The sequence below is a fragment of the Bifidobacterium saimiriisciurei genome, assembly GCF_010667655.1.
Lineage (GTDB): Bacteria > Actinomycetota > Actinomycetes > Actinomycetales > Bifidobacteriaceae > Galliscardovia > Galliscardovia saimiriisciurei.
In genome coordinates, this window is the sequence record NZ_WHZU01000014.1 from 1 (window position 1) to 57671 (window position 57671).

42 protein-coding genes, 3 tRNA genes and 1 other RNA gene (1 of these 46 running past the window's edge) are annotated in these 57671 nt (G+C 65.0%); 10 read left to right on the top strand and 36 right to left on the bottom strand.

Translation table 11 applies throughout. From position 1 onward, the window contains the following. Window positions 1-45: 45 nt before the first annotated feature. The 3 genes from GFD18_RS08470 to GFD18_RS08480 all read right to left on the bottom strand — a co-directional run bounded on the left by GFD18_RS08470 (window position 46) and on the right by GFD18_RS08480 (window position 2620). Complete coding sequence (locus GFD18_RS08470) at window positions 46-1182, bottom strand: D-alanine--D-alanine ligase family protein (RefSeq protein WP_163200583.1); 1137 nt, start codon at window positions 1180-1182, stop codon at window positions 46-48. Between the two features lie 196 nt (window positions 1183-1378). Next, window positions 1379-2377 carry an NAD(P)H-dependent glycerol-3-phosphate dehydrogenase gene (locus tag GFD18_RS08475; protein ID WP_163200582.1) on the bottom strand — a complete coding sequence of 333 codons (999 nt, stop codon included), beginning with the start codon at window positions 2375-2377 and terminating at the stop codon, window positions 1379-1381. 169 nt (window positions 2378-2546) lie between these two features. Then, window positions 2547-2620: transfer RNA gene (locus GFD18_RS08480), tRNA-Lys, on the bottom strand. A gap of 777 nt (window positions 2621-3397) precedes the next feature. On the opposite strand from GFD18_RS08480, the gene GFD18_RS08485 reads away from it, so the two are divergent. Further along, window positions 3398-4903, top strand: coding sequence for a C1 family peptidase (locus GFD18_RS08485; RefSeq protein ID WP_404801624.1), 1506 nt, complete (start codon window positions 3398-3400; stop codon window positions 4901-4903). A 401-nt stretch (window positions 4904-5304) separates the two neighbouring features. On the opposite strand, the gene GFD18_RS08490 is transcribed toward GFD18_RS08485, so the two are convergent. From GFD18_RS08490 to ffs, 13 genes are all read right to left on the bottom strand, one after another. After that, window positions 5305-6828, bottom strand: coding sequence for a formate--tetrahydrofolate ligase (locus GFD18_RS08490; RefSeq protein WP_163200581.1), 1524 nt, complete (start codon window positions 6826-6828; stop codon window positions 5305-5307). A gap of 170 nt (window positions 6829-6998) precedes the next feature. Further along, entirely contained in the window at window positions 6999-8594 is a 1596-nt protein-coding gene (locus GFD18_RS08495; RefSeq protein WP_163200580.1) for a C69 family dipeptidase, read from the bottom strand. A 53-nt stretch (window positions 8595-8647) separates the two neighbouring features. Then, on the bottom strand, window positions 8648-9208 hold the full coding sequence (locus tag GFD18_RS08500; protein ID WP_163200579.1) for a YbhB/YbcL family Raf kinase inhibitor-like protein: 561 nt from the start codon (window positions 9206-9208) through the stop codon (window positions 8648-8650). A gap of 200 nt (window positions 9209-9408) precedes the next feature. Further along, window positions 9409-10584 carry a LacI family DNA-binding transcriptional regulator gene (locus GFD18_RS08505; protein ID WP_163200578.1) on the bottom strand — a complete coding sequence of 392 codons (1176 nt, stop codon included), beginning with the start codon at window positions 10582-10584 and terminating at the stop codon, window positions 9409-9411. A 54-nt stretch (window positions 10585-10638) separates the two neighbouring features. Then, window positions 10639-13449 (bottom strand): family 78 glycoside hydrolase catalytic domain, encoded by a 2811-nt coding sequence (locus GFD18_RS08510; protein WP_163200577.1) that lies wholly within the window; start codon window positions 13447-13449, stop codon window positions 10639-10641. Between the two features lie 121 nt (window positions 13450-13570). Further along, the gene (gene ptsP / locus GFD18_RS08515; RefSeq protein ID WP_163200607.1) at window positions 13571-15253 is read right to left on the bottom strand and encodes a phosphoenolpyruvate--protein phosphotransferase; all 1683 of its coding nucleotides are present in this window, start codon (window positions 15251-15253) and stop codon (window positions 13571-13573) included. A 14-nt stretch (window positions 15254-15267) separates the two neighbouring features. Continuing rightward, entirely contained in the window at window positions 15268-16437 is a 1170-nt protein-coding gene (locus GFD18_RS08520) for a DNA polymerase III subunit delta' (protein WP_163200576.1), read from the bottom strand. After that, window positions 16434-17120, bottom strand: coding sequence for a dTMP kinase (tmk, locus tag GFD18_RS08525; protein WP_163200575.1), 687 nt, complete (start codon window positions 17118-17120; stop codon window positions 16434-16436). Before tmk ends, GFD18_RS08520 begins: the two co-directional genes overlap by 4 nt. 297 nt (window positions 17121-17417) lie before the next feature. Further along, window positions 17418-20525: a type I DNA topoisomerase gene (gene topA, locus GFD18_RS08530; RefSeq protein ID WP_163200574.1), complete on the bottom strand. Its 3108-nt coding sequence runs from the start codon at window positions 20523-20525 to the stop codon at window positions 17418-17420. A 66-nt stretch (window positions 20526-20591) separates the two neighbouring features. Continuing rightward, window positions 20592-21821: a phosphatase PAP2 family protein gene (locus tag GFD18_RS08535; RefSeq protein ID WP_163200573.1), complete on the bottom strand. Its 1230-nt coding sequence runs from the start codon at window positions 21819-21821 to the stop codon at window positions 20592-20594. A gap of 267 nt (window positions 21822-22088) precedes the next feature. Beyond that, a tRNA-Arg gene (locus tag GFD18_RS08540) sits at window positions 22089-22162 on the bottom strand. Window positions 22163-22406: 244 nt separating this feature from the next. Beyond that, window positions 22407-23363, bottom strand: a complete 957-nt coding sequence (uriH, locus tag GFD18_RS08545; RefSeq protein ID WP_163200572.1) for a uridine-preferring nucleoside hydrolase UriH — start codon at window positions 23361-23363, stop codon at window positions 22407-22409. 304 nt (window positions 23364-23667) lie between these two features. Then, window positions 23668-23762: signal recognition particle sRNA small type (gene ffs / locus GFD18_RS08550), an RNA gene on the bottom strand. Between the two features lie 96 nt (window positions 23763-23858). Here ffs and glf point away from each other — a divergent pair. Beyond that, complete coding sequence (gene glf / locus GFD18_RS08555; protein WP_163200571.1) at window positions 23859-25037, top strand: UDP-galactopyranose mutase; 1179 nt, start codon at window positions 23859-23861, stop codon at window positions 25035-25037. 121 nt (window positions 25038-25158) lie between these two features. Here glf and GFD18_RS08560 read toward each other — a convergent pair whose 3' ends face one another. After that, a complete protein-coding gene (locus GFD18_RS08560; RefSeq protein WP_318644529.1) occupies window positions 25159-27495 on the bottom strand; it encodes an LTA synthase family protein in 2337 nt (778 codons plus the stop codon). A gap of 269 nt (window positions 27496-27764) precedes the next feature. Here GFD18_RS08560 and GFD18_RS08565 point away from each other — a divergent pair, with 269 nt between their 5' ends. After that, window positions 27765-30080, top strand: coding sequence for a transglycosylase domain-containing protein (locus GFD18_RS08565; RefSeq protein WP_163200570.1), 2316 nt, complete (start codon window positions 27765-27767; stop codon window positions 30078-30080). A gap of 375 nt (window positions 30081-30455) precedes the next feature. Here the strand turns inward: GFD18_RS08565 and leuA are convergent, their stop codons facing one another. The 3 genes from leuA to GFD18_RS11345 form a co-directional block, all read right to left on the bottom strand. After that, window positions 30456-32375 (bottom strand): 2-isopropylmalate synthase, encoded by a 1920-nt coding sequence (gene leuA / locus GFD18_RS08570; RefSeq protein WP_163200569.1) that lies wholly within the window; start codon window positions 32373-32375, stop codon window positions 30456-30458. Window positions 32376-32609: 234 nt separating this feature from the next. Beyond that, window positions 32610-33380, bottom strand: a complete 771-nt coding sequence (locus tag GFD18_RS08575) for a LuxR C-terminal-related transcriptional regulator (RefSeq protein WP_163200568.1) — start codon at window positions 33378-33380, stop codon at window positions 32610-32612. Between the two features lie 46 nt (window positions 33381-33426). After that, window positions 33427-34698, bottom strand: coding sequence for an ATP-binding protein (locus GFD18_RS11345; protein WP_163200567.1), 1272 nt, complete (start codon window positions 34696-34698; stop codon window positions 33427-33429). Between the two features lie 364 nt (window positions 34699-35062). Here GFD18_RS11345 and GFD18_RS08585 point away from each other — a divergent pair, with 364 nt between their 5' ends. Further along, window positions 35063-36526, top strand: a complete 1464-nt coding sequence (locus GFD18_RS08585; protein WP_163200566.1) for a PspC domain-containing protein — start codon at window positions 35063-35065, stop codon at window positions 36524-36526. A 173-nt stretch (window positions 36527-36699) separates the two neighbouring features. Beyond that, window positions 36700-37692, top strand: coding sequence for a hypothetical protein (locus GFD18_RS08590; RefSeq protein ID WP_163200565.1), 993 nt, complete (start codon window positions 36700-36702; stop codon window positions 37690-37692). Window positions 37693-38081: 389 nt separating this feature from the next. Here the strand turns inward: GFD18_RS08590 and GFD18_RS08595 are convergent, their stop codons facing one another. The 8 genes from GFD18_RS08595 to GFD18_RS08630 form a co-directional block, all read right to left on the bottom strand. Continuing rightward, window positions 38082-38708: a DUF5701 family protein gene (locus GFD18_RS08595; protein ID WP_163200564.1), complete on the bottom strand. Its 627-nt coding sequence runs from the start codon at window positions 38706-38708 to the stop codon at window positions 38082-38084. A gap of 221 nt (window positions 38709-38929) precedes the next feature. Then, window positions 38930-40000, bottom strand: coding sequence for an aspartate-semialdehyde dehydrogenase (locus tag GFD18_RS08600; protein ID WP_100511628.1), 1071 nt, complete (start codon window positions 39998-40000; stop codon window positions 38930-38932). 59 nt (window positions 40001-40059) lie between these two features. Continuing rightward, entirely contained in the window at window positions 40060-40623 is a 564-nt protein-coding gene (locus tag GFD18_RS08605; RefSeq protein WP_100511629.1) for an ACT domain-containing protein, read from the bottom strand. Between the two features lie 92 nt (window positions 40624-40715). Then, complete coding sequence (locus GFD18_RS08610; RefSeq protein ID WP_100511630.1) at window positions 40716-41480, bottom strand: aspartate kinase; 765 nt, start codon at window positions 41478-41480, stop codon at window positions 40716-40718. Window positions 41481-41710: 230 nt separating this feature from the next. After that, window positions 41711-42313 (bottom strand): recombination mediator RecR, encoded by a 603-nt coding sequence (gene recR / locus GFD18_RS08615; RefSeq protein ID WP_100511631.1) that lies wholly within the window; start codon window positions 42311-42313, stop codon window positions 41711-41713. Window positions 42314-42414: 101 nt separating this feature from the next. After that, complete coding sequence (locus GFD18_RS08620) at window positions 42415-45189, bottom strand: DNA polymerase III subunit gamma and tau (RefSeq protein ID WP_163200563.1); 2775 nt, start codon at window positions 45187-45189, stop codon at window positions 42415-42417. Between the two features lie 336 nt (window positions 45190-45525). After that, a complete protein-coding gene (locus GFD18_RS08625) occupies window positions 45526-45822 on the bottom strand; it encodes a ribbon-helix-helix protein, CopG family (protein ID WP_225433008.1) in 297 nt (98 codons plus the stop codon). After that, window positions 45819-46133: a toxin gene (locus tag GFD18_RS08630; RefSeq protein ID WP_163200562.1), complete on the bottom strand. Its 315-nt coding sequence runs from the start codon at window positions 46131-46133 to the stop codon at window positions 45819-45821. The genes GFD18_RS08625 and GFD18_RS08630 overlap by 4 nt, the downstream gene beginning before the upstream one ends. Window positions 46134-46249: 116 nt before the next feature. On the opposite strand from GFD18_RS08630, the gene GFD18_RS08635 reads away from it, so the two are divergent. After that, window positions 46250-47161 (top strand): formate/nitrite transporter family protein, encoded by a 912-nt coding sequence (locus GFD18_RS08635; RefSeq protein ID WP_163200561.1) that lies wholly within the window; start codon window positions 46250-46252, stop codon window positions 47159-47161. Between the two features lie 122 nt (window positions 47162-47283). Here the strand turns inward: GFD18_RS08635 and GFD18_RS08640 are convergent, their stop codons facing one another. The 7 genes from GFD18_RS08640 to GFD18_RS08670 form a co-directional block, all read right to left on the bottom strand. Continuing rightward, window positions 47284-47733 (bottom strand): Rv3654c family TadE-like protein, encoded by a 450-nt coding sequence (locus tag GFD18_RS08640; protein ID WP_318644530.1) that lies wholly within the window; start codon window positions 47731-47733, stop codon window positions 47284-47286. Further along, window positions 47726-48169, bottom strand: a complete 444-nt coding sequence (locus GFD18_RS08645; RefSeq protein WP_318644531.1) for a TadE family type IV pilus minor pilin — start codon at window positions 48167-48169, stop codon at window positions 47726-47728. The genes GFD18_RS08640 and GFD18_RS08645 overlap by 8 nt, the downstream gene beginning before the upstream one ends. Next, window positions 48166-48384, bottom strand: a complete 219-nt coding sequence (locus GFD18_RS08650; RefSeq protein WP_225433017.1) for a DUF4244 domain-containing protein — start codon at window positions 48382-48384, stop codon at window positions 48166-48168. The genes GFD18_RS08645 and GFD18_RS08650 overlap by 4 nt, the downstream gene beginning before the upstream one ends. 372 nt (window positions 48385-48756) lie before the next feature. Next, entirely contained in the window at window positions 48757-49389 is a 633-nt protein-coding gene (locus tag GFD18_RS08655; protein ID WP_225433010.1) for a type II secretion system protein, read from the bottom strand. Continuing rightward, the gene (locus GFD18_RS08660; protein WP_191997371.1) at window positions 49379-50059 is read right to left on the bottom strand and encodes a type II secretion system F family protein; all 681 of its coding nucleotides are present in this window, start codon (window positions 50057-50059) and stop codon (window positions 49379-49381) included. Before GFD18_RS08660 ends, GFD18_RS08655 begins: the two co-directional genes overlap by 11 nt. A gap of 12 nt (window positions 50060-50071) precedes the next feature. After that, complete coding sequence (locus GFD18_RS08665; RefSeq protein ID WP_163200558.1) at window positions 50072-51166, bottom strand: CpaF family protein; 1095 nt, start codon at window positions 51164-51166, stop codon at window positions 50072-50074. Continuing rightward, window positions 51144-52352: a hypothetical protein gene (locus tag GFD18_RS08670; protein ID WP_163200557.1), complete on the bottom strand. Its 1209-nt coding sequence runs from the start codon at window positions 52350-52352 to the stop codon at window positions 51144-51146. Before GFD18_RS08670 ends, GFD18_RS08665 begins: the two co-directional genes overlap by 23 nt. Before the next feature lie 714 nt (window positions 52353-53066). Here GFD18_RS08670 and GFD18_RS08675 point away from each other — a divergent pair. From GFD18_RS08675 to GFD18_RS08690, 4 genes are all read left to right on the top strand, one after another. Beyond that, the gene (locus GFD18_RS08675; RefSeq protein ID WP_163200601.1) at window positions 53067-54653 is read left to right on the top strand and encodes a dolichyl-phosphate-mannose--protein mannosyltransferase; all 1587 of its coding nucleotides are present in this window, start codon (window positions 53067-53069) and stop codon (window positions 54651-54653) included. Between the two features lie 158 nt (window positions 54654-54811). Then, the gene (locus tag GFD18_RS08680; RefSeq protein ID WP_163200556.1) at window positions 54812-55741 is read left to right on the top strand and encodes an NUDIX hydrolase; all 930 of its coding nucleotides are present in this window, start codon (window positions 54812-54814) and stop codon (window positions 55739-55741) included. A gap of 190 nt (window positions 55742-55931) precedes the next feature. Then, window positions 55932-56690 carry a DedA family protein gene (locus tag GFD18_RS08685; RefSeq protein ID WP_163200555.1) on the top strand — a complete coding sequence of 253 codons (759 nt, stop codon included), beginning with the start codon at window positions 55932-55934 and terminating at the stop codon, window positions 56688-56690. A 253-nt stretch (window positions 56691-56943) separates the two neighbouring features. Beyond that, window positions 56944-57016 (top strand) — tRNA-Ala (locus GFD18_RS08690). A gap of 444 nt (window positions 57017-57460) precedes the next feature. Here GFD18_RS08690 and GFD18_RS08695 read toward each other — a convergent pair. After that, window positions 57461-57671 carry the final stretch of a LacI family DNA-binding transcriptional regulator gene (locus tag GFD18_RS08695; RefSeq protein ID WP_163200554.1) on the bottom strand. Its footprint extends 812 nt past the window's final position, so the window shows 211 of its 1023 coding nt (coding positions 813-1023); its start codon lies beyond the right edge, outside the window; it ends in the stop codon at window positions 57461-57463.

Genomic DNA, 57671 nt, shown 5'->3' on the forward strand with positions numbered 1-57671 from the left:
ATTTCGGCCCGTGTTCCAGGCGGTTTCGCCCGTAGAGCAGCGACGTCAGCGCAGCACGCCCTCGATGAGGGTGGTGATGAGGTCGGAGTAGGCGATGCCGGTGGCCTCCCACGCCTTGGGGTACATGGAGATGGAGGTGAAGCCGGGCATGGTGTTGATCTCGTTGACCATCACCTCGCCATCGGCAGTCACGAACGTGTCGACGCGGCTGAGGCCGGCGCCGTCCACGGCGACAAACGCCTTGGCGGCCGTCTCGCGGACCTTGGCCAGCAGTTCGTCGGGCAGGTTGGCGGGCACCTCCACATGGGAGGCGCTGGAATCCATGTACTTGCTGTCGAAGTCGTAGAAGGAGTCGGCGTCGGTGCTGCGCGAGTCGAGCACGATCTCGCCGGGCCAGCTGACCTGCGGCTTGTCGCCGGCCTTCGGGCACAGCACGGCGCATTCGATCTCGCGGGCGTTGATGCCCTGTTCGATGAGGATGCGCCAGTCGTGCTTGGAGGCCTCGAACACGGCGGCGGCGAGTTCATCGGCGTCGTCGGCGTTCTCCACCTTGGTCACGCCGAAGCTGGAGCCGGCACGCGAAGGCTTGACGAACAGCGGGTATTCAAGGCCGGCGGCCTTCACCTGATCGAGCAGGGCGGGGCCGTTGGCGGCGAATTCGGACGCGGCGTCGAAATCGCGGGCGTCGATGGTGATGCCGGGGGCCACGGGGATGCCGGCGGAGGCGAGCAGCACCTTGGTGTAGTGCTTGTCCATGCAGGCGGCGGAGGCGAGCACGCCACAGCCGACGTACGGCACGTTCATCATCTCGAGGAGGCCCTGCACGGTGCCGTCCTCGCCGTAGGGTCCGTGCAGCACGGGGAACACGGCGTCGACGTGGCCGAGCGATTCGAGCTCGTTGCCGCTCTGGGCGAAGAAACCGTTCTGGCCGAGGGCGACGTCGAGCACGACCATCTTCGCGCCTTCGGTGATGGTGACCTCGGGCAGCACGCCGCTGTCGAGGTTCCAGCCGCGCGGGTCCTCGCCGTTCACGATCCACTTGCCGTCCTTGGTGATGCCCACGGGAATCGGCTCGAAGCGGTCGGTGTCGATGGCGTTGAGCACGCTGGCCGCCGAAATGCAGGAGATCGGATGCTCGTCGGCTCGGCCGCCATACAACACCACGATGCGCTTCTTACTCATAATTCACAACCCTCCGGTCGTTCAACGGCCGCCGTTCGCGGCGTCGCCATTCACAATATTCATCAATATCGATAGCAAGACTACCCCGCCGGTCTGAAAAATAAAATTTGGTATATCCGATTATGAAGGCCGCAGAAAACGGCCTGTAATGAACGGATATACCAAATAACGAAAGCGGTTCGGAGACGGTTCGGTCCTACTCGTTGGTGATTTCGGTGCCGAACAGTTCGGAGAGCATCTGCGCGCAGGAGATGCCGTCCTCGAGCACATGGGTCATGGCGGCGGCGAGCGGCGTGGGGACGCCGAGCTTGTCGCCGAGCGCGACCACGGTGGCGGTGGTGGGCACGCCTTCGGCCACGCCATCGCTGGCCTTGGTGGCCTCCTCCACGCTCATGCCCTTGCCGAGGTTCGAGCCGAACGTGTAGTTGCGGGAGAGCGGCGAGCCGCAGGTGGCGATGAGGTCGCCCACGCCGGCCAGACCGGAGAACGTCTTCGGGTCGGCGCCGCACGCCTTGCCCAGCGAGGTGAGCTCGGCCAGGCCGCGCGTCTCGATCATGGCGGCGGTGTTCTCTCCGTAGCCGGCGCCGCGGGCCATGCCGACGGCGAGCGCGACCACGTTCTTCAGCGAGCCGCACAGTTCGAGGCCGATGACGTCGGTGGAAGTGAACGGATGGAAGTACGAGGTGGAGCAGGCCTGGGCCACGCGGGCGGCGGCGTACGGGTTCACGGAGGCTACCACGGTGGCGCTCGGCTCGCGCCTGGCGATCTCCTTGCTCAGGTTCGGGCCGGAGACGGCGGCGAAGCGGTTCTCGGGCAGGCCGAGGGCCTCGCGCACGACCTCGTCCATGCGCTTGCCGGTGTTGCGTTCGATGCCCTTCATCAGCGACACCACGATGGCGTCATGCGGGATGAGGCCCTTGAACTCCTCCAGCGCCACGCGCGCGAACTGGGCGGCGATGGCCACGATGATGATTTCGGCGTGCGCCACGGCCTCGGCGCGGTCGCCGGTGGCGGTCATGTTGTCGGGCAGCTTTTCGACGACCGGCAGACGGTACGAGTTGCGGTGGTTGTCACGGATGTCGGCGACAATCTCCGGCTCGATGGCCCACATCGTCACGTCGTTGCCCGCGTCGGCGAGAATCTGTCCGAACGTGGTGCCCCATGCTCCCGAACCCAATACCGTTACGTTGGTCATCGTGTCTCCTTCGCAAGTCGCCGTATGTTCCCGCCCATTCGTTGGGCCGACGCCATAATCGCGACCATATCGTCGTCGCATACGAAAGACCATAGTAAACGCGGGCGTTGTCATCTGAAAATCGTCCGCAAAACGAAAAAGACCTCATCCGAAGATGAGGTCTTGTCTGTGCCCCCTCAGGGATTCGAACCCTGGACACGCGGATTAAGAGTCCGCTGCTCTAACCAACTGAGCTAAAGGGGCAGTTCCTTGCTGCGGTGTTCGCCGCAACGAGAGATAACTATACTCACAAACGAGATATACGCAAATCCAACGGTCGCTTACGGCGTGTCGCAAGTATTTTCAACGGTTTTGATTCGCCTGCCGATTCAAGTCCGACGACCGAAACAGCATAAAACCACGGAGACGCTTCGGAGGACTGTCTCATCATCATCCCTGCCACGTCCTCGCACATCGTCACACCGTCCCCTGCCACATCCTCGCACATCGTCGCCCCAGGTCATTTCGTGGCACGGAACATATTTCCGCCCCATACGAACGTTCCGTGACATACCTCATGCCACGGAAATAAACGACCGACGTCATATTGCCTTCCGTGCCATATTTTCGTGGCACGGAAGGTGCAATCTCCCGTATGCGACGTTCCATGACAGGATGAACCGACTTTTCATTACCAAGATCGTTGCGATTCCAACGATTCGTCTGCGACCGGGCGGCGGATCATGGCAGGGAGCATCCAAAAGAACGATTTATCCGTTCCCTGTCACATTTCTGCGGCAGGGAACGGTGAAACACACGTCTACGCCGTTCCGCGCCATGGGATGCAATCACAGATCGTCACGCAAATAACGTATCCCCCTGAACGATGCTCCGTGACGCGACCGCCCCGACTCTTCAACCCATCGGAATCCGCCGTCCCTTTCCACATCCGACACCGCAATGGTTGCGGCCGCGCTTTCCCGCCCGCAATATTCCCCTGCCGTAATCTTTTCGTCATTGGGGCGGGGTATGGAAATCCGTATGAGCGAAACGACCATGAATCAGAACGCCGCACTGACGGCGAACCAGCTGGGCGAATACTCCGCCCTGTTCAACGCCGACCGCGCGAACATCGTGGCGGCGAGCGCGGCCACCAGCAGCGGCGTGCTCAAGGCGGCCACCGACTACCGCGGTCTGCGTGCCCTGCCCCGCGAATTCTCCATCGAGCTCAAGCAGGGGTCCATCACCTCGCAGCGTCATTCCGGCCGCTGCTGGATGTTCGCCAGCCTGAACGTGCTGCGTCAGGACGTGATTCGTCGCTGGGGCCTTGACGACTTCGAGTTCTCGGAGACGTATCTGTTCTTCTACGACAAGCTGGAGAAGTCGAACCATTACCTCGAGCAGGTGCTGGCCACGTTGGACGAGCCGACCGATTCGCGACTGTTCCAGGCCATCAACGACTATCCGGCCGATGACGGCGGATGGTGGGCGATGTTCGCCGCACTGGCCGCCAAGTACGGCCTCGTGCCGAAGTCGGCGTACCCGGAGAACGCGAATTCGCGCGATTCGGACGCGCTGACGCAGTATCTCAACGCGAAGCTGCGCGAGTTCGCGCTCGAACTGCGCACCGCATACGCGAACGGCGCCGACGCGGAGGAGCTGCGCGGCCGCAAGAGCGCGATGATGAACGACGTGTATCGCATCGTGGCCGTTTCGCTGGGCGAGCCGCCGCGGTCGTTCGACTGGGTCGTGCGTGGCAAGGACGATGACGAGGCCGACAAGAAGAACGCCAAGGGAGAAACCGCCAAGACCGATGGCGCCGATGGTTCCGCGAAGGAGAAGGACGGCGAAACCGACGCCGACGCGGCGAAAGACGCCAAGAAACCCGACGACGGCTTCGTGAAGGGCAGGGTCATCGCCGAATACGGCATCACGCCCAAGGCGTTCTACGACAAGTACGTGAAGCAGGATCTCGACCGGTACGTCGGCCTGGTGAACGCGCCGATGAAGCGCACGCCGTTCGGCCGGCTGTATCACCTCGCCCACGAGGGCAACGTGGTCGGCGGCCAGCCGATCGAGTTCGCGAACGTGACGCTCGACGTGTTCAAGAAGGCCATCATCGATCAGTTGCGCGGCGGCCGTCCCGTCTGGTTCGCCTGCGACTGCGACCAGTTCGCGCTGCGTGGCGAGGGCGTGTTCGACCGGGCGAGCGTGCGCGTGGAGGACCTGTTCGGCATCGAATACACGATGGGCAAGGGCGACCGTCTGGAATACGGCGTCAGCCCGTCGAACCATGCGATGACGCTGATCGGCGTGAACCTCGACGCCAACGGCAAGCCGAACCGTTGGAAGATCGAGAACAGCTGGGGCAAGGACGCGGGCCGCGACGGCTACTTCACCGCGACCGACGCCTGGTTCGACGATTACGTGAACGAGGTGGCGATCCACGACGACGTGCTCGATGACGAGACGAAGGCCATCTTCGACACCGAGCCGGTGATGGTGCAGCCGTGGGAGCCTATCTCGCGCGCGACGCGCTGCGAGTAGGCGATATGGCCCGCTCGGCTTCTGCCGCGCCGGAAAATCCCGTCACGGAATCGTGATTTCGCACGAATCGTCGTTCCGTGACGGGAAGCTTGGCACGGAACGACGGTCCGCATCGGATTACGCGTTCCGTGCCAAAATATCGTGGCATGGAACGCACGAAATTCCCCTATCGCCGTTCCGTACCACGAAAGTCCGTATCGACGATTCTCAAATCATTGCAATATCAACGATGTTGATGATGACAGCCGCGTTGATATCGGCAGGAAGATACACGACGCCCACTTTTTGAGTTCCCTGCCATAGAAAAACGGCACGGAACGTGAAAACTCGTGTTTTCGACGTTCCGTGCCGTTGATAATGCCCGATGACTCCCCTCAGACGAGGAGAGTCATCACGCGGTATCACACGATCTTGGGCATGGGGGTGGTGAGGGACTTCGTGAGGTTCACCTGCACGACGCCGGAGCCGGCGCGCACCTCCACCTTCTTCAGCGTGACCGTGCGCTCCTCGGCGGGGGCGGCGTCGTCGTCGGTCATGGTGGCCGGGGACTTCACGGCGCACACGGCGAAGTCGTTGAGGTCGCGGCCGAGGTTGGCGACGAGCTCGCGGGCATTGGCCAGCGACTCCTCGAAGCCGGGCTTGAACACCACGCGCTCGGCGGGCACGCCGTAGGCGTTCTCGGCGATCCAACGCACGGTGTCGACGACGTCCTCGCCCTTGTGGCTGGCCGGCTGGGACGGCGCGTCCACGGCGTTGAGCGCGGTGATGAAGCCGTCGAGCTGGTCGAGCAGGCCGTCGCCGCCGTCACGAAACAGGTTGCCGATGATCGGCGCGCGGAAGCCGAGCTCGGCGGCGGTCTCCTTGAGGGCCGGAATCTGGTCGTCCTCGCCCTCCCAGAGGTTGACGAGCGGGAAGGTCGGGATGCCGAGCTTCTCGAGACGGTTCACGTGGAACGGGTAGCGCCACTGGCGGTCGGGATCGTCGCGCCAGGTGGTGGCGCGGGTCACGACGAGCGCGGCGGACGGCCACTGGGCGCCGTATTCGCGCGAGGCGATGTCGAGCCACTTCTGCGCGCCGGCGTCGGCGCCGTAGCCGGCCTCGACGATCACGACGTCATGCAGGGCGCAGGCCATCTCCACGGAGACGAGGGTCGGGATGCCGACGGACACGTTGGCGAACGGGCCGCCGTGCACGTACACCGGGGAGCCGTTCACGGTCTCGGTCAGGGCCGGCTTGACGGCGTCGGTGAGGATGTTGGTGATGCGCCACATGTCGGTCAGCTCGGCGAACGTCACCGGCTCGCCGTCGATCGTGCCGGCGATCATCTTGCCCACGCGCTCGGCGATCTCGTCCATGGAACGGGAGAACACGACGATCTGCATGAGCTCGCAGGTCGGGGTGAGCACCATCTTCTCGGCCACGTTGCCCTTGTTCTTGCCGTAGTCGACGGCGATGGAACGCAGGGAGCGGCTCGGCACCTCGGAGACGCGGGGCACGAGCACGGTGTCGAGCTTGCCTTCGTCCACGGCCTTCTCGGCGAAGGAGACGAGCAGGTTCTGGGCCGCCTCGATGGCGCCCATCTCGCCGCACAGACCCCAGTCGATGATCTCGGGGTGGGTCAGGGAGGCCTTGCCGCCACCGGAGGCGCCGCCCTTGGAACCGGCCGCGGTGATGCCCATGCTCGGCTGGCGCAGCACGGCGGTCGCGTCGATGCCGTGATGGCGCAGAGCGTCGATGAGCGCGATGGTGGTGGTGGTCTTGCCTTCGCCGCGGCTCGCCTTGAGCGGGGTGTCGGCGGTGACGAGAACGACCTTGCCGTGCTTGCGCGGGGCGTCGGGGTTCTTCTTCAGGTAGTCGAGATAGCCGAAGGCGTCGATCTTCTTGACGATGCCGTACTGGCTGGTGAAATCATCGATAGTGGTCATGACTCTCCTCTGGGATTGGCGAGGTTATGCGGTTCGGTTCGCGGCCCGAGCCGGCCGGTTCGCGGCTCGGGCCGCTCGATTCGCAACGCTCCTAGCGTACAACACGGGTTGGTGCGCGAGAATTGCACGTCCGTGTGCCGGTACCGCGTGCCGGCACGACGGGCGAATCTTTAGTTGTCGGACAGGTGGAAGTCGTTGCGCATGTTCATGCTGGCGGTGTACAGCACGCTGGAGAGCAGCGCGTCGGTCTCGGCCTTGAGCTGGTCGGCCATGGTCTGGTTGGCGGCGGCCAGCACCTCGCGCACCTCGGGGTTGCGCACGGCGGCGATGATGGCGTCGGCGTCGCGCACGTCGTCCACGGCCTCCTCCTCGTCGGCCAGGTCGTCCAGATCGACCGGGTTCTCGTCGAGACGGGCCACCTGCTCGTCGGCGGCGGCCAGCATACGGTGGCCGAGTCCGCCGGTCTTCTCCTGGTAGCGCGAGACCGCGGTCGACGTGGCCGCGAAGTTCGCGTCGGCGAGCGCTGCGATGAGCCGGTTCGCCCAGTAGAAGTTGTCGGAGTCGACGTGGTCGGTCGTATCGGCGAGATAGGCGGGCGTGACGTCGACATTCGCATAGAACGGCACGAGCGTGTTGAACGCGTTGGAACCGTAGGCCATCCACTGGATGGAACGGCAGGATTCGGGACGGTACGGGCGGATCTGCATGACGGCGAGCTGGCTCTGTCGGTTGATGCCGATGGGGCGCAGGCTGCCGCGAGTGTGCTCGTCGCCGAGCGTGCCATACGGGTCGTACGGGGTGCCCTGGTAGTGCGAGCTGAGCACGTATTTCACGTCCTCGATGGTGATCTTGCGTTCCGGCTGGCGCGCCCACGGGATGTCGTCGCTGTCGGGGCGGTGGGCGGCGTCGGGGCCGTCCCACACCTCGTCGTACGGGTTGAGGAAGCGCTGCATGTACCAGGCGCGCGGCGTGTTGTACACGTGGTCGCGGTCGGAGTGCGAGCCGAACGCGTCGCGCGGATTGAACGGCGAGACCGGTTCGACGGCGAGGTCGAGATGGTTCGCTTCGATGAATTCGCCCAGGTCGGCGGAGCACATGTGCTCCTCCTGGTCGCCGAGCGCGTCGTCGAGGTCGAACTCGTCGATGCCCAGCTGGTTGGGCATGGTCACGTAGGCGTCGTCGGGCACGCGCTTGGCGATCCAATGATGGCCGCCGACGGTTTCGAGCCACCAGATCTCGTTGACGTCGGAGAATGCGATGCCGTTCATCTCGTACGTGCCGTATTCCTCGAGCAGCGCGCCGAGGCGTTCGACGCCTTCACGCGCGGAGCGGATGTACGGCAGCACGATGGTGAGCAGGTCCTCCTCGCCGATGCCACCGGGGATCTCCGGTTCGTAGCCGTCCTCGCCCTCGACGCCGCGTGCGGGCACGAGCTCGACGAGCGGGTCGGCGCCGAGCACACGTTCGTTGGTGGTGAGGGTTTCGGTGGCGCTCATGGCCACGTTGGCCTCGTTGACGCCGGCCTCGCCCCAGATGCCCTGCTTGTTGACGGCGTCGGGCACCGACGTGTACTGCATCGGGTCGTCGGGCAGGTCGATCTCGACGTGGCTGATGACGGAACGGTACTTGCGCGGCTGTTCCTCGGGCTTGATGACGACGAACTTCTTCGACGTGAACTCGCCCTGCTGCGAATCCTCATTGCGGGCGATGATGGTGGAACCGTCGTAGCTGGCGTTCTTGCCGACCAGAATCGTGGTGCACGACATGACTGTGGTGTTGCTCCTTTGATTGATGATATTGATGACGATGGTAAACGGAATCAGGCCTTGCCGGTGAGGAAGATGGCGTCCTGATCCGGAACGTCGCCGGCGGCGTTGGCGTCGCGCAGCGCGTGGACGAGCTCGTTCATCCAGAATCCGCCGTTCAGCCCGGCCAACGGCTTCTTCGTGGCGTAGACGTGCAGATAGTAGTCGTGGTCCTTGTCCGGCGGCTGCGGTCCGTTGTATCGCATGGTCGCGGCCGGGTCGGTGCCGCCGACGAACGGCGACGCCTGCGAGGTGCGGCCCTGCAACGCCTCGGGAATCATGGCGACCATCTGACGGGAGAAGTCCGGCGGAATCTGCAGCGCGTGGGAGTCGTTGAAGTCGTACATCAGCGCGGCGATCGGCAGGTTCGCGACCGTCCAGTGAATCCACTCGAATCCGCAGACGGGGATGGAGTCGGGGTCGGTGAACGTCCAATGCAGGTACTGGGCCTCGGGGGCGACGTCATCGACGTAGAACGGGAAGGAGACGACGGGAACGCCGGCGGCCTGGTATTCGGGCCCGGCCTGCTTGGCGAACACATCGGGAATCATGGTGAAATCGGCGGAAATCTTCATAAACCAAGCATAGACCACAAGATGTTGCCCCAACGCGAACAACCGGCCGACGATTCCGTCATGCCCATGGCATGCCCCGTCCCCTTCCTTACAAGGAAACCAGCCGTCATAGGCAGTCCGAGGGGAAGTCGCCGGAGTGACAACTCCTCTCGGCCGGCTGTGCCGACGGTTCCCCTCATGCATGAGGGGAACCGGGCGACCTATCGTTCGGCCGACGTCGTGTCGGAGGCCGGACCGACGCTTTCGCGGACGAGCAGCGACGTGGGCAACGCGATGACGTCGCCGTCGCCGGCCGGCGCGCAGCCGTCCGGCAGACGCAGCGCCGCCATGTCGGCGTCGCCGAAGGAATCCAGCGCATACAGTCCCGTTTCGCTCATGCGCAGCAGGGCGCGGACGCCGACCGCGCCGATCTGCGCACGCGGAATCGCGATGGTCGTCAATTGTGGACGAACCACTGCGGATATCGGCGAATCGTCGAACGCGATGACCGATATGTCGTCGGGAACACGGACGCCGTTCTGTGAGAACCACGCCATCATTCCGGCTGCCATCGCATCGTTGTAGGCGATGACGGCGGTCGGGCCGCCGGTCTCACGCCCGTGCGCGGCCAATGCGCGGGCGGCCTGTTCGCCGCCCTGCGCCGACGATTCCACCGGCCCGATGCGATGCACCGTCAGTCCCATGGACCGGCCGATGGAACGAACGGCGTGCAGACGCGAACGATCCGCCCATGAATCCGGACCGGAAACATACGCCACGTCGGTATGACGATTCGACGCCAATAACGACAGCGCCTGACGGGTGCCGGCGGCGACGTTCGGCACGATGCTGGAGACCGCCTCCGACGGCCGGTTGAGCACCACCATGGGCACGCGGCGGGCGAGATGGGCTATGCGGTCGGCGTCCATGCGGTCGGAGGCGATGAGAACGCCCCTCGATGTTTCGGCGATCTCCTCGACGAACGAGACCTCCCATTGGCTGCCGCGATTCGATTCGATGACGCTGATGGCGAGGCCGGAGGCGTACGCCTCGTTCTGTGCGCCACGCAGCAGGGCCGACGATTCGGCCGCGTCCTTGACCACGAGGCTGATGATGCCCGAGCTCCTCATCGGACGCTTGCGATACGGACGGTACACGTAGCCGAGCCGATCGGCGGCCTGCCGAATCTGCGCCACGGTGGCGGGATTCACCCGGTCGGGATTCTTGAACGCGCGCGACACCGTGGAAGGCGAGACGCCGGCTTCGGCGGCCACATCCACCAGACGCACGGACTGCGTGGACGGGGAAGCGGCCCTCGCGGATTGAGCGACAGATCGGCCGGCGGGCTGCGGGGAGGCAGACGCGGCATCCGTATCGTCATCGACCATACCGACCATGCCGTCTCCTCCCCCCGGCGTCATCCGCCGTGCCGCCGCGCTGCCTGAATCACCTCACATCTTAGCGGGCGGCAGCAGGATCTCGTGGCGGCCGGCGGCGAGATGCTCGGCGGCGACCGCGCCCTGCGGGGTCAGCACCGTGGCCTCGGCGTGGTCGGGCACGTCGACGATTACGCGGACGGCGCCGGCGCTGGGGTTCGCGGCCGAGGCCTCGCCGGCCACGCGTTCGGCGCGCACGGCGATGGGCCCGCGCACGGTGGGCACGGTCGCGGCGGCCGAATCCACGGCACCGCGTTCACCGGGCTCGCCCAGCTGCGGCCGCACTTCGAACTCGGCGTAGCCGGGGGCGGTCGGCCTGATGCCGAGCAGGCCCTCGGGCAGCAGGTATGCGGGCGAGGCGGCCCACGGGTGCGAGTACGTGGTGTTCGGCTTGTTCTCCACGTCCCAGGCCTCCATGGTGGCGCCGGCGCCCTTGTCGATCATGTTCATCCATGTGCGCAGGCCGTCGTGGGCGGCGATCAGCGCAGTGGCATCGGCGCCGAATCCCGCGGCGTACAGGCCGGCGAGATACACGCTGGCGGCGTAGACGCTGCATGCCATGCCCTTGCCACGCAGGAACGCGCCGACCGGTTCGCGCTGCGATTCGGGCAGCTCGGCGAACGCGAGCGCGAATGCCGAGGCATGCAGGGAATGGTGGTCGATGCGTTCTCCCGAGGCGCCATCCGTCAGGCCGTCCACGTAGGCGCCGGCTTCGGCGTCATAGAGGCGTTCGTGCATGGCGGCGCGCATACGGTGCGCGATGTGCGCGAATCGTTCGGCGTCGTCGTTTCGGCCGAGCGCGGCGGCGATATCGGCCATGTCGGCGAAGGTCTGCGACGACAGCGCGTTGATCACCGTATTCACGCGGCCGAACCGGAATCCGTCGCGTTCCACGGGCGGCCAGTCGATGAGGTCGCCGTCGGTGTGGCTGGATTCGCCCGGATCCTTGACGATCAGACCCGAGTCCTCGTCAAGATGCCTGGTCGGCAGCAGCGTGACGAGATCGTCGTAATGGCCGGCGATCTGGCGGATCGAACCGGTGCGCATCCATGCGTCGTGGGCGGCGAGGATGAGGTACAGCGGCCATTCGGTGGGCCAGGTGCGGTTGGCGATCAGCCAGTCGACGGAATATTCGGCGAGCGCGGGGGCGTCGTCGACGGCGAGGTGGGCGTGCTGCTGGAGCCATGCGTCGCCTTCGTAGGGCGCGCGTTCGCGCGTCCACGAATCGGCGTAGATGTTGCCGTTGGTCGATTCCATGGTGTTGCGGCAGAAGTTCCAGACGGTTTCCAACGTGGCGTTCGATGACGTGAACGATGCGGCGGAACGGTCGAACGGGTAGACGAGCGCGGCGGCCTCGATGCTGTCGGCGGCAGTGGCGTCGCCTTCGGCGCCGTCGACGCCGACGCCTGCCGCGAGATGACGCAGCGCCTCGGCCGAATCGACGGACGGGATGACTTCCACGTAGCGGAATACGCGCAGTCCCCATGTCTCCATGGTCGTCGGCGTGCCGCCGTCGCCGAGATGCCATGTGTCCTCGTAGTTGTTGAACGCGCTGAGATGCCACTTGACGGAGCCGTCGGGGTTCAGGACCTCGCCGTAGCGAATCTTGAGGTCGGCGGGCCCGTGGCCGGCGGCGCGCGTGATGCGTACGCCGCCTTCCCATGTGCGGCCGAAGTCGAGGATGAGATGACCGTCGTCGGTCAGACGGGATGATGCCGGGGCGTGGTACTGCACGGTCGGCTTGTCGGTGGGCGTGGGCAGCAGTTTTTCGAAGTCGCCGCGGACGGCGGCGGGCGTCCAGTCGGCGTCGTCGAAGCCGGCCGCCGCGAAGCCGAACGGGTAGTTCGCCGCCTGCACGTTCTCGGCCGGGGCTTCGAAATACTGGGTGCCGACGGAGGCGGAGTCGGGGTAGATGGTGGTGCCGGGCAGGGTGCGCCAGTCGGGGCCGGTGCCGTAGCGGGCGGTCTCGCCGTCGGCGAAGCATACGTCGAGCTGGGCGATGAACCGCTGGTCCTCGACGGTGTAGGCGAGCGCGCCGATGGCGTTGGAGTCGCCGGCGTTGAGGAGGCCGGTCACGTCGTAGCCGTCGTAGCGGGCCTCGTCGCCTATGGGGAAGGTCGGGCCGTAGCCGACGAACGTGCCGTTGACCCAGATTCTGTAGACGAACTGTCGGGCGGCGCGCGTGCTGGAGGCGGTCACGTTGAGCGTGGCCCAGACGACGGGCTTGTCGGGCAGATCGATTGCGCCGCGCAGGAACGCCCATCCTCGGGAGTTGTGCTCGTCGGCGGCCTTCTTGTCGCCGACGAAGAACGAGTCGTCGGTGGCGACGTCGTCTTCCTCGGGCAGATTGAATTCGGCGGATTCGTCGATTTGGCCGGGAGCCGCGGCGTCGGCGGGCACCCAGATGGGCTTGGCCTGCCAGTGTTCGCCGGCACCGGTGCCGAACGTCGCCGGACGAGACCATGCGGAAACGTGGTCTTCGCCGTCCCAGACGCGCACGGCCAGCCAGTAGCGCGTGGAGGCGGGCATGGCGAGCCCTTCGAGCGTGATGTCGGCGTCGCCGTCGTAGTCGCAGCGGCCGGAGTCCCATACCGTGTTGCCGGAGAGCGGATGGTCGGTGACGATGATCTGGTATGACGTCCAGTCGGCGGCCTTGGCGGCGGAACCGGCGGCGTCGAACCACCAGCGGACGGCGACCGTGGATTCAGGCGCCAGGTCGACCGGCTCGATACGGTCGTTGATGCGGATGTGTGCGGGAACGCCCGCCAGTTCGGCGGCGCCGGAAGCCGCGTCAAGCTCGGCGGCGTTGGATTCGTTGGAGTTCACGGTGTGCTCTTTTCTCAACATCATTGTTTGCGGATTTGCCAATGATGATAGAGAGCCGCACAAGCGGCTGCGGGTTTTGCACACCGTTTGCCGTTTTTGCCGTTTTTGCCATATGGCACGCTCAGTTTTCCCAAGTGGAGTGGTAGAAGTCGCCGTCGAGGGCCTTGGCGGCCTTCTCGCGGGCGTCGGCCAGCGTCCATTCGGCGAGTTCGGCGCGGACGTCGTCGAGGGCGACGGGGGTCATCGACAGCGAGCCCACGCCGAGGCCGGCGAGCACCACGGCCAGGTCGGGGTCGGCGGCAGCCTCGCCGCACACGCCGACCGGCATGCCGTACGTGTTGCCGGCGTCGGCGATGAGCCTGATGGCGCGCAGCACGGCAGGATGCCATGCGGTCTGATAGTTGGCGACCGAGCCGAGCGTACGGTCGGCGGCGAGCGTGTACTGGGTCAGGTCGTTGGTACCGATGGAGACGAAGTCGGCCACCTGCGCCACCTTGTCGGCCATGAGGGCGATGGACGGCACCTCGGCCATCACGCCCACCTTCTTCAGGCCGAAGCTTTTGCCGAGCTTGACGAAGTAGGCGGCCTCACGCTCGTCGGCGACCATCGGGGCCATGACCCACAGGTCGGCGTCGGTCCTGGCGTCGGCGGCGGCGAGCGCCTTGAGCTGGCCTTCGACGACGTCCCTGTGCACGCGCAGGGTGCGCAGGCCACGCAGACCGAGCGCAGGGTTCGGCTCGTCCTCCGGGGTGAGGAACGGCAGCGGCTTGTCTGCGCCGGCGTCGAGCAGCCGGGCCACGACCTTCTTGCCGGGGAAGCGGTCGAGCAGCGCGGCGTAGGCTTCGGTCTGCTCCTCCACGCTCGGCGGTTCGGCGTTGCCGAGGAACAGGAATTCGGTGCGGAGCAGGCCCACGCCTTCGGCGCCGTATTCGAGCGCGGAATCGGCGTCGGCCGGGCTGCCCACGTTGGCGAGCAGCGGAATATGGGCACCGTCCTTGAAGACGCCGGGCTTGCCGCGCAGCTCCTTGGCCTTGGCGGCCTTGGTCTTGGCGCGTTCGGCGGCGGCGATCTGCGCGACCATATCCTTGACGGCAGCCGTGGGCCTGGTGGTGACGGCGCCTTCGGCGGCGTTGACGATTACAATCTCGCCATCCGTCAGATCGTCGGCACCGGCTGCGGAGACGACGGCCACGATGCCGCGGGCGCGGGCCAGGATGGCGGTGTGCGAGGTGGGGCCGCCCTGCGAGGTGACGATGGCGAGCGTCTTGCTCAGGTCGAGCGCGGCGATATCCACAGGCGACAGGTCCTCGGCCACGAGCACGAACGGGGTCTCGCTGTAGGGCACGCCGGGCGCGGGCACGCCCCTGAGGCCGGCGATGACGCGCTGGCCGACGTCATGCAGGTCGGCGGCGCGTTCGGCCTGGTAGCCGCCAAGTGCGGCGAACACGGCCTCGACGGCGGCGAAGCCTTCGAATACGGCGCGTTCGGCGGTCTTGCCACCGGTGATGAGGTTGGTGATGTTCTGCGCCAGCGACGGGTCGGAGGCGAACATGGCGATGGCCTGCAGGATCGGCGCGACCTTCCTGCCGTCCTTGTCGCCGCCGGCGGCCTCCTCGGCGCGCCTGCGCAGGTCGGCGTTCACTGCGGCCAGTGCGTCGGCGGCACGTTTGATCTCGGCCTCGGCGGGCACGCTTGCGGAACGCTGGTCATCCGGCGGCTCCGGCGGCGCGGCGGCCATACGGATGACGGGGCCGACCGCAACGCCGCGGCCGATGCCGACGCCGGTAATCTCTCGAGGATTCATCGTGGTCACGGGAATCACGCCGCGATCAGCGCGCAGAACAACGCCTCGAACACCAGCAGCGGATTGCCGTTGCCGGCCAGACGACGGCGGGCGACGGCGATGGATTCCAATCGTCCGATCGCGGCCTCGCGCGTCAGCCGCGAGGCGAGGTTCGCGATCGCCGTACGGTTCTCCTTGTTTATCAACCCGACCGCGTCCTCGGCGTTGTTCTGCAATACGGCCACGTCGCGGTACACGCTGGCGATGGAGTTCAATGCGCGGTCGAGCACGTCGCGGCTGCGGCGCGTGGTCCGGCGCTTGACGTCCTCCTTCTTGCCGAGGGCGTTGTATGCGCCTCGGATCTTCGGAGGAATGCGGTCCTTCTCCCCCAGCCCGTTGACGCGGCGGAAGTCGGCCTGCGCACGGGCGACCTGGCCTTCGATCTCCTCGGCGGCCTGCGCATTGGCGTCGGAGATGAGATGGTCGGCGAGCAGCACGGCGTCGGACGCCTTGGCGAGGTTCAGCACGCCGACGACGAGCGTGTCGCGGTCGGTCATCACACGCTCGTTGGTGGCATACAGTTTCGCGATGCCGATGTGGCCTTCCGCGAGCCGGGCGGCACGGGACGCCACGTGTTCGGTGAAGCGTCGGTCCTCGGGCAACGACGGGTTCACCGTGTCCATCAGGAACGCGGCGACGGCCTTCGTCGACGGCACGGCGAGGTTGACCACTCGCGTGCGCGAGCGGATGGTGGGCAGCACGTCCTGCGCGCTCGGCGCGCACAGCAGCCATATCGTGTGCTCGGCCGGTTCCTCGATTTCCTTGAGCAGCACGTTCGTGGTGCGTTCGAGCATACGGTCCACGTCTTCGATGATGATGATTCGCCACGGAGCGGTGGCCGGCATCTGTTCGGAGGTCTCGATGAGTCCTCGTACGGCGTCGATGCCGATGGTCACCTTGTCGGTGGCGAGCACGGTGACGTCGGGATGCGTGTTCGCGAGCACGTGGCGGCAGGTCGCGCATTCGCCGCAGCCGTGGTTCGGGCATTCGAGCGCGGCGGCGAAGGCGCGCGCCATGTTCGACCGGCCCGAACCGGCCGGGCCGCAGATCAGCCACGACTGGGCCACGTCGGCGGGGTCGTTCGCGATGCGGGAGAGCAGTTCGACGGTCGGCTTCTGCCCGACGATGGCATCCCACACGCTCATCGTGAATCCTCCCCGTAGCCGAGCAGGTCGTCGATGTCGACGCGGATCTTCGTCCATACGGTTTCGATGGGCTGGGCGGCGTCGATCACGCGGAACCGTTCCGGCTCGGCCTCGGCCAGGTCGAGGAAAGCGCGGCGCGTACGGTTCTGGAAGTCGTCGCCGGCCGATTCCATACGGTCCTCGTCGTGCTGGAGTCGGGCGTGTGATTCCGCAGGATCCATGTCGAGCAGATACGTGCGCACGGGCAGCAGGTTGTTCGTGGCCCACAGGCTCAGGTCGCGAATCTCCCTGGCCGTAAGTTCGCGGCCGCCGGCCTGGTATGCCAATGACGAATCGAGATACCGGTCGGTGATGACGACCTCGTCTCGCTGGAGGGCCGGACGGATGGTTTCGGCCACGTGCTGTGCGCGGTCGGCCGCGAAGATGAGCGCTTCGGCGCGCGGCGCGATGTCGGTGGGCGCGGCGTTCGCCGTGGTATTGGCATCGCCATCGGAGTTGGCATTCGACTCGGTCACGCCCTCAAGCAGCAGACGACGCAGCGCCAGCCCGAGCGGTGTGCCGCCGGGCTCGCGCGTGACCAGCACCGTGCGGCCGCGCGATTCGAGATACTGTCTCAGTCGTTCCACCTGCGTGGTCTTGCCGACGCCGTCGACGCCCTCAAACGAAATAAACAATCCAACCATGCCCCTACCGTATCGACGCACCGCGATTTTTCCGGCCGTCATCCCGCCATCGCAATGGACGACGACACAAAATCCACGATTTGGCACCGTCGTCCATCACCGAACGTCGATGACGAAATCAAGAACCGCGGAATTGCAACGTTTCTGATTCCCAATTGACGAATCGACGATGGATTGGCTGACATTTTGACGATTTTGCAGTCCAATCCATCATCATCACGCCATTTTCCAAGGCCTACGACGCAAAACGGGCGCAATCGCGTCCGAATCCACCAGGAATGGCGTTGAACACCGACGCTACTTGGCCCTGGACTTCTTCTTGGCGGCGGAAGGGGCCTTGGCGACGACGGCGGGACGTTCGTAGCCTTCGTTCGCAACGAGCCATTCGATGTCCGACTTCACCGTGGATGCGGTGGAGCCGATCTTCTCGGCGATGCGCGTATTGGCCCATCCCTTGCTGGCGTACTTCTTCACCTCGGCACGGCGTTCGGCGCGCTTCGCCTCCACGGCGCTGACCTTCGGCGTGGCCTTGGCGGACGACTTGGCGCCCGCCTTGCCCTTCGCACCACCGCGCCCACGGCCGCGACCGCGCGTGGACGGCCCCGCGGCACGCTTCTCGGCGAGCAGGCGGAATGCGTCGGCCGGGTCGATGGACTCGGGCGAATACTGCCTCGGCAGCGTGCGGTTGGTCTCGCCGTCGGTGATGTAGGCGCCGAAACGGCCGTCCTTGATGGTCACGGGCTTGCCGGTCTCCGGATCGTTGCCGAGTTCGCGCAGCGGCGGCTTGGCGGCGCCGCGGCCACGGCCGCGACCGTACTTGGGCTGGTCGAACAGCTCCTTGGCCTTGGCGATGTCGACGGTGAAGATCTCGTCCTCCGAGCCGAGCGAACGCGTCTCGGACTTGCCGTCGGCTCCGGTCTTGGTCAGGTACGGGCCGTAGCGGCCGTTGTTGGCCAGCACCACGGCCTGCGTGACCTCGCCGGTCTCGGCGTCGGTCTGCGGCAGCGTGCCGACCTCGCGCGGCAGCGACAGCAGCTTCAACGCGTCATCGAGCGAAAGCGCGTCGGGGTTCATGGTCTTGAACAGCGACGCCATCTTCGGCTTGGATGCGGCGTCGGCGCCCTTGCGGCGGGACGGACGCTTCTTCGGCGCGGCCTTGCCCTCCTTCGCGGCCTCCTCCTCGGCGGCCTTGGCGGCGGCGCGTTCGGCCTCGGCCTGCGCCTGCTGCTCCGGCGTGATGAGCGCCACGTACGGGCCGAACCGGCCCTTGCGCAGCTCCACGGTACCGCCGGTCTTCGGGTCGGTGCCGAGCACGCGCGGCCCGCCGGAGTTCGTGGCGATGAGCTCATGGCCCACCTCGGGCGTCAGCTCGTCGGGCGCCAGCGTATCGGGCAGGGAGGCATGCTTCGGGTTGCCTTCGGCGTCGAGGTTCCTCGTGTCCTCGAGGTACGGGCCGTAACGGCCCACGCGCACATGCAGCCCGTCGCCGATGTCGATGGTGTTGATCTCGCGCGCGTCGATGTCGCCGAGCTGCGCGACCTGCTGCTGCAGGCCCTTGTGCGCCTCTTCGGCGGAGCCGACCGTGCCCGAGCCGGTGCCGAAGTAGAAGTGCGTCAGCCAGTCCTTGCCGGTCTCCTTGCCGCGGGCGATCTGGTCGAGGCCGTTCTCCATCTGCGCGGTGAACTGGTAGTCCACATACTGGGGGAAGTTCGTCTCCAGAAGCTTGATGACGGAGAACGCCAGCCATGACGGAATCAGCGCACGGCCCTTCTCGTACACGTATCCGCGGTCGATGATCGTGGAGATGATGCTCGCGTACGTCGACGGGCGTCCGATCTCCTTGGCTTCCAGCGTCTTGACGAGCGTGGCCTCGGTGTATCGGGCCGGCGGCTGGGTCTCGTGACCGGCGGGTTCGACCTCGGTGGCGGCCAGTCGGTCGCCGACCCTCATCGGCGGCAGCGAGGCGTTCTCGGTACGGTCGGCCTTCTTGTCGTTCTTTTTGGCGGCGTCGGACCCGCCGTTGCCCTTGCCGAACACGCGCAGGAATCCGGGGAATTCGATGACCGTGCCGGACGCCTGGAACAGCGCCTCGCCGTGCGCGCCCGCCTCGGCGCCGAGCCGCACGGTGGCGGTCGAACCGGTGGCGTCGGCCATCTGCGAGGCCAACGTGCGCTGCCAGATCAGCGTGTAGAGTCGCAGCTGATCCGGAGGTACGCGGGCAGCCAGCTCATCGGGCGAACGGAACGTGGAACCGGCGGGGCGGATGCATTCGTGCGCCTCCTGCGCGCCGGCCGTCTTGGTCACATACTGCTTCGGGCTGTCGGAAAGGTATTCCTTGCCGTAGATCGAACCGACGGCGCTGCGGGCGGCGGCGATGGCCTCCTGCGACAGCGTGACGGAATCGGTTCGCATATACGTGATGTAGCCGTTCTCATACAGGCCCTGCGCCGCACGCATCGTGGCGCGCGAGCTCATGCCGAGCCTGTTGCCGGCGGTCTGCTGCAGCGTGGACGTGGTGAACGGCGGCTGGGGACGACGACGATACGGCTTCGTCTCGAGCGAACGCACCGTGAATGGCTGCTCGCGCACGGCGGCGGCCACCTCGTTGGCCAGCGTCTCGTCCATGACGACCGGCGACTCCTTGGCCGCCGTCGCGGTCAGATGGCCATCGGCGCCGAAGTCCTTGGAACCGGCGAGACGGCTGCCGCCCAATGCCACGAGGCGGGCGTCGAAGCCGGCGTCGACATCGCCGGCCGCCGCACCGTTCGTGGCGACCAGCGTCGCGATGACATCCCAGTACGCGGTGCGCACGAACGCCATGCGTTCGCGCTCGCGCTCGACGATCAGTCGCGTTGCGACGGACTGCACGCGGCCGGCGGAAAGGCCCGGCCCGACCTTGCGCCACAGCACGGGGGAAAGCTCGTAGCCGTAGAGTCGGTCGAGCACGCGTCGGGTCTCCTGCGCATCGACCATGTTGTCGTCCACATCGCGCGTGGCGGTCAGCGATTTCTTGATGGCCTCGGGCGTGATCTCGTGGAAGACCATGCGCTTGACCGGCACCTTCGGCTTGAGCGTCTGCACGAGATGCCACGCGATGGCCTCGCCCTCGCGATCCTCATCGGTTGCGAGGTAGAGTTCGTCGGCGCCCTTCAACGCGGACTTGAGCTCGGCGACGGTCGACTTCTTGTTGTCGTTGACGATGTAGTACGGCTCGAATCCGTCGTTCACGTCGACGCCGAACTTGCCGAACTTCTCCTTGCGGCTCGGCGGCACCTGCGAAGGCTGGGCGAGGTCGCGGATGTGACCGACCGAGGCCATGACCTCATAGCCCTTGCCCAAGTAGCCGCCGATCTTCTTCGCCTTGGTGGGCGACTCGACGATGACGAGCTTGGTACCGGTAGTCATGGGCCTCTCCTTCGTTGTTCAGCCTGTAAGCCTGTCAGCTACAGAGCATCATAACCATGATGGCGGTCAGCGTCGTTTCGGCGGGGCCGGCGGCGCGCCGACAAGACCGGCCTTCGACAGCGGCGCCGCGGTGATGTGACGCATGGCGAGGGTCAGGCCGAACATCAGCGAGACGACGGCGAAAACCAGGACCGCACCGGAGATACGCGCCGCACCGGCCGCCCATTTGGCGCTGTACTGCAGGCCGGGGGCGAGCTGCCAGACGAGGTAGAGGCCGTAGGCGCCGGCCATGAGGCCGCCGACGATCATGACGGTGCCGGCAATCTGCACACTGGCGGAGGAGACGCGGGTGCCCGGCTCGTCCATGCCGGACGTGCGGGTGAAGGCGAGCGCAAGCAGGGCGAGGCCGCCGACGAGGAACATGGCCACGATGATGTCGGTCGGACGGTGCCAGCCGCCGGCGACGACCGACAGTCCGACGAACGCCGTATACAGCGCGCCGAGCACGGCGACGAGCGCACGAAGCGCGCGCGGCACCACGCACAGCAGGGCGATCGCGGCGACGGCCGCCATGGCGGCGTGACCGGACGGCGACGTGTTGCCGGCGTCGTTCAGACTCGAGAGATTGAGGACGGGTCGGGGCAGCATGTGCTTGAGCAGTTCGGCGAGCGCGAAGGCGACGACGGCGAACACGGCCATCTGCACGAGCGCACGCCAACGTCTGCGTGCCGCGCCGACGGCGACGGCAACGATGCCGAGCACGACGTCGATGACGGCGGCGACGGAAATCGACAGACCGCCGAGCGAGAACGATTTCGCGAGGACGCCGGCGATGCCCGCCATCCATCCGGGCAGGGCGCCCGAGAAACCATCGTAGGCGAGGTTGTCGTATTCCTGGCCGCCCATCGACTGCACGGCCACCCACCATACGATGAACGCGGAGGCGAGCGCGACGATGCCGAGCACGATGCACAGCATGAGGCTGCCGGTGTGCGGTCGGGCGAGCAGCGGGTCGTCGAAGGAGCCCGTCTTGGAGGAGGCCCTGCCGTCGGCACCATCGGCGATGTCGACGGGGGCGGCGTCGGAAACGGCGTCGAGGCCGGTCGAGGCTCCCATATCGGAGGACGAGGCGCGCAGCGGCTCGAATGACGGCGGCATCGCCGCGCCGGACGGCGTCGCGCCGGCAGGCGTCGCATCCGCCGGCGCGACCGGCGACCCGGCATCCGTCGGCTGCTTCGGCACGGCGTCGCCATCCAAAGGTTCGAGATACAGTTTCGTCCGCTTCTTGTCACTCATAGTCACGACTTTACGGCCGGAAAACGGAGAAGCGGCCGAACTCGGCGAACCATCTCGCTTTGTTCACCAGACCCGCGAATTTCGACGGACGGAATCGCCCCATCGATTCGACGCCGTCGGGAGGGGCCAACAGGGAAGAAAACCAGCAGCCGCGAAACGGGAAAACGGAACGGCCTGAAAACGGGAGGCGGACCTGAAACGGGAAGCGGAACAGAAAGGCCGGAAAATTGGAAAGGCCTCGGACACTGATGTTTCCGAGGCCTCTAGTGCGCCAGACAGGATTCGAACCTGCAACCTTCTGATCCGTAGTCAGATGCTCTAATCCATTGGGCTACTGGCGCATGTTCCGCATTGGAACCGTGTTCCAACCGAACGACTTGAATACAATAAGCCAATGATGAATTCTGTGCAAATTCGATGTTACATACGGCGTGTCGCCAATGATTGCAACGATAATCAACGACCGGCCCGTGCGACGGAGACGCTCATCGCACAGGCCGGCCACATTTCCCTCACATCTGTTGCCGAACCGTTACCGACAGCGGAGCCGGCGATCGCCCGGCGGCAGCCAGACGCCGCGAACCGTCAGCCGATCGCCTTGATGGCGTCGATGATGAGGTTCCAGAACCGGTCGAAGTCGAGCTTGACGGCCACCTGCGTGTGGCATTCCTCGGCGCTCGGCTCGGGGCCGCGCAGGTCGGCGACGGTCATGCCGAGCGTCGGACCGTCGTGGGTCTCCACGTCGAGCGGGCAACGACGCGTGGTCATCACGTCGGGGTCGATGAGGTAGGCCACGGTGCACGGGTCGTGCACGGGCGGGTCGACGAAGTCCTGGTTGTTCTGGTATGCCTTGCGGAAGAAGTCCATGAGACCGCTGGCGAAATGCGCCAGATCGGTGCCGATGGCGTCGATGCGGCCCTGCACCTCGGGCGTGCACAGCGCCTGGTGGGTCAGGTCGAGGCCGACCATGGTCAGCGGCCACTTCTCATTGAACACGATGCGCGCGGCCTCGGGGTCGGTGGCCACGTTGAATTCGGCCACGGCGCTGCAGTTGCCCACGTGGTAGCCGCCGCCCATGAGCACGACCTCCTTGACCCGGTCGACGATCCTCGGTTCGAGGCGCACGGCCATGGCGATGTTGGTGAGCGGGCCGGTCGGCACGAGGGTGATCGTGCCCGGCTCGTTGTTCATGATGGTGTCGATGATCCAGTTGACGGCATGGCCTTCGTCGAGCGGACGGCTCGGCTCCGGCAGCTCGACGCCGTCGAGGCCGCTTTCGCCGTGCACGGCGGCGGCCACCTTCAGCGGACGCAGGATCGGGCGGTCGCAGCCGGCGCGCACCGGCACGTCCGTGGCACCCGCGGCCTCGAGCGTGGCACGCGCGTTGTACGTCACCTTGTCGAGGCTCTGGTTGCCGCCGACGGTCGTGACGCCGATGAGGTCGATCTTCGGATTGCCGATGGCGAGCAGGATCGCCATCGCATCGTCATGGCCGGGGTCGCAGTCGAGGATGATCTTCGTTACATCCGACGTATTCGTCATATTCGCTCCTTTACGAACCAATTGCATGAATCCAATCAAAAACAGGTGATAAAACGCTACACCATCGTTCTAGGCAATCATTGTAGACCACGAAAGGGGACGTCTTGTCGGGCATCGCACCAAGAGGACGGGAATCACCGCCGCATCACGCGAAATTGAACGGATGCCATTGCGCGGCGGCGGGACGCATGAACATATGTCAATGGTGCGGGGCCGCCTCGTCCACGGATACGCATATGCGGAGGCGCACGGCGATCGAGGAACGAAATCCGAAAATCGGGATGGGGAAATCAAAAAAGGAAGAAGAGAAGACCCCTACGCACCCGTCAGAGACCACTTACCCTTGCTGCATTCCTGCCCTGGGGGGATTGGGCGGCATAACGCCGCGTAGGAGCCGGTTAGCCACTATACAGCATCGGTCACGACAACACAACCAAACCGTGCCATGTACCATGGAAAGGCAACCGAACCATGTGAGAAAAGTCGAGGAAATCCATGGAATTCAATCCGAACAACACCGATCTCGTGATCGTCGGCGCAGGCCTGTTCGGCCTGACCGTCGCGCAGCAGGCGGTCGAACATGCCGGCGCCCGCGTGCACATCATCGACGTGCGCGACCACATCGGCGGCAACGCCTACTCGTATTTCGACGACGAGACCGGCATCGAGATCCACAAGTACGGCGCCCATCTGTTCCACACGTCGAACCGTCGCGTGTGGGAGTACGTCAACCGCTTCACCGAGTTCACCGACTACGTGCACCGCGTGTACACGACGCACAACGGTGAGGTGTTCCCGCTGCCCATCAACCTGGGCACCATCAACCAGTTCTTCCACGCGTCATACACGCCGGCCGAGGCGAAGAGGCTCATCGAGGAGCAGGCCGGGGAATACGCCGACATCACGCCGAAGAACCTTGACGAACAGGGCAAGAAGCTCATCGGCAAGCCGCTGTACGAGGCGTTCATCAAGAACTACACGGGCAAGCAGTGGCAGACCGATCCGGCCGAGCTGCCGGCGAGCATCATCCGCCGCCTGCCCATGCGCTACAACTACAACAACCGCTACTTCAAGGACACCTGGGAGGGCCTGCCGAAGGACGGCTACACCGCATGGTTCGAGAAGATGATCGCCGACCCGCGCATCGAGGTGTCGCTCGGCGTCGACTTCTTCGACGAGTCGCAGCCGCTGAACAGGAAGGCCATCCAGGCCGCCGGCATCCCCGTCGTCTACACCGGCCCCATCGACCGCTACTTCGACTACGACCTCGGCGAGCTCAAGTGGCGCACGGTCGACTTCAAGGAGCGCCGCTACGACGAGGACGACCACTTCGGCTGCCCGGTGATGAACTACGCCGACGCCGACGTGCCGTACACCCGCGCCATCGAGTTCAGGAACTTCAACCCCGAGCGCGCGGAGTCGTACAAGCCGGGCAAGACGGTGGTGTGGGAGGAGTACTCGCGCTTCGCCCGCCGCGGCGACGAGCCCTACTACCCCATCAACACCGAGGACGACAAGAACATCTACGCGCAGTACCAGGCGAAGGCCGCGCTGGAGCCGAACACCGTGTTCGGCGGACGTCTCGGCACCTACAAGTACTACGACATGCATCAGGTGATCGACACGGCGCTGACCGCCTACGACGAGCAGGTCGCCCCGCTGCTGCGCAAGTAGCGGACCGGAGGCAGCGTCCTTCCCTCGTTCGGCCGTTCCCCGCGCCGTCGATAATTGGCCGTCATATTGACGTTGCGGCATGTCTGTCGATGGCACGGAACGGCCGAACGGGGGATTTTCGCTAGTTCTCCTTCTTGGCGGCCGGCGACTTGGCGGCGGACGACTTCGAGGACGGCTTGGCGGCGGATTCCGCGGAGGCCTCGGAGGACGATGCGACCGCGGGCTGCGGCACCTGGGCGGCGTTCTTCGTCCCCTCGGTGATGTCGAGCTCCTCCTCGTCCTTGAGCTGCTGCTCCTCGGCGTCCTCCGGCATCGTCATGAACGCGGTGTCGCGCAGATAGCCCTTGCCGGCCGTGATGTCGTACTGGATGAGCTTGTAGTCGGCGAGCAGGCGCTGCGTCTCCTTGTCGGCCTTCGTTACGTCGAAGCGGTTGCCGTTCTTGTCGAGGAACAGCGCCTGGCCCTCGGGGATGCGCGACCAGCTCTGGATCTTGTTCACCACCGGCGGCTCCATGGCCGGCACCTTGTCGTGCAATTCGGTGAGGAACGCCAGATACGGGCTCACCTTCGCGTTCATGTGCTCGGAGGCCTGCGCCATGAAGTAGTTCGGCGACGTGATCTCGCTGGAGCTCGACGGCAGCTTCGTGCCGCGCGACTCCGAGGCCTTGTTCGACCAGATGAAGTAGTCGGTCTCGTGCAGCGCCACCGAATTGTCGGCGTCGGCGGAGGCCGAGGCGTAGATGCCGGGCAGGTGGTCGCCGTAGAAGATCACCGTGATGGGCTTGTTGATGTTGTTGAGCTGGTCGAGGAAGCTCTTCGTGGCCTGGTCGGTGTATTCCACGCCCTTCGCATACGTCTGGATCTGCGTGGTCTCGTCGAGGCCCAGCGGCTGGCTCGCGTCCTTGCTGGAAGCCTTGAACTCGTTGTTGAGGTACCAGTTGTCGTAGTTCATGTGGTTCTGCATCGTCAGCACCGAAAGGAACTGGCTCTTGTCGGTGTCGATCTTCTCCAGCAGGCTCTGGAACGCCGCGGAGTCCTTGACGTACGGCGAGTTGTCGATACGGTCCTGATGGGCGATGACGTCGGGCTCGTTGAGCGTCCAGAAGTGCGCGAATCCGAACTTCTTGTAGTTCTCCCGGCGCGAGTACATCGACGACTCGTACGGGTGGAACGCCTGCGAGTCCTTGCCGCCGTTCCATATCTGGTTGAACGCGGGCGTCCAGTCGAGCTTCGAGATGAGCTGCTGGTACGGCGAGGTGAGCGAGGCGTCGAAGTTCGCCATCGACAGGCCGGTCATGGCCATGAACTCCATGTTGGCCGTGCCGCCGCCGTACCCGGCCGACAGCATCCGGCCCGACGTGGTCTGCGACTTGATATGCCGGATGTTCGGCATCGGGTCCTTGTTCAGCGTCAGGCCGGGCACTCGCGTCGGATCGGAGAACGATTCCGAAAGCACCATGATCACCGTGCTGTCGGTGAGGTTGGAGGCGCGGTCCTTGTTGATCTCGCGGGCCTCCTTGGCGTAGCGCCGCGCGATCTTCTTCATCGTGGCCTTGGAATAGTTCGCCGGCTCGTCCATGACCTTCGGATTGACGAATCTGGCGAAGCCCATGAGCGTGCCGTTCGCCTGCGCGTCCTCGACGGAATCCCACAGCTTCGGCGAATCGCCGAACGACTGCGCGAAATTGTAGGACCATGCGCTCGTGGTGCCGAGGCCCGCCGTGAACAATCCGAGGAACAGGGCCGGCAGCACGAACAGCAGCAGTCTCGCGGTGATGGTGAGATTGCGGTTCTCGAACCGGATGAAGCTGCGACGGCCGTCGCGATGCTTCAGCGAATAGCAGATGACGAGCATCGCAAGGAAGAATATGGCCGCCGACATGAATATTCGCGAGGCGCCGGTCGGTATGAACTCCGCCATGTTGCCGGTGTCGCTTTTGAGGAAGCTCAGGTCCGATGGCTTGACGGTCTCGTAGCGCGCGCCCACCTTGAACCGTTCGACGACCGCGCAGAATCCGACGATCGACAGGAACACGGGCGTCGCCACCCAGAACCGGTTGATGAGCACGAGTATGAGCAGATATATAAGACCGAGCAGCATGAGGTTCAGCAGGAACTGGAACTGGTGACCGGTCCACATCTTCGAGATGAAGCCGCCGAAGCCTCGCAGCGGCTCGACGGTCCATACGCTCCATTGCAGCAGTCCGACGGCGACGATGTCGACCGCAAGGAACGCGATGAGGTACGCCCACCACGGGAACGGACGGTGCTGCGCGGTGCCGGCGTTGAGCGGCAGTCCGATGCCCGAACGGTCGACGTCGTCGGAATCGATGACGGCGCCGTCGGCCGCGCCGTCGATGACGTCATCGACGGTCACGCCGGCCGTCGCCGCGGCGGCGCCTTCGCCGCCGATCGGCGACGACGAATCATCGGTCACGTTCTTGCGTTCCTCGGTCACGCGCAGCACTCCTTCGCATCGTGATGGCAAACAGGCGTCATCGACGGGGTCGAACCGCCCTGCGGGTAAACTTGCGGCAAACGGCCGGCAAATCAACCTCACTGTAGTCCGCACACGCGGCGGCGTGAAGCAATATAGTGGAAAAACCTGAGAATATACACCTTTGACTTGTGGATTCCCTGCACAAACGCCGTGTTTTCGTACGGAAAGTATGAACGTTTCCCCACCGGCCGAACGATTTCAAAGCTTGCGGGAGTAGCCTGAGGGGCATGGCTTCTCAGACTCGTCGATCCATCAGATCAGCTAGCGGACGATCGGTGTCGTCATCGGCACCGGCCTCGTTCCCGGCCTCGGGCCCCGCGTCGCAGACGACCGCGGTCAAACCGTCGCGGCGCAACCGGTCGCACAAGCCGCCGAAGAAGAACAAGAAGAAGCATCGCATTCTCAAGTGGATTCTCGGCTTCATCGCACTGTGCCTCGCGGCCGGCATCGGCCTGTTCGCCTACCTCTACATCACCACGGAGGTGCCGAACCCGGAGAACATCGCGCTGGCCGAGAAAACCACCGTCTACTACAACGACGGCAAAAGCGAGATCGGCAGCTTCGCCGAGCAGAACCGCGAGATCATCGACTGCTCCGTGCTGCCGGATTATGTGGGCAACGCCATCGTGGCCTCGGAGAACCGCACGTTCTGGTCCGACAGCGGCATCGACCTCAAGGGCATCGGCCGCGCGCTCGTGAACAACGTGACCAAGGGCACGAGGCAGGGCGGCTCGACGATCACCCAGCAGTACGCGGAACGCTATTACCTCGGCGAGACCACGACGTACAAGGGCAAGATCAAGGAGGCGTTCCTCGCCCTGAAGATCGCGCAGACGCAGGACAAGGACACCGTGCTGTGCAACTACATGAACACCATCTACCTCGGCCGTAACGCCTACGGCATCCAGGCCGCGGCGAAGTCGTACTTCAACAAGGACGCGAAGGACCTGACGCTTTCCGAGGCGGCGATGCTGGCCGGCATCATCCCCTCGCCGAACAACTGGGATCCGGCCGTCAGCAAGGCCTCGGCCCAGAAGCGCTTCAACCGCGTGCTCAACATCATGCGCGAGGACGGCTACATCTCGGCCAAGGACAAGAGCTCGGCCAAGCTGCCCGACACCGTCAAGCAGAAGACCGACAACATCTACCAGGGCACCAAGGGCTATCTGCTCATGATGGTGCGCAACGAGCTCGTGAACTCGAAGGCGTTCACCACGACCGACATCGACACCGGCGGATACAAGATCATCACCACGATCGACAAGTCCAAGCAGGACCTGATGTACAAGACCGCCACGCCCACCGACACCTCGAAGGGCATCCCCGACGGCGTGCAGGTCGGCGGCATCTCGGTGAACCCGAAGACCGGCGCCATCATCTCGATATACGGCGGCGAGGACTACCTCAAGCACCAGCTCAACAACGCCACGCAGGCGACGTATGAGATCGGCTCGACCATGAAGCCGTTCGTGCTGCTCTCCACGGTGCAGAAGGGCGTGAGCCTCAACACCGTGTTCAACGGCAACTCGCCGCGCTCGTTCCCCGGCATCACCACGCCGATGACCAACTCGGGCGGCGTGAGCTACGGCTACATCAACCTGTACCAGGCGACGGCCAACTCGGTGAACACCGTGTACATGGACCTGGCGCAGCATCTCGGCTCGCAGACCATCATCGACACGGCGCACACGGCCGGCATCAAGGGCACGATCGCGAACGACGCCTACACGGCGCTGGGCAACTCCGGCCTGAGCGTGCTCGACGTGTCGCGCGGCTTCGCCACCATCGCCAACGGCGGCAAGAAGCCGACCGTGCACATCGTGGGCAAGGTGACCAACTCGCAGAACAAGGACCTCTACACCGGCCCGACGTCGAGCGAGCGCGTGTTCGACGCGAACGACGTGGCGCTGGTGACGAAGGCCATGGAAGGCGTGATCCAGTACGGCACCGGCTCCGAGGCAAGCTCCATCGGCAAGACCATGGCCGGCAAGTCCGGCACGGCAAACGACGCGAAGGCCGTGAGCTTCGTGGGCTTCACGCCCTCGACGCTGACCATCTTCGCCATGTGGAACCCCGGCAAGGACGGCTCCGCGCAGGAGATGCCGACGTTCAGCGGATACCAGTACGGCATGGGCTTCCCGGCGCATCTGTTCACGCTGTATATGTCGCAGGCGCTTGAGGGCGTGGAGGACGAGCAGTTCCCCGAGGCCACCGACGACGGCACCGTGGGAGGCACGGACGGCACCTGGGGCACCGGCGGCGGCTCGTCGTACTCCGGCGGATCGAGCTCCGGCAACAGCTACCAGAACGAGGAGAACCAGTCGGGCAGCGATTCCGAAAACAGCTCCGGCACCGAAAGCGGCAACGGTTCGAGCTCCACGCCGTCTCCTTCGCAAAGCGAGAGCACACAGACGCAGGAGCAGCAGAGCCAGGAGCAGAACCAGCAACAGCAGGAGCAGCAACAGGAGCAGAACCAACAGCAACAACAGCAGAACCAGCAGCAACAAGGCCAGCAAAGCCAGCAGCAGAGCAACTCCCAGTAGCGCTCACAACGGGTTCACATGGGTCTGTGGGTCTGCCGCATGCATGAGGAGCCGGTTTTCGGCGTCCTCATGCATGCGGCAGACCCACAACTTTATTGATGAACGGTTTGCCCCACGGTTTCATACGGCGTGCAGACCCGCAAAACCGGCGGCGGACTGACGGACCTGGGCCCACAAAACCATCGGCCGGTCTACATGCCGACTTTCATATGACATATGAAAAGAGAGAGGGTCGGACCATCCTCCAGGGAATGGTCCGGCCCTCTCTCTTATCGGTCATACGCCGACTCCCCATCGACCTGCCCAATCCATCGAGCCTATGGGCTCAACGGCGACAGCGCACGGGGATGGCCACTCAGCCGACGGTCCGTCGGCTCAGCGCTCGGAACGGTTGATGGCGGAGATGATGGCCTTCAGCGAGCTCGTCGTGATGGACGAATCGATGCCGACGCCCCAGATCACCTGGGATTCGGGCGCGTCACCGACCTCGCACTCCACGTAGGAGGCGGCCATGGCGTCGGTGCCGGCGGTCATGGCGTGCTCCACGTAGTCCATGACCGACACGTTGATGCCCAGCGCGCCGATGGCGTTGAGGAACGCGGCGATCGGGCCGTTGCCCACACCGGAAAGCTGGCGCTCGACCGGCTCGGCGTTCTTATCGGCGCCACGGTCGAGGATCGTGGCCTTGAGCACGGTGTCGGAACCGTCCTCGCCGGAGGAGACGGAGACCTTGAGGAGCTTAAGACGGCCCCACTGCTTCAGCGTCTCGTCGGTGGTGTCGCCCACGACGTGGCCGGCGGCGGTCTTGCCGCCGGACTCGACCGGAAGGTACTCGTCCTTGAAGAGGCGCCAGATGTCCTCGTCCTTGACTTCCTTCTTCGTGTCGTCGGCGTACTTCTGCACGATCTTGTCGAACTCCACCTGCAGGCGCTTCGGCAGGTCGAGGTTGTGGTTCGTCTTGAGCAGGTATGCCATGCCGCCCTTGCCGGACTGCGAGTTCACGCGGATGATGGCCTCGTACGAACGGCCGATGTCCTTCGGGTCGATGGGCAGGTACGGCACCAGCCACACGAAGTTCTTCAGATCGGCGCCGGCGCGGTCGGCGGCCATCTGACGGGCCTCGAGACCCTTCTTGATGGCGTCCTGGTGCGAGCCGGAGAACGCGGTGAACACGAAGTTGCCCGCGTACGGATGACGCTCGGAGATCTTGATCTGGTTGCAGTACTCGACCGTCTTGCGAATCTCCGGCACGTTGGAGAAGTCGATCTGCGGGTCCACGCCCTGCGTGAGCAGGTTCAGGCCCAGCGTGACGAGGTCGACGTTGCCGGTGCGCTCGCCGTTGCCCAGCAGGCAGCCCTCGACGCGGTCGGCGCCGGCGAGCACGCCCAGCTCGGTGGCGGCCACGCCCATGCCCTCGTCGTTGTGCGGGTGGAGGGAGAGCACGATGGCGTCGCGGTTCTTCAGGTGGGTGGAGACGTACTCCACCTCGTCGGCGAACACGTTCGGCGTGGTCATCTCGACCGTGGCCGGCAGGTTGATGATCATCGGGTGCTCGGGCGTCGGCTTGATGACGTCGATGACGGCGTTGCACACCTCGACGGCGTACTCCGGCTCGGTGCCGGTGAACGATTCCGGCGAGTACTCGTAGTAGAGGTCGATGCCCTCGGCCTCGCCCTCGAGATCCTTGCACAGTTCGGCGGCGTCGGTGGCGAGCTTCTTGATCTCCGCGCGGTTCTTGCGGAACACGACCTCGCGCTGCAGCACGGAGACGGAGTTGTAGAAGTGCACGATGGCGCGCTTGGCGCCCTTGAGCGCCTCGTAGGTGCGGCGGATCAGGTGCTCGCGGCACTGGGTGAGCACCACGATGGTCACATCGTCGGGGATGAGCTCACGCTCGATGAGCATGCGGATGAAGTCGAAGTCGGTCTCCGAGGCGGACGGGAAGCCGACCTCGATCTCCTTGTAGCCCATGGAGACGAGGAGGTTCCAGAAGCGCAGCTTGCGCTCGGAGTCCATCGGGTTGACGAGCGCCTGGTTGCCGTCGCGAAGGTCGACGGAGCACCAGCGCGGCGCGCGCTTGAAGGTCTTGTTCGGCCAGGTGCGCTCGGGGAAGCTGAACGGCACCTGGAGTTCGTAGGACGCGTACTTGTTGTACGGCATCTTGCTCGGCTTCTGCGGGGAGCCGATGAATCGTGCGGGAGGCAGCAGCGGGTCGTTGTTCCCTCCGTTGGATGCCGCCGCAGCAGCCGCAAGATCGAATACCGAATCGACATCAGGGTTATGATCCTGGCCCATAACTTCCTCCTTTTCCGTGTAATGCAGCGCCGGTTGCGCTGTAGTCCCATGTTCGGCGGGTCGCATGACGCGCCGCATGACGCATGCGTGCATGCGCGCGTTTGGCGACCGCCAACTTTCCCAGTCTACAAGCCGGCGACAACAGAAACACCGAACGGAGGGAAACCACCGCGTCCGCCGGCCATGCCCGGCCTCGTCCGACCGCCGGCCGACGCCGGCGAAGACGACGGCCGATCACACGATGCGTCGGTGCGCCGCCCAACGGGCGAGCTCGCCGCGATTGGACAGCTGGAGTTTGCGCAGCACCTTGGAGACGTGGGTCTCGACCGTCTTGATAGAGATGAACAGTTCGGCGGCGACCTCCTTATAGGAGTAGCCGCGGGCGATGAGCCGCATGACCTCCTGCTCGCGCGGGCTGAGCACATCGATGTCGATGTCGTCGTCCATATCGCCGTCGAGGTCGGGGACGGCTCCCGGCATTGCGGCGGCCGAAGCCGCAGACGCCGGCGAAGCCGTCGTCGGGCCGGTCGACGACGGCTGTGCCGGACCGAGCGCATTGAGCACGAATCCCGCCAGTTTCGGGCTGAACACGGCGTATCCTTCGGCCACCTGACGAATGGATGCGATGAGGTCCTCGGCGGTGATGGTCTTGGTCACGTAGCCGCGGGCGCCGGCGCGGATCACGGCACCGACGTCGACCGGCGCGTCGGAGACCGACAGCGCCAGATACAGCGTGCGCGGGGCATAGGGCACGCTGCGCAGGATGATCTCCGAACCGCCGCCGCCCTCGCCGCCGGGCACATGCACGTCGAGCAGCACGACGTCCGGCTTGGTTTCGGCGATCATTCGCACCGAGCCTTCGACGTCGCCGGCCTGACCGACGATCTCCAGATCGTCGGCGGCCGCGGTGATCGCCGAAATCACGCCGGCGCGGAACAGGTCGTGGTCGTCGACCACGCCGATGCGTATCCTTCGGGCACGGCCGTTTGCGGCTTCTCCGGTCATATTCGCTCCTTTTCCCTTCTCCAGTATGGCATCGCAGATGCGTGATTCAGCCCTTCATCGGCTGGGAAAGACGTACCTCGGTGCCCCAGCCGGGACGGGAGACGATCTCCGCGGTGCCGCCGGCCCGCTTCATCCTGCCGAGAATCGACTCCTTGACGCCAAGATGACCGGCGGGCAGATGGCCCACGTCGAATCCCTCGCCGTGGTCGCGCACGAACAGCTGCACCCTGCCGCCGCCGACCTCCATATATACGGAGATCGGCGCGGCGCCGTGCTTGGCCGCGTTGGTCATGGCCTCGGATGCGGCGTAGAGCAGCGATTCCAGTTCCGGCGTATACGTGCACTCTCCCACGACGACCACGTCGATGGGTTTCTCCTGAGCGTCCTCCACGCCGGCGGCGACGCGTTTGACCACGCGGGAGAACGGCTCCGGCGACGACGACGGCCCGGGAACCGGGATGCCGGCGATGGGCGCGCCCGAAGGCGGACGCATCCGCCGCAATGCGTCCGTGGAAACACTGACTGCCGTTTCGCCGCCGTCGTTGCCATTGCCGCGGCTGCGGCTGTGGCCGACGCCGACCGACGAGGCCACCGCCTCCGGATCGCCGTACAGCCATTCGCGCAAATCGCGCTCCTGCGCGCGGGCAAGCGCCGCCACCTTCGCCGAATCGCCGGACTGCATCTGGATCAGCGCCAATGTCTGCAATACGGAGTCGTGCAGTCGGGAGGCGATGTCGGCGCGCAGCTCCTCACGGGCGGTTCTCGCCCGCTGCATGCCCAGATCGGAGACCAGACTGATCCACCACGGCGCGACGATCACACCCAACGCGGCGATCATCACCAGCCCGGCGACCGCGCCCTGAAACAGCGGAATCAGACGGATGACGGTGCTGAACATCACCAGTACGCCGATGATCGCGGCCGCCATGCCGGCCACCATGACGACGATGGTAAGACGACTGGTATGCGTTTCGGGATGCAGACGATCGTCCATGACAAAGCTCATCTGGGTCCAGCCGACCGTCACGCCGATGAACACCAGGGCCAGGCCGACCACCACGCGCACGGGCAGCCCGGCGACGACGCCCAATACCGCCAGGCCGACCGACAATACGCCGACCAACGCGGTGATGATGCCCACGGTCGCCGGCCGCACGTTGCGCTGCGACTCCTGCATACGGCTCGCCGCGTCGACAAGCGAACTCAGCGTGGTGCGGCGCAGCGGCGAATCATAGGAGGAGGCGGGGCCGGGGCCGCCGGTATCGCGCCGACGCGCCGAGTCATCCGCATCATGCGACCGCAGGTTGCCGTCGTCCATATCCCCGCTCCTTTTCACCCACGACGTCGCTCTTTCCCATGTCTTCCCGACATATTCCCGACGACTTCCCGACGGGAAGGGCCGTCGCGCCGTCGGGAATGCGACCACGGGAAGCGACAGACGTCTGTTTCGTCCCCAACTCTAACAATCCCGGCGCCTCCGAACGTTCGATTTTCGGGGTTCCCACCCACGAATCAGGGAACGTTCAGGGTGTTCCCCCATAGCGGCCGGCACGATTCCGCGATGAAATGGAACCAACATGGAATGAGACCGACATCGGCGAGCGCATCGCCAAGACCATCGCCAATGTCAACGTCAACGTCACGTCAACGAGAGTCAACCCAAGAGATCGGATGTGAGAGCAATGACCTCCCCACAGCAGAACAACCAGAGTCCTTTCGGCGGGCAGACCCCGCCGCCGTATCAGTCGCCGCAGCCGCAGCCCCGGCAGCCGGGCGTGGGGCAGTCCGGTCCCCAGCCGTCAGGCCCCGGGCCGGCCATGCCGAACAAGATGCCGAACCAGCCGTTGGGCAGCCGGTTCTTCAACTGGATTCGCACGCTCGGGCTCAACCGCAGCACCAACCGCTGGCTCGGCGGCGTCTCGGGCGCGATCGCCAACCGTCTCGGCTGGGACCCCATCATCATCCGCATCATCTGGTTCGCGTTCTTCTGCGCGGCCGGATTCGGAGCGCTGCTCTATGGCGTGATGTGGCTGCTGCTCCCCGACGAGCGCGACGGCGCGATCCTCGCCGAGGAGGCCGTCGTGCACGCCAGCTTCCCGTCGTCGTTCTGGATCGCCATCGTCATGATCATCATCGGATGCCCCGGCAGCGTGTTCGTGGTGCCGTTCGTCTCCATTCCCGTGTTCGTGGTGCTCATCATCGTGGCTGCGGTGATGGCCAACCGCAATGCGAATGCGAGGGGCGACGCTCCCGTAACCGGCAACGGCGGATTCGGCGGCACCGGCCCTGTCATGCCACCGTCCGGCCCTCAGCCGGCGGCCGGCGCGACCATGCCGAACGCCGGCACGATGCCGCAGCAGCCCGGTCCGGCGGCCGCCGGCACCACGCCTCGCTTCCAGACCGTTCCTCCGACGGCCCCCGTCGCCGCGCCGATGCCGCCGGTCGTGTACCGCCGCAAGCCGGCCGGTCCGGTCGTGGTCGGCATAACCTCCGGCCTGCTCATCCTCTCGCTGGCCGCCCTGCTGTGGTTCCTGTTCTTCGGCGGCTTCGCCGACATGCCGTCGCCGGTGATGATGATATGCCTGTGGATCCTCGGCGCAACGTTCGTGCTCGGCATCATCACCATCATCGTCGGATTCACCGGGCGCAAGTCGGGCGGTCTGATTCCCATCACCATCCTCGCGCTGATCTGCTCGCTCGGCGCATACGCGGCGATGCCGACGTACACGGCCGTGGCGAACCATATCAGCGGGCAGTATGGCGAGTCGGCGATCCGCACGACCGTGAACTACACGTCGTCGGACTTCTACCAGCTGCGCAGCCATGGGCTGCAGGCGGTGTCGTCTGACGTGACCGTCGATCTGTCGGATTGGCGCACCGTCTACCCCGATTCGTCGGACTGCCCGACCGGGGACTTCCCCATCGACGCGATGTCGAGCACGGTGCATGTGATCGTGCCGAACGGCTGCTGGGCCCGTTCGAACATGAACCTGATGTTCGGCACCGCAAGCACATACGACGTATCGGGCGCGTCGGACGTCAGCAACAATCTGGTGCTGGTCGGCGACGCCGCATTCTCCAGCGTCAGCGTCACCAATTCGAAATCGGACTCGTCCGGCTCCTACACCGACCCGTACGGCTACTGACCCTACGGCCGGCCATGCGAACGCCCGTCTCCCATGACCTTTCCTGATTCCTCCCGCATATCCACTTTCATGACCATTTCTCAATCGAACATCAAACAGACGAACCATCGAGCAGAATCGAGACCATCATGACCACGAAGGGCTTTCCCCACGGGTTTTCCAATGAACCGACCATGATCATCGCGCAGTCCGACGGCGGCGCGGCCCCCGCCGATGGCGCGGCCGCATCCGCCGGCGACGCGACGACGCAGACGTTCCCCGCCACGGCCGAACGCCAGACCGCGTCGGAGGCCCCGACGCAGGCGCTTGACGTCGGCCGCATCCGCTCGCAGACCGCGGAAACGGAGACGCTGCCGGCGGTCGGGGACGTTGCCGACGACACGGAACGCATCGACGACGAGGCGCTTGATGCGACGACGAATCTTGACGCTACGACTGACTTCGACGCGACGCAGCCGATCGCAACGGCCGACGCGACGCAGCCGGCATCAGAACCGACATCGATCATCGATACGACAGTCAACGAACGCATCGGACTGACGACGCCGCTGGAGGCGCAGCTCGCCAGCGTGGCCGAATCCCCGGTCGAAGCCGACGTCCCGGCCACGGCGCACGAGCGAACCGAGGAGGCGGCAGGCGATGACGGCATCCCCACACAGCCGATGATCGGCAAGCCGGCGGTGAATCTCGCCGGTACGGAGCCGGCCGGCACTGCCGCCGGCCCGCAGGCGGCGTGGCGGCAGCAGGCGGCCGCGGCGCAGGGATACGCGGACGAGGCGCAACGCCACGGATACCCCGGTTCGGGAGAGACGGCGCAGGCCACGGCCGGCCCGCAGTACGGCAATTATCCGGGCTGGAACCAGTACACCGGCAATCCGAGCGCGCCCTATACGCCCCGTGTGGAATACAAAAAGGGCCCGAGTGCGGGAACCATCGTATGGGGCACGCTGCTGGCGCTGTTCGCGTTCGGCGGGCTGGCCAGCACGTGGCTGTTCGGCTTCGCGATGTCGCCGACCGTATGGACGCTGCTCGCCATCGCCGCGCTGGTGGTGATCGGCCTGGCGCTGGTCATCGGCGGTGTGGTCTCGGCCGTCCGCCGCAGGAAGACGGCGGACGCCGCATCGGCGACCGCCGGCGGCGGCAGTGCATCGTCGCGCCAGGCGTAGGCGGCGCCGCTGTGATTCGGTTCGTGCATAGGCCAAGGCCGCGCACGAACCGCGATATATGAACGTATCCGCCGATTTGTGAGCAAGTATTGTATTCACGAATCGGCGGATACGTTCATATTGCGTGGTTCGTGAATTCGTCAGCCCCTCACGAATCGATGATTGCTTCCCCATCCCATGATTCGTGAATCGATATCGCCATCATGATTCATGAATTGCCAGTGTATCTATCGATTCGTGAGCATCATGCCGATTCACGAATCGATACATATGCCGATATCAACTGATTCGTGGATGCCATATTGATTGAGGAATCGTCAAATGCATCGATATCCGTCGATTCGTGTGCACGAGGATGATTCATGAATTGGCGGATGCCATGGAATCGGTCACTGGTAATGGAACAGGGAGACGCCGAGGCGGGCCATGCAGAACGCGTTGCCCAGCCACGTGTGCTTGCTCGTCGGCCATACGGAGCCGAGGCGCGGCGCGTTCTGGCTCAGCCAGATGCTGGGCACGCGGCCGTCGTTGCTGCGCGAACCGAGCAGATTGAAACCGTTCTTGTGCACCAGCCAGTCGGGATGCTGGGTGGCGATGGCGAGCCCCTCCTCAAGCGTGAGCGGCAGACGGCCGTCGGATTCGACGAGTTTGCGCGCGATGTCGGGCTCGCGGTTCGTGTATTTGGTGCCGGTATGCGGGTCCACGACGATGTAGAACGGGCCCTCCGGCGGCTCGAAGCCGTCCTGCGGCATGAAGCTGGCGATATCGCGCGGCGGCATGGTGGTGAAACCGGCCATGCGGTTGATGCTGGTTCGCGCAATCAGCGATTCCGGCGAAACCAGCTCGCGCGTGGGCACCAGCAGGATGTTGGAACCGAGGTCGCTTTTCGACAGCGCGTTGATGATCGGCGTGGCCAGCGAACGGAACGCCGCCGCCGTCATATCGGCCACATCGGGGTAGCCGAGGGCCACGATGCGATCAAGCTGCTTTTGCGCTTCGACAGATGCTTCAGACATGTCTACCAGTATCCCCAGCGATAGTGACATATGGGGAAAATTTTGGCTCCCCCACCATTCGCAGGGGAGCCAAAACGATCACAACTGATCTGCACAGCGCTGGTTCGATGGCCTCGCGCTCGATGGATCGCGCTCGCATCACCTACGTACAGTCCACTGGACTGTACGCTTAACGGTTCAGCAGATCAGAGCTGATCTGCACAGCGCTGACTATTCGCAGATCAGAGCTGATCTGCGAAGTGCTTCTTCGCGACGACCTCGGCGAGCTCGATGGCGTTGAGGGCGGCGCCCTTGCGCAGGTTGTCGTTGGTGATGAACATCGACAGGCCCTTCTTGCCGTCGACGGCCTGGTCCTGACGGATGCGGCCGACGAAGCTCGGGTCCTTGCCTGCGGCGAGCTGCGGGGTGGGGATGTCGTCGAGTACGACGCCCGGGGCCTTGGCGAGCACCTCGCGGGCTTCGTCCGGGGTGACGTCCTTCTCGAACTCGGCGTTGATGCTCATGCCGTGGGAGGTGAACACGCCGATGCGCACGCAGGTGCAGCTGGCCTTGAGATCGGGCAGGTGCAGGATCTTGCGGCTTTCGTTGCGCAGCTTCTGCTCCTCGTCGGTCTCCTCGCTGCCGTCGTCCACGATGGAGCCGATGAACGGCACGGCGTTGAAGGCGATGGTGCGCACGACCTTGGTCGGTTCGGGGAAGTCGATGGCGGAACCGTCGAACACGAGCTTGTCGGCACCCTGCTCGATGGCGGCCTTGGCCTCGTTCATGAGCTGCAGCACGCCGGCGCGACCCGCACCGGAGACGGCCTGGTAGGAGCTGACGATCAGTCGCTTGAGACCGAACGCGTCGGAAAGGGCCTTCATGGCCGGCATGCAGGCCATGGTGGTGCAGTTCGGGTTGGCGATGATGCGGTCCGGAACGTCGTCCAGATCCTCGGGGTTGACCTCGGCGACGACCAGCGGCACGTTGTCGTGCATACGCCACTGGGAGGAGTTGTCGATCACGTAGGCGCCGGCCTCGGCGAACTTCGGGGCCCACACCTTGGAGGTGCCGCCGCCTGCGGAGAAGATGGCGATGTCGATGCCGGAGAGATTGGCCTTGGCGACGTCCTCCACCACGATGTCGTGGCCGCGCCAGTTGAGCACGGTGCCGGCGGAGTGGGCGGACGCCATGAAGCGCAGGTCCTTCACGGGGAAGTCGCGCTCGTCGAGGATGCGACGCATCACCATACCGACCTGGCCGGTGGCGCCGAGCACCGCTACGTTTACACCTTTGTCATTGATCTGAACCATGGTTCGTTCCCTTCTGCCCTGCTGGTTCCTAAACGATTCCTATGCGGCGTATCGCTGCTTCAGCGGCCGGTGCCGCCGTACACCACGGCCTCCACCTGATCGGAGTCGAGGTTGAACTTGGTGTGGATGGCGCGCACGGCGTCCTCGAGGTCCTCGAGCGGCACCATGGCGGAGATGCGGATTTCGGAGGTGGAGATCATCAGCACGTTGATGTTCTTCTCGCTCAGCGCGCGGAAGAACGTAGCGGCGATGCCCGAGTGGGTCTTCATGCCGACGCCCACGAGCGCGACCTTGCCGACCTCCTTGTTGATGTCGACGGACTCGTACTTGAGCTCCTCGCGCTTGTCGGCCAGCACCTGCTCGATCTGGCGAAGCTGGGCCTCGGACGCGGTGAAGGAGATGTCGGCGGTGCCGGTGGACGCGGCGGCCTGCACGATCATATCGACGTTCACGCCGGCCTCGGCCAGGCTGGTGAACACGGAGGCGCTCACGCCGGGGACATCGGGGATGCGACGCAGCGTGACCTGCACCTCGCTCTTGTCGTGCGCGATGCCGGAGACGACCGGGTCTTCGGGGCCGAGGTCGGGGAACAGGTCGCCCATGGACTGGTTATCGTTGGTCATGATTACTACTTTCGCGATGTTGTACGGATTGGTTGCTTGTTGATGCTCTTGCTGATGTCCTGAATGCTTGCCGAGGTCCGGCGAGGAACGGCCTAATTCAGGTTCGGGATGCTGCGCGGATCGGCGCCCTCGGGCAGGACCAGCGTGCCGGGGCGGTGCGAGAACGAGCTGCGCACGTGCAGCGGCATCTTGAAACGCTCCGCGTATTCGACGCAGCGCAGGGCCAGCACCTTGGAGCCGCAGGCGGCCATCTCGAGGATCGCCTCGTAGGAGATCGCGGGGATGCGTCGGGCGGTCGGCACAATACGGGGATCGGCGGTGAACACGCCGTCGACGTCGGTGTAGATCTCGCACACGTCGGCACCCAGCGCCACGGCCAGCGCCACTGCGGAGGTGTCGGAGCCGCCACGGCCGAGCGTGGTGGGATCGCCCTTGGTGTTGATGCCCTGGAAGCCGGCGACGATGGCCACATCGCCCTGTTCGAGCACTTCGGCCACACGCTTCGGCTTCACGGAGCGGATATGCGCGGCGCCGTAGCGGGCGTCGGTGAGGAAGCCGGCCTGCTGGCCGGTGAACGAGTGGGCGCGCACACCCTGCGCGTGAATGGCCATGGCCAGCAGACTCATGGAGATGCGCTCGCCGGCGGTCATGAGCATGTCCATCTCGCGCTCCGGCGGCTTGGAGTCGATGTCGAGGGCCTGGTCGATCAGATCGTCGGTGGTGTCGCCCATGGCCGAGACCACCACGGCCACGTCGTTGCCCTTCTTCTTGGTATCGATGATGCGCTTGGCCACACGCTTGATCGAGTCGGTGTCGGCTACCGACGAGCCGCCATACTTCTGAACGATAAGTGCCACTTCAGTCCCATCTCGTGATTACTGCGCATATTGACGTTTGCCATGCGCACAAGTAAGTCAATACTGTACGCAAACGGCAAGATTATAGGGCTCTCGAAGATTACGGCGCGAACACCGCTCCACAATGTGAGCGCGGCCCATCCACGGGTCGGAGCACCGGCCGATGTCAATCGATTGACCACGCCACGGAACAGCCGCTCGCACGGCTTCCGTACGGGCCTACGCCCGGGTCACGCCTCGCGGCGGCCGACGAGCGCACGGCCGAGCGTGACCTCGTCGGCGTATTCGAGGTCGGCGCCGACGGGCAGGCCGCTCGCCAGCCGTGTGACCTTGACCTCGAGCGGACCGAGCAGCCGGGAGATGTAGGTGGTGGTGGCCTCGCCCTCGATGTTGGGGTTGAGGGCCATGATGACCTCGCTCACCTCGCCGGAGCCGAGGCGTTCCAGCAGCTGGGGGATGCGCAGGTCGGCCGGCCCGACGTTGGCCATGGGGTTGATGGCGCCGCCGAGCACATGGTAGAGGCCGCGGAATTCGCGGGTGCGCTCGATGCTCATCACGTCCTTGGGCTCCTGGACCACGCAGATGACAGTGCGGTCGCGACGTGGGTCGACGCAGATCGGGCACGGGCTCGTCTCGCACACGTTGCCGCAGATCTCGCAGAACCTCACCTTGGCCTTGACCTCCTGAATGGCGTCGGCGAGCGCCTGGGCCTCCTGATCGTCGGCGCCCAGCAGGTAGAAGGCGATGCGCTGCGCGCCCTTCGGCCCGATGCCGGGAAGTTTGGCGAACGCATCGATGAGATTCTGGATCGCGCCATCGTAGGCCAGTGCCATGCATCGCTCCTTATACGGTCATGCGGCTATACGGCTTTGCCGTCCTGTTCGGGTATTTCGGGCATCCGGCCGGCGTGCGGCCGGATGCCATCATCGCGGGGTTATTCGCCGTCGTCATTCTTGCGCTTGGCGACGATATTGCGCGGGTTGCGCGGGTCGTCGGGCTCGAGGACCTCCACGTTCTTGACTTCGAAGAACTTCTTCAGTTCCTCGAGGTCCATGGCGCCGGCCGCGCCCAATGACTCGTCCGACATGGAGTATTCGTCATCGTCGGGGTCGACGGCGGGCGGCTGCGGGCCGGCGGGAGCCGCAGGGCCTGCGGCCGGCCCGCCGAACCCGGACGACGACGGCCACGCGGCCCCGTCGCCCGGCGCGGACGCGGCCTGGACGTTCTGCCGGGCGTGCGGATTGAAATGACGGACCTGCACCGGCGGCTGGGACTGCTGCGCCACGGCCGGAGCGGGGTCGGCATGGGGCTGCACCGGCTGGCTCGACTGTCCGGCCGGTTGGGCCCACGGATCGGCGCCGATTGACGGATCGGCCTCCGACGACGGATTCGGAGCCGGCTGCGCAGCCGGGGACGGAGTCGGAGTCGCCCACGGATCGTTGTCGTCGCTCAGGTCCGGCACGGCCACATGCTTGGCGTGCGGCTCGGCATGCGGCTTCTCCCGATGGGAAAGGTCCTCGTACGGCCGGGCGGAGCCGGTCTGCGCGGTCGACTGGGCCCAGGGATCGTCTGCGGGGTCGGCCGCGGCCGGAGCCGACTGTGCCGACGAGGCATGGGCAGATGGCGCGGGCATCGCCCATGGATCGTCCTCCGGAAGCGGGGGCCGCCCCGGGCCGCTGTTCGGAAGGCCGCTGTTCGGACCGTGATCTGCGGCCCGATGAACGTCGGAATCGTTCTGCGCCTCGGCGTTGTCGGCCGGAGCCGTCTCATGATCGTGCGACTGCCTCGACGCCGCGGCGGCCGTACCGACGCCGGCCGGCATGGACGACGACAGGCTGGCCTGCAGCAGTTCCGCCTTGATGCGCTGCTGCTCCTGCGGCGGCAGCTGGCTCCATGGCGGCGCCATCTGGCCGTCGGCCATCTTCTTGGTCGGGGCGAGCGCCACATCGGGGCCGAACGCCTTGCGGGTCTCGGCGCGAAGGATGTCGGTCACCTTGTTGGTGCCGTCCACTTCCTCCCTGGCGACGGCGAGCGCGAACGCATACTTGCTCAGCGGCACGTCGAACTTGATCCATAGCCGCATCTGGCCGGTCTTCGGATGGGGCGCGAGATTGATGCGCGGCACCTTGTCGCGGTTCACATATCTGCGCACGTCCTCGGGCAGCGCGGCGACGATCGCATCCCACTTCTCATCCGGCGTGCGGTTGTCCGATGCGGGATCGCCCGATGCGGAATCCTGCGATGCGTGACCGCCGGCCTGCGACGCGGACGTCTGCCCGTCCTGCTGGCCGGAAGCCGACGATTGCGGAACAGAGGCCGCAGAGGAGCGGCCGTCGTCGGATGCCGACGCGGATACGGTCGCATCGGCGGACGCCACGGATGCGGCTCCATCCGCCGCCTGCGACGATGAAGGAACCTGCGGCTGCGACGACGTGGATGATGATGACGCCGACGACGATGGCTGCTGCTGACGACGACGGCCAATGAAGCCGCCGCGCGCCGCGCCGGACGACTGCGGCGACGATGCCGCCGCGTTCCCGGCGGCATCGGCCGAGGCCGTGCCCGACGACGAAGCCGCCGTCGCCGCGGCCGGCGCGGCGGCGACCGTTGCGGGCACCAGCAGTCGTGCGGCCAGCAGTTCAAGCCGCATACGCGGCGAAATCGCGCCGGTCATCGAACCCAACGTGTCGTTGATGACATCGGCGATGGCCGTCAGCCGCGGCAATCCCAACGCCTCGGCCTGACGTCGCAGATCGTCGACATCCTCCGCCTCGGCATCGTCACTGAGCACGGATTCCGCGCGCTCGCCGGCGATGGTGAGAATCAGCAGGTCACGCACGCGCGACAGCAGATCCTCCACGAAACGGCGTGGGTCGAAGCCGCCGACCACGACCTTCTGCACCACGCCATACAGCTTCTCGCCGTCCTTGTCGATGACGGCGTCGATGGCCTCGGCGATGAGCGCATCCGGTGTGAAGCCGAGCAGCGCGACGGCGGAGTCATGGGCGATCACGCCATCGACGGCACCGACCATGAGCTGGTCAAGCACCGAAAGCGTGTCTCGCATGGAGCCACCGCCGGCACGCATGGCCAGCTTGAGCACGCCGGGCTCCGGCTTGATGCCCTCCTTGCCGCAGATATCCTCCAGATACGGCCCCATGACCTCCGGCGGCACCAAACGGAACGGATAATGATGGGTGCGCGAACGAATCGTGCCGATGACCTTCTCCGGCTCCGTCGTCGCGAAGATGAACATCACATGCTCCGGCGGCTCCTCCACGATCTTCAGCAACGCGTTGAAACCCTGCTGCGTGACCATATGGGCCTCGTCGAGGATGAAGATCTTATAGCGGTCGCGCGCGGGCGCGAAGCCGGCTCGCTCGCGAAGCTCGCGGGCGTCGTCCACGCCGTTATGGCTGGCCGCGTCGATCTCCACCACATCGATGGAGCCGGGGCCGCCGGTGGCGAGGTCCTTGCAGGATTCGCATTCACCGCACGGGTGCGAGGTCGGGCCCTTCGCGCAGTTGACGCAGCGGGCCAGGATGCGGGCCGAACTGGTCTTGCCGCAGCCGCGCGGACCGGAGAACAGATACGCATGCGTGAGCTTGCCCTCGTCAAGGGCGCGGGAAAGAGGAATGGTGACTTGGTCCTGCCCCACGATGCCGTCGAAGGTGTCGGGGCGGTAACGCCTATACAATGCCAAAGCCATAATGCAAACCCGTTCTTTCCAAAACCAAACCACCGTCTCCGATGGACCAAGTCACCATGCTATTTCGTTCAGGCCTCGCGCTCGATGCATCGCGCTCGCATCGCCTACAAACAGTCCACCGGACTGTTTGCTTAACGGCTCAGCCTGGTCCTGCCCCACGATGCCGTCGAAGGTATCAGGGCGGTAACGCCTATACAATGCCAAAGCCATAATGCAAACCCGTTCTTTCCAAATCCGTACGACCATCCCGGTGAGCCAAGTCACCATACTACTTTGTGGGGTCCTCGCCTACGAGGCATGGCCTGCAAAGCATCATCGCGAGACGGAGGTCAAGCCCTAGGCCGAGGCAAGGCCCCGGTCCAGAAGCTCACGCATCGCCTCCGACTGCGAGAGATGATGCCGCCTCGCATATTCGTTCAACAGGCGAAAACGATTCTCATCCAGGCGAACCTGCACCTTATGTCGCGCCGGAGTCAGGCCGATTTCCAAAGGACGGCCGCGTCGGCGCGATTCAAGAAACCCGAGGGGATACCCACGCTCCGCCTCTTCGGCGTCCGCATTCAGCACGGCATTCTCCTCATCGGAGAAATTCGCATCACTGACGATGATGTAATCCCGATCATCACCCATCATCCATCCTCCCAATATGTCGTATCCACCGTCCCCTGCAACAACAGCGGCCAGTACTTTTTGCGAAGCTTCATTGCGTGAATCAGCAGCCAGCCACGATGGGTTCTTTTGATCACCACCTCCAAGGCGACGGCATTGTCGTCAAACCCCACGCACAACAGTTTCAGCTGGTCCTCATCCAGAACACTTGTCCCCAAAGGACGCCGCACCACCGTCAACGCATCGGATGGATCGATGCCATGCTTCAACGCCGATTCACGAACAAATACGGGACGGCCTACCGGCAACCCCTCGCCTTTATTATTGTAGTACATAATTCCATATCCTTATCGGCCCTTCCTGCAAACGGTGGGAACGGATGCTGCGGCGTCAACCGTATGCGCGAATATGGTGTGCGGTTCATCGAAGACTCCAGAGAAGGGATCTCACCATGCCGCACAACGGCACCCCGGCAACCGACGCCGGAAACACACCGACCATCAAGACGACGCCGTCGATCCTCACCCCGCAGGTCAACATCAACGCGCTCACCCCCGCCGAAACCGAGGAGACCGTGGAGAAGGCCGGCATCGGCAAAACCCAGCTCAGCGGCGGCAAGGCGTTCGTCTCCGCCATGTTCGCCGGCGCGTTCATCGGCTTCGGCGCGCTGTTCTTCCTCATCGTCACCAGCGACCCGGCCATGACCTGGGGCCCGAAGCGATTCGTCGGCGGCCTCGCCTTCTGCATGGGACTCGTGCTCGTGCTCTGCTGCGGCGCCGAACTGTTCACCGGCAACTCGCTCATGGCCTCCGACATCGCCGCCCGCAAGATCAGCTGGGGCGCGCTCGCCAAGAACTGGGTCATCGTCTGGTTCGGCAACCTCGCCGGAGCCCTGCTGCTCGTCACGCTCATCGCGTTCGCCGGCACCATGGGCCTCAACGACGGCGCCGTGGGAGACACGGCCGTGGCGACCGCCGCCTCGAAGATCACCCCGGACTGGATAACGCTGTTCTTCCGCGGCATCCTATGCAACATCCTCGTCTGCCTGGCCGTGCGCATCGGATTCTCCGCCCGCTCCGTCGGCGACAAGGTGCTCGGCATCCTGCTGCCCATCGCCGGATTCGTCGCCATGGGCTTCGAACACTGCGTGGCCAACATGTTCTTCCTCCCCGTGGGTCTCGTCTCCAAGACGCTCGGATTCGGCGCCCAGGCCGCCGGCGCCGAAGCGGTCACCGTGCAGGGCATCCTCTACAACCTCTCCGCCGCCACACTGGGCAACATCGTCGGAGGCGCCATCTTCGTGGCGCTCGCCTACTGGTTCGTCAACGCCCGCAGGGAGCCCGCCAAGTCCGACGCCAAATGACCGGTTGCGGTCCTGATCGCGGCCATCAACCGACCGGATTCCGCCGGACGATGGTCACGATCGGGACCGCGATCAGGACCAATAGACGGTTCGGCATCAAAGGACCGCCGGCATCGACGCCGCTACCGGCAGTCCTTCGGACCGGCCTTCGCCCGCATCGTCACCTCACCGACGAACGGCACTCTCGTGGTCACCGAAGCCCCGACCACCACGTCCTCGCCCGCGATCAGGCATTCGGCAAGTCTCGCCCGATTCGAGGAAGCCACGCCGCCCGCCTTCGCACATGGGTCGCCCGAGGATTCGTAATGCGCCGTCGCCGCCGCAATCGCGGCATGGTCGGCCGCCGTCTGCGCCACGGATTTGCAGTACAGCACGTTGCCTACGGCCAGTATGGCCGATAGCAGCACGGCGGCGGCCGTCACCAATCCCACGCCGACCACCGTTCCGGACCCGCGATCGGATCGCCTCAGCAGATTGCGTCCGATGCCATCGCGTCGTAAGTTCACACCGCCATGTCGTCGGCGTTCTCCATACCGTTTGCTCATAGGGCACCGCCTATCCCGTCTATTCATGAAGCACACCCACGGCCCTGCCTTCCAAAGCCACCGGCAGCACACCGAACGGGCCGGGCATCAGCGGGCATCGCGTAATCACCGTCACCTGTCCCCCGCCGGTCGCGGTCGAGACGGTCGCGCCGGAGCCGGCGATGCGCGCCACCACACCGGCCGGATCGGCATCGCCGGATTCCCCGGCGACCACCATTTCCCGAGCCGCAGCGCGCGCCGCCTCCTGACAGTTCATGTTGACGATCACGGCTCTCGCCGACGAGAACAACAGCAGCGACACCACCATCACCGCCGGCAGCACCACGGCGAATTCCGCAGTCACTGTGCCCGCGTCCGCCATGTCCTTGCCCGCCATGTCCACGCCCGGCACGTCCTTGCCGGCCGCCCTGCCCCTGCACATCCCGCCTATGATTCGCCGCAACGCCTTGATTCCGCCGATCACACGCTGAGCGCCTGTTTGACCAGATTGGTCAGCAGCGTCTTCACCGCGCCCGATTTGAGAATAGCCACCAGAAGCCCGGCAAAACCGGTCGCGGCAATCATGACGACCGCATATTCCGCCGTCGCAAGTCCTTTTTCCGGCTCCGCCGTGAGGGTGCGCATACGGGCGTCGATCATGCACAGCTTCGTGTTCGCCGCCTTCGCCATCGCCCGCATCCGGCCACGTATTCCCGGACCATACAGGTCCTGATCGTGAAGCGGCGTCCCATCCGACCGTGTCATCGTAGTGTCCTTTCTCTTCGCCGGCCGCACGCAGTCGACGCCGGCCGTCATCACCGGTCCGGTGATGTGATTTGGTTTGATTCGGTTATGTTCGTATCGCCGACGTATCGCCGACCGTGGTTTCCGCTTCGAAGCTGATTCCAGTCTGCCGTATTTCAACCCGTCGCCGCATGGTTTTCCGACAATGTTGACGAACGTGACCGATCCTTACTCTCTATTGGAAAATCCGACTGTGGATTTCCGATGGGACCATGCACAACGGCATCGTGAATATCGGTGAACAGCGGCGGATATCGGCTGATATCGTCATCGTCCGGCGAACGCCGCGATGGAGGGGATGACGCCGATGAGGATGAACGCCGGAAGAAAGCACAATCCCATCGGCACGAGGATACGAACCGACAGCCGCGCGGCGGATTCCTCGATGGAGCGTCGCTCGTCGAGATCGATCTGCTCGATGGTCGTTTCGATGCGCAGCAGCGGTGAGATGCCATGCCTCCATGACGGTTCCAATGCGGATTTCATCAGTTGCAACGCCGCGGCGTGACGTCCTTCCGGCGCGGGCGCCGCCCATGCCCCGTCCCATTCCGCGCCGCGGTTCAATGCCGCGGCGACGCGCAGCATCTGCCTGCCCAGGCCGGCCGAGGCGACGTCAGCCGATGCGGCGGCACCCGCTATGGCAGCCGGCACGGCATCGCCTTCCCGTTCGACGAGTACGCCGCCGATGACCGACATCGCCCGTGGAATCGAAGCTCCCTGACGTATGGCGACGGCCATCATCTCCAGCAGCAGCGTGATTGGCGGCTCATCGCCGACTCCCGCATCACGTCGAAGACGAGCCGACGCACAGCCGGCCGGATTACCGGCCAACCCTCCATGTACCAGCACGGCGAATACCGTCATCATCGCCGCCAGCAACTGCCACATATCACCGTTCATGACTTATCCCCGATCGACGCGCATCGAACCGCGCCGAACGCAGTTGCCGCATCAGCGCCTCCATCCATATCAGTCCAGCGATATAGCAGACCGCTCCCGCCAACAGACATATCAGGCCACCGACCGAGCCGAACAGGAACGACAGAGGCCGCGCACCCAACGCCTCGCCCAACGCGATGGTTACCAGAGGCAGAGCGGACAGCAGTTTCACCGTGGACTTCGGCATCGCCAGCGCCTTCGCCTTCATATCCTCCAGTAGCCGTCGACGCGAATGCGCGGCCGACACCGCGGCCAGGCAGCGCACGGTTTCGCACCCCAGCAGTTCGCTGATACGGAACGCCATGGCCACGTCCCCGGCCACGCGCATCGCCTGCTCCGCCGATTCGTCATGGCGCCGCCTCGCCTCGAACGCCACGACGACGCGGGCTGGGGTGACGGCGGTGCCGGCGAAGCACCGGCCGGCGAGCTCCTCCACCGCGGCGATGGCGGCACCACCGTTGCGGATGAACGCGCTCAACGACGACAACGCCGCCGCCACGCCCATGCGAGGCACCGTATGGTCCCCCTCCTCGCGAACCACGGCATGCAACCTGCCGGCACGATACAGACTCGCGCCCGAACACAGCCATACAGTCATCCCCACCATGAGCGCGACTACGAGCGGCATCATGACGCACCTCTTTCAGGGTCTCGGCGGTAGCTGCGGCATACCGTCGTTCGCGCCGGGAATCAGAGGGATGCCCCACCATCCGGCGAAGCGCGACCATATCGGATGATGAACGGGGACGCCAACGCCATCCCATTCACACACCGGGCGTCCGATCAGCCGGCCATCCTCGTCGGTTTCCAGCAATCCCACCTGGGCGATGCGTCGCCGGCCGCCGACACGTTCCAGATGCAGCACCACATCGAACGCCCCCTCCGCCAGCATGGCCAGCGCCGCCGGATTCAGGCCGGCAAGCAATCCCAGCGTGGAGAGGCGGGCCGGCACCCTGTCCACTCCATCGGCATGCAATGTGGCCATGCCACCGTGATGCCCGGAATTCAACGCACGCAGCAGGTCGGCGATCTCCTCGCCGCGGCATTCTCCCAGCACCACGCGGTCGGGACGCATGCGCAGCGTGGCCTTCACCAGTTCCGGCAAGCCTATGCCGCCGGCGCCCTCCACATTCGGCTCACGAGCCACCAATGCCACATGGTTGTCGTGGTCGATGCCGCCGAGTTCGCGAATCTCCTCCACGCTGACGATACGCTCGCTGCTGTCGCATTCTCCCAACAGCGCCTTGAGCAACGTGGTCTTGCCGGTGCCCGTGCCGCCTGTGATCAGCATGGTGGCCCGTCGTTCGACCAGTCTGCGCAGCATCGTCAGCCAGGAGTGCGGGAACAGCCCGGCCGTGCCCAATGCCGGCAGATTCGCCATGGCACGGTCCGGGAAACGAATCGACAATGCGGCCCCCTGCGCCACCAATGGCGCGATGACCGCATGCACACGGATGCCGTCCACGGTGGCGGCGTCGGCGATGGGATGTGAATCGTCAAGCCGATGCCCAAGCTGCGCGCACAGCTGTACGGCGTATTCGCGCACGATCTGCGGTGTGCGGAATCCCACGGCCACGGTCCGCTCCTCCATGCCGTCGCCGGAATCGACCCATATGCGTCCGTCGCAGGTCACCGCCACATCGGTCACGCCGCCTTCGCGCACCAGTTCATCGAGCGGGCCGAACAGCACGCGGCGCCCGCGACGACCTGCCCGCCTATCGGTCGTGACGCCGGTCATGGCGGCAGGCCTCTTCGATGCGGTCGCACAGTTCGTTCATGAGCTTGCGGTATTTTCGCGGGATCCTGGCGATGCCGAAGCCGGACAATATGGATTTGCCCAGCGCGGCATCCCTTTTCATCACGCCGATCATCGACGTCTTCAGATAATCCTCGGCCTCTCGCTTGCTCACGGCTCCGGCGCGTGAGGAAACGGGAGGTCTGATGCCCACCAGAATGGTCGTCGTCCCCTCGGCATCCGCATCGCCATGCAGTATGCCGCCGCCGGAATCGACCGCTACGCCATCGACGGCATCGGCTCCCCCGCCATGCAGCCACCGCAGCATGCCGCGGGCACGGGCAAGCCCCAGTACGCTGAGCTCCACCAGCATCACGCGCACGGCGACCGGCATATCCTTCCACGCCACAGCATGCCCGGCGTCGAACACCAGCACATCACGGTTTTCCGCAAGCGCCGACAGCGCGGCCTCGACCTCCCACCAGTCCGGTTCGCCGCCGTTCCATGGGTCGGCGGCCAACACGACGACATCATCCCATTTCGGCAGCTCGTTGATCAAGGCCTCCGGTTCGATGCGCCCCAACGGTGCACTGATGCCACTCCATCGAAGCCCTTCCTCGGCCTCCTGACCGAGCAGTACGTCCAGCCCTCCGGCGGCAAGATCGAGATCGACGAGCGCGCAGCTACGATCCCGCTGCGTCAACGACCACGAGCACATGGCGGCCAGCACGCTCACGCCGGCGCCCCCGGTCGGCGAGAAGAACAGCACCGCACCGCCTCGGGCGTTCGCCGAGGACAGTCCCGCGCCGATTTGCGAGGCCGCGCCGATCGGACCGTTCCTCCGCAGTCGATTCATCGCCCGGCTCTTACCGTCATATTCACCATCAGCCCTGCGGCTGCCATTACCAGCCCTATGGCCACCGGCGCCACGATTACCGTCGACTCCGATGCCACCGCCGGCACGGGTGTAGAACCGTTTCGGTCGCGGCAAGGGCAGTGACCGTACACCGTCCGGCAGCGGCATCGGCAGCACCGATGATCCCGCACCCATAGCAGGCGGCCCGGCACCGATCGGGCCGGCGCCGCCCACGTTCACGCCATCGTCACCGGCACCCGCGCCATCGTCACCGGCGCCCGTACCGCCAACAACCAGCACCGTGCCCTTCGCTTTCATTCGCATATCGTCCATATTTCGAATTCTTCCAAGAACGGGCATCGAATCCCAAGGCCACCGGACAATGTTGACGAACGGCCCACCCGCACCCCGAGTTATCCACATTTCACACAGATGAAGTCAGAATCTCCCAACCACCGCACAGATATCACGCATCCAATAAACATAAACGAATCAAAACCGAACGCTCGCAGCCCCTCCGCAACGGCATCGGCAAACCGTCCGGGCATGCCCCCATTCATCCGAAAAATCCCGTATCAGTATTCGGGAAAAATCCCCCTATGGGCTTGCATTTTCAGCCCGTCCGGAAATAATTAAAAGTACAAGCAAAACTCAAGAGCGGAGCCCACAAGAGTAGATGATCACCAAGGTCAATGATGTTGGGCGGATATTAGACTTTACCGCCACGACGACGATGTTGTGTAGAGATTCCGCATTGTGTAGCGCTTGTACATAGAACCGGCCCCCGAATGGGGGCCGGTTTTTGTTTACCCGAAATCATACAGGGCCTCCACCGCCCACAGCACCTGTCACCCAGCACATCCGCACATCTCACGGCCCTCCACCATGCGTCCACAACGACCCATTACCCTTGAAAGGGTGAAACCGGAAACCGTCAAGCGCACCGAACGCCACATCCCCGGCAGCCGGCATACGGCGGCGATCGCCCCGGACCAGCCGACAGCCCCGACCCTGCGGAAAAAACCGGCCTCGCCGAAGACATCGGCCATGCCGGCGTTCCTTCATGCGTCGCGCATCATGAACTGGGTGCTGCCCATCCTCATGGCCGTGTTCGGCGGCCTGCTGCGGTTCATCCGACTCGGTTCGCCCCGCGCCGTGGTCTTCGACGAAACGTATTACGTCAAGGACGCGTGGACGATGATCATGACCGGCGAGCCGCGCAACTGGCCCGAAACCATCAACGGCGTCGACATCGACAAGCTCTTCGCCCAGGGCATGTATCTCAACGCCTGGGATTCCAGCGCAGAATACGTGGTCCATCCGCCGTTCGGCAAATGGTGCATCGCACTCGGCATGCAGCTGTTCGGAGGAGCCGCGAACCCGTTCGCCTGGCGCGCGGCCACGGCCGTGGCAGGCACCGTGGCCATACTCATCCTGTGCCGCGTCATCCTGCGGCTGTTCCATTCGCTGCCGATGGCGATGATCGGCGGATTCCTCATGGCCATCGACGGTATGGGCATCACGCTCAGCCGCACCGGTCTTCTCGACAACTTCATCATGGTGCTCGCGCTCGGCGCGTTCGCCTGCATGCTCGGCCACCGCGACTGGGCGCGGGGCCGCCTGCACCGGGTCTACGCCCGCGAATCCGTCCAACGCGGCGCCCGCTGGCTGCCGTCCTCGGGCAGCGACCCGGCCGCGCCGCTGCGGCTCGACTCCGCCGGCCCGTTCATCGCGTTCTCATGGTGGCGCCTTTCGGCCGCCGTACTGCTCGGTCTGACCACCGGCGTGAAATGGTCGGGAGCCTACCTCTTCGCCGTATTCTGCGTCATCAGCGTGCTGTGGGATGCGTGGGAGCGCCATGTCGCCGGCTTCCGCAGCTGGCTGGTCACCGGCCTCTGGAAGGACGGCCTGCTTGCCGCCGCATACATGGTGCCCGTCTACATCGCAACGTATCTGGCCACATGGATCGGCTGGTTCACCCACCCCGACTCGTACATGCACGACTGGGCCGAGAAGAACCCCGGCGCCGGCATCACCTGGCTGCCGCAGTCATGGCGCTCGTTCGTGGAATACCACGTGCAGATGTGGCAGTTCCACACCACGCTCGACGCCCCGCACGACTACAAGGCCAACCCGCTCACCTGGCCCATCCAATGGCGGCCGACCAGCTTCTACTGGCAGGAGCTCGACGGCCATCTGGGGCTGTGCTCGCTCAGTCCCGATTCCAAATGCGTGGCCGCCATCACCTCGCTCGGCAATCCGCTGATCTGGTGGCTTGGTTCGGCATGCGTCATCGCCGGCATCATCATCGCCGTCGCCGTCAAACGCGGCGACTGGCGGATATGGGCCGTCCTCGCCGGATTCCTCGGCGGCTGGCTGCCGTGGGCGCAGTATCTCAACCGCACCACGTTCACGTTCTACGCCATCGTCATCCTGCCGTGGATCATCCTCGGATTCGTCTACGTGGCCGACTGGCTGCGCAGCCGGCTCGATGCCTTCACGTTCTGGTGGATCATGGGCGGCGTGCTCGTCATCATCGCCCTGGTGTCCGTGTTCTTCTACCCCATCTGGACGGCCATCCCCGTACCGTACGAGTTCTGGCTGTCGCACATGTGGCTCGAGAGCTGGATATAGCCGGAGGAGCCTGAATTGAGAACCGATAACCTGCGAGCCACATGTGCGACCGTCGCGCTCGATGCATCGCGCTCCCCTCGCCTACGGGGAACCCGCCGGGTTCCCCGCTTCACGGCTCGGCTCATGTGGCTCGAGAGCTGGATATAGGAAGGAATGCCATGGGATTGGGAAACGTTTCGGAACGTAGATCGCAGCCGCCGCAGGTCGGCGTCTCCGTGGTGATCCTCGCCTTGGGCGGCGCCGAGGACACGGCTGCGGCGACCGCCGAATCCCCCGACGTCACGGCCTCCAAGGCCGCAGTTCCGACCGCCACGCCAAAGCCGACGGCCGGCGCACGCAGCCGGCTGTGGCTGCCGCTCGTCCGCCGCGTGCGCCAGCCGTTCAAAGGCATGTGGGCGCTGCCCGGCGGCGGGCTGCGCGCCGACCGGTCGCTCGAGCAGGCGGCCTATGCGGCGTTGGAATCCACGACCGACCTGCATCCGCGGTATCTCGAGCAGTTGCACACGTTCGGCGACCCCGCGCGATCGCACGGCGGCCTGCCCATGGTCTCCATCGTGTACTGGGCGCTGGTCGGCCGCGCGGAGACGAAGGATTTCGTCGAGAACGACAACGTGCGGTGGTTCCCCGAGCACGACCTGCCCGAATTGGCGTTCGACCACCGGCAGATCATCGACCACGCGTTGTGGCGGCTGCGGAACCGCATCGAATACCCGGAGGTGGCCACGCGACTGGTCGGCGACACGTTCACGCTCGCGCAGCTGCACGACGTGTACGAGGCGATCGCCGGCGAGCCGATAGACCTGGCGAATTTCCGCCGTAAGATGCTCGCCTCCAAGCAGTTGGAGGCGACGGGCGAGAAGCGGCGCGAGGGACGGCATCGTCCCGCGGCCGTGTATCGCTACGCCGATGCCGGCTCCGGCACCGTGGCGCCCGGCGGCACGGACGGCAACATGGCCGCCGGCGACGAGCCCCGATGGCCGGGCCGCGCAGCCGGCGCCGTCGTTGCGCCGGTCGATGGCACGGATCCGGCCGAGGTCCGCGACCCTTCGACCGACGCCATCGCCGCGCTCATCCCCTCGCGCGAGTAGGTATCCCGTACCCCGATGGGACTCGAACCCACAGGACAGTCCACCCCTCGCGTACGGATTTGTAAGGATTTCGACGGCAGTTGAGGCGGGTCATGGCTCGTACATGGCGGAATGCTAGGGTGGTTGACGGTTACAGACTTCGTTCGATATACCATCAAGTATTTGTCTGAAGGATCTATCAAGGATTTTCATGCGTTTCGTCAATTTCATCCTCGAACTGCTCAAGGACCCGCGCGCCGCGATCGCCGGGTGGATCGCCATGGGACCGGGCGTGGCATGCGGCTTCATCTTCCTCATCGTGTTCATCGAGACGGGCGTGGTGTTCTTCCCGTTCCTGCCCGGCGATTCGCTGCTGTTCGCCGCCGGCGTGTTCGCGGCCCCCGACGCCGTGACCGGCCAGTCCGCGCTGCCGCTGCACATCCTGCTGCCCGTGGTGTGGACCGCCCCGATCATCGGCGACCAGTGCAACTACTTCATCGGACACTTCTTCGGCCGCCGCATCATCAAGTCGGGCAAGGTCAAGGCCATGACGCCCGAACGCATCGAGAAGACCGAAAAGATGATCGACAAGTGGGGCCCGCTCGCCGTGTTCCTCGGCCGCTTCTTCCCGTTCATCCGCACGTTCATGCCGTTCATCTCCGGCATCTCCGGCATGCGCTGGAGCCGCTTCACGCCGTTCTCGGTGCTCGGCGGCCTCACCTGGTCGTCGCTGTTCACGTTCCTCGGCTACTTCTTCGGCAACATCCCCGCCGTGCAGAAGCACTTCGAGCTGGTGATCGTGCTGATTCTCGCCGTCTCGCTGCTGCCGACCATCATCGGCCTGCTCAAGGCGAAGTTCGGCAAGAAGAAGGCCGGCGAAGGTGTCGAGACGGCCGGTGCCGCCGGCACCGCCGCCGCAACCGTCGACGCCACCGGCTTCAGCGATTCCACCCCGCGCCACGCCGCCTGAGTGAAATCATTTCGGCCGGTTTATCTTCCGTCGGCCTGAGAGTGCAACCCGTCCGGAATTTTTCGTCGGACGGGTTTTTCATACCTGATTACATCCAAAACCCGAGTTGCGAGGATTCTTCGGAGGAAAACACACGCCAATATCCAAATGCCCGCAATGTGGAAGAATCGTGGACCTGACGCCGACACGAATTGCACGAATCGCATTCGCGTATTAAAGTAATGCAAGTTGTCGCGTTAAGCACAGCACCCTTGGGGCTATAGCTCAGTTGGTAGAGCGCTTCGTTCGCATCGAAGAGGTCGGGGTTTCGACTACCCTTAGCTCCACGAAGGCCTTCTGCATTCATTCCACCGCGGAAGGCCTTTTTCATATCTGCAAGGGTACAGCCGACCGCCCATCCCCCAGCCCCACGAAACCGCCATGGTTTCTTCAGGGAAATTTAAGGGTTTCGCATCGTTATGCCAAGACTCGTGGGGTTATATAGGAACCGTCAACGGAAACGCCGAGCGGCAACGCAAGACGGGACCGGCGATGGGGCTCCTACTCCTCGGGAACCTGATAATTGAACCTTTCTTCTTCTCCTCTCTTCCTCTTGCCCCGGTGCCCAACCCACCGGGGTTTTTCTTATCCATTTCCTATCTATCGAGCTTTCTGCCGAAGCTTGGCCAATACGTTCGCCAACGGCCTCGTTTCGGCCTCCTCATAACCGATTCGACCAAATTCCCGAATGCGGGCCGCGTGCCACTCGCGCTGCCGGCCTCCCGCCCGCGTCACATGCGAGTGGCGGTGGATCGCAGAATCAGCGAGGCCTGCAGCATGGAATGCGGGTCGCTCAGCGTCTCGCCGCGCATGAGCGTCACGAGTTTTTCGGCGGCCATGCGGCCCATCAACTGCGGATCCTGATGCAGCGTGGTCAGTTCGGCCATGGAGGAGAGCGCGTTGTCGTCGAAGCCGATGACGGCGAGGTCCTCGGGCACGCGC

Coding starts and splice junctions, on each gene's coding strand:
- GFD18_RS08470 (WP_163200583.1), bottom strand. CDS start 1,182: ATGAGTAAGAAGCGCATCGTGGTGTTGTATGGCGGCCGAGCCGACGAG.
- GFD18_RS08475 (WP_163200582.1), bottom strand. CDS start 2,377: ATGACCAACGTAACGGTATTGGGTTCGGGAGCATGGGGCACCACGTTC.
- GFD18_RS08485 (WP_404801624.1), top strand. CDS start 3,398: ATGAGCGAAACGACCATGAATCAGAACGCCGCACTGACGGCGAACCAG.
- GFD18_RS08490 (WP_163200581.1), bottom strand. CDS start 6,828: ATGACCACTATCGATGATTTCACCAGCCAGTACGGCATCGTCAAGAAG.
- GFD18_RS08495 (WP_163200580.1), bottom strand. CDS start 8,594: ATGTCGTGCACCACGATTCTGGTCGGCAAGAACGCCAGCTACGACGGT.
- GFD18_RS08500 (WP_163200579.1), bottom strand. CDS start 9,208: ATGAAGATTTCCGCCGATTTCACCATGATTCCCGATGTGTTCGCCAAG.
- GFD18_RS08505 (WP_163200578.1), bottom strand. CDS start 10,584: ATGGTCGGTATGGTCGATGACGATACGGATGCCGCGTCTGCCTCCCCG.
- ptsP (WP_163200607.1), bottom strand. CDS start 15,253: ATGAATCCTCGAGAGATTACCGGCGTCGGCATCGGCCGCGGCGTTGCG.
- GFD18_RS08520 (WP_163200576.1), bottom strand. CDS start 16,437: ATGAGCGTGTGGGATGCCATCGTCGGGCAGAAGCCGACCGTCGAACTG.
- tmk (WP_163200575.1), bottom strand. CDS start 17,120: ATGGTTGGATTGTTTATTTCGTTTGAGGGCGTCGACGGCGTCGGCAAG.
- topA (WP_163200574.1), bottom strand. CDS start 20,525: ATGACTACCGGTACCAAGCTCGTCATCGTCGAGTCGCCCACCAAGGCG.
- GFD18_RS08535 (WP_163200573.1), bottom strand. CDS start 21,821: ATGAGTGACAAGAAGCGGACGAAACTGTATCTCGAACCTTTGGATGGC.
- uriH (WP_163200572.1), bottom strand. CDS start 23,363: ATGACGAATACGTCGGATGTAACGAAGATCATCCTCGACTGCGACCCC.
- glf (WP_163200571.1), top strand. CDS start 23,859: ATGGAATTCAATCCGAACAACACCGATCTCGTGATCGTCGGCGCAGGC.
- GFD18_RS08565 (WP_163200570.1), top strand. CDS start 27,765: ATGGCTTCTCAGACTCGTCGATCCATCAGATCAGCTAGCGGACGATCG.
- leuA (WP_163200569.1), bottom strand. CDS start 32,375: ATGGGCCAGGATCATAACCCTGATGTCGATTCGGTATTCGATCTTGCG.
- GFD18_RS08575 (WP_163200568.1), bottom strand. CDS start 33,380: ATGACCGGAGAAGCCGCAAACGGCCGTGCCCGAAGGATACGCATCGGC.
- GFD18_RS11345 (WP_163200567.1), bottom strand. CDS start 34,698: ATGGACGACGGCAACCTGCGGTCGCATGATGCGGATGACTCGGCGCGT.
- GFD18_RS08585 (WP_163200566.1), top strand. CDS start 35,063: ATGACCTCCCCACAGCAGAACAACCAGAGTCCTTTCGGCGGGCAGACC.
- GFD18_RS08590 (WP_163200565.1), top strand. CDS start 36,700: ATGATCATCGCGCAGTCCGACGGCGGCGCGGCCCCCGCCGATGGCGCG.
- GFD18_RS08595 (WP_163200564.1), bottom strand. CDS start 38,708: ATGTCTGAAGCATCTGTCGAAGCGCAAAAGCAGCTTGATCGCATCGTG.
- GFD18_RS08600 (WP_100511628.1), bottom strand. CDS start 40,000: ATGGTTCAGATCAATGACAAAGGTGTAAACGTAGCGGTGCTCGGCGCC.
- GFD18_RS08605 (WP_100511629.1), bottom strand. CDS start 40,623: ATGACCAACGATAACCAGTCCATGGGCGACCTGTTCCCCGACCTCGGC.
- recR (WP_100511631.1), bottom strand. CDS start 42,313: ATGGCACTGGCCTACGATGGCGCGATCCAGAATCTCATCGATGCGTTC.
- GFD18_RS08620 (WP_163200563.1), bottom strand. CDS start 45,189: ATGGCTTTGGCATTGTATAGGCGTTACCGCCCCGACACCTTCGACGGC.
- GFD18_RS08625 (WP_225433008.1), bottom strand. CDS start 45,822: ATGATGGGTGATGATCGGGATTACATCATCGTCAGTGATGCGAATTTC.
- GFD18_RS08630 (WP_163200562.1), bottom strand. CDS start 46,133: ATGTACTACAATAATAAAGGCGAGGGGTTGCCGGTAGGCCGTCCCGTA.
- GFD18_RS08635 (WP_163200561.1), top strand. CDS start 46,250: ATGCCGCACAACGGCACCCCGGCAACCGACGCCGGAAACACACCGACC.
- GFD18_RS08640 (WP_318644530.1), bottom strand. CDS start 47,733: ATGAATAGACGGGATAGGCGGTGCCCTATGAGCAAACGGTATGGAGAA.
- GFD18_RS08650 (WP_225433017.1), bottom strand. CDS start 48,384: ATGCGGGCGATGGCGAAGGCGGCGAACACGAAGCTGTGCATGATCGAC.
- GFD18_RS08655 (WP_225433010.1), bottom strand. CDS start 49,389: ATGAACGGTGATATGTGGCAGTTGCTGGCGGCGATGATGACGGTATTC.
- GFD18_RS08660 (WP_191997371.1), bottom strand. CDS start 50,059: ATGATGCCGCTCGTAGTCGCGCTCATGGTGGGGATGACTGTATGGCTG.
- GFD18_RS08665 (WP_163200558.1), bottom strand. CDS start 51,166: ATGACCGGCGTCACGACCGATAGGCGGGCAGGTCGTCGCGGGCGCCGC.
- GFD18_RS08670 (WP_163200557.1), bottom strand. CDS start 52,352: ATGGACGATATGCGAATGAAAGCGAAGGGCACGGTGCTGGTTGTTGGC.
- GFD18_RS08675 (WP_163200601.1), top strand. CDS start 53,067: ATGCCGGCGTTCCTTCATGCGTCGCGCATCATGAACTGGGTGCTGCCC.
- GFD18_RS08680 (WP_163200556.1), top strand. CDS start 54,812: ATGGGATTGGGAAACGTTTCGGAACGTAGATCGCAGCCGCCGCAGGTC.
- GFD18_RS08685 (WP_163200555.1), top strand. CDS start 55,932: ATGCGTTTCGTCAATTTCATCCTCGAACTGCTCAAGGACCCGCGCGCC.